The following is a 57671-nucleotide window of genomic DNA, read 5'->3' as shown; positions in this document are numbered from 1 at the left end:
CTTGCGATGGAAGCGTTAATTTCATTGACTTTTTTGAGAGGAGCTCCGTACTTATGCCACAATGCGGATAAGACAAACCTGTCGCAAACAATTCATACGTCGGATCACTCTTTGCTTTTTTCATAGAAATGTATATAGACATAAGATCCGGATTTATTTGATATATAGAAATCAATTTATTCTTCCATTCATACATGTATTTTGTTAAATTAATAATTTTTGAACTTTGCACGCCCCTGTTTCTCAATTCATTTGTAAGTTTTTCTGCATCCACTCTCCAAATGATTATATATTGAAAAGAATTTTCTATATGAACAATATCTGCAACGTCTACAACATGAACTATTGTTTTACATTTATTTTTGTCTAATACATTTCGAATCCGCCCCTCTGATAATTCATCACTTAAAATAATAATTTTATACTGCCTCTCCATGTACATCCCCTCCATTATATGTATAATATGAAATTCATTTTTCATTCGTAACAATCATATACATCTGCAATCCAACATGAAAAAGAATAGAATATTCATTTCAAAACAAAAAAATAGCTTCACCATTTGGCTTAGCTATTTTTACAATTATTACTTATTCAAACTATATTCCTTTATCTAGTTCATAAAGCTTTCGATACTTCTCATTTTCTGTAAGAAGTTGTTCATGACTACCCTGCATTACGATTTGACCACGATCAAGGAATATAACTTCATCTACATGTTCAATTCCTACAAGATGGTGTGTAATCCAAATAACTGTCTTTTCTTCCGTTGCAGAAAACATTGTTTCGATTAAAGATAATTCTGTCTTTGGATCTAAGCCAATCGTAGGTTCATCAAGTACAATAATTGGCGCTTCTTGCATTAGCGTTCTAGCAAAAGCAACCCGTTGTCTTTCCCCGCCAGAAAACCTTTTTCCCATTTCATGCATTTTTGTTTGTAGTCCATCTGGAAGAGAAGCAATATGCGAAGCTAATTGTGCTTTCTCTAACGCTGTCCATATCTCTTCATCTGTAGCCTCTGGTTTGCCGATTCGCACATTATTTCCAATTGTCGTATCGAATAAATGTGGCTTTTGATTCAATACAGAAATATATTTTGCTAAAAGATTCGTATGAGCATGTTCACTATTCAATAAAACTTCACCATGTAACGGGCTTATCGCACCTGTTAACAGTTTTAATAAAGTAGATTTCCCTGTTCCGCTTCTTCCTAAAATGGCGATTTTCTTCCCTGCTTTTATTTGTAATGATACGTCTTTCAATACGAATTCATTACTATCTGGATAACTATACGATACATGATTTAATTCAATGTCTATATGTTTTGATGCAACATAATCTTTATCTTCATGTAATTCCTTTTTATCCTGCAAAACATCATTACCTTCTACTTGATTGAGACGATGAGCAGATTCTACATATGATGGAATTCGATCGATTGCATCTGAAAGAGGAATAAGCGCGTTTGTGACAGATAACGTCATTAAGACGAAAGCCGCAATAACGGTAGGCGCAATCTGTTCACTGGCCGCCTCATTTCCAGTCCATATGATCATTGAAATAACTACAATCCCCACTACTAATTGAATGATACTATCTCGAATATGATTCCAGCGCTTCATTCTTTTCTCCGTTTTTAACAACTGAGCATTTTTTTCTACATACTTATCAATGAATTCATCTTTTCTACCACTTGCTTGCCAATCAGATAATCCAAAAACAGCATCTGTTAGTTGTTGATACAAACGGCTTCTTCCTTGCTTTAATGTAACATGATGTTGCTTCATTAAAAGTAATGATACAAGTGGAAGAAGAAAAACGATAATAGCCAACATACTTGCTGCAATAAGTGCAAACATCACGTCAAATGCACCGATAACAAGTACGAATATGCTATATACAACTAATGCTAATATGCTTGGAAATATTGTACGTAAATATAGGTTTTGCAAATGCTCTATATCTTCGGATAATACCCCTAACATATCACCCGTTTGAAATCGCGAACGGAAAAATAACGCCTGTGGTTCTACTATCCTATATAGTTTCGTTCTCATTTTTTCTAATATGCGTAGTACAACGTCATGTCCGACTAAACGCTCTATATAATGAAACACAGCTTGTCCTATACTAAACGCACGCGTTGCAACGATAGGAACATATACAGCCATTACATTTTCTGGTCTAAGAGCAGATTTAGAGATTAAATAACCTGAAATAAAAAGTAGCATCGCACCTGAACTAACTCCAAGAAGACCAAGGAAAATAGTTAAAGTCATTCTACCTTTATTTTGCTGTATATAAGGTTTAATCCAGTTACTCATCTCTATCCCTCTCTTTCCTTTGAAAATGTAATGCCTCATTCTTTAAAAGTTCTTCATATATTCCACTCTCTATCATTTCCCCTTTATTTAAAATAAGAATATGATCCATCTGTTTCATCCAGTGAAGACGATGTGTTGCAAGAAATACTAATTTACCTTCAAACAGACGTAACATCGATTGCTTTATTTCAAATTCAGTTTCAATATCAAGATGTGCTGTAGGTTCGTCTAATAAAATAATTGGCTTTTCACTTAAAAGTGCACGTGCCATTGCGACACGTTGTTCTTGTCCGCCACTAAGCATACGCCCGCCTTCTCCAATTCTTTCGTACATCCCATTTGGAAGCGATGTAACGAGTGAACGAAGACCCACTTCATTAATGACTCTTTCCACTTCTTCATCAGTTATATTTGTTTCATAGAAACAAATGTTATCTTTTAATGAAAGCGGGAAAATATAAGGTTGCTGCGGAATATAAGCAATATTCTTTTGCCAATCTTCACGAGTAGCCCCGTCAATTTCCACACCATTTACTATCATCTTTCCACCCGAAGGAGTTAAAAATCCTGCTAATACGTCGATTAGCGTCGATTTCCCTGCCCCACTTTCACCGATTACACCTATAGTACCACTGCCTTCCCAAGTAAAGTTAATTCCTTCTAATATTGCCTTTTCAGATTCATCAATCTTTACTTTTATATCTTGTAATTTCAAGTTACTAGTGGAATTCCATATGATATCGACATTTGATTCTTTCGTTTCTATTTCTTTTTGTTGCTGTAAAATCTCTTCTATTTGCTCCATTGCAAGTTGTCCATCTAACGTAGCATGATAGTTTGCTCCAACTTGTTTAATCGGCAAAAAATATTCCGGTGCTAAAATTAAAATCGTAAGGGCTGGCAATAGCACAGTTGTCCCATCTATTAAACGTATCCCTAATCCGACCGCCACAAATGCGATTGATAAACTCGTAAAGAAATCTAGTGCAAAAGAAGAAAGAAAAGCAACTCGCAAAGTACGCATCGTTGCTTTTCTATACCTTTTACTTACTTTTTCAATCTTTCCTTCATGCTGTTTACTTTTACCTAAATACTTTAATGTTTCTAACCCTTTTAACGTATCTACAAAGTGATTAGAAAGAACACGATATGTTTCATATTGGCTATCCGCCATTTTCTGCGCTGCTAATCCTAGTAGGATCATAAATATAATTACGATAGGAATCGTTACAACTAAAATGACTCCAGACTCAATATCTAGCGTAAAAACATATAGTACAATTAGCCCCGGTACGATACTACTTCTAATCATTTTAGGAATTGTTAATTCAATATATGTTTTAAATTTCTCAATACCTTCTATCAATAAGGTAACCAGATGACCTGTTCCAGCAGTTTGAACATACCGTGGACCTAATGTGAAATACGCCTCTATTAATTGTTTTCTCAGTAGTGACCCTGTTTTTTCAGCAAAACGTTCAACTAATACTTGCGATATGCGAACCAGCATGTGACGAACTGCAAACGTGATTCCAAAATACACCGTTTCATTTAACACAGATTGCACTGTTTCTCCCTGAAATAAAAACGTAATAGCCCGCGCTAAAAACACTGTTTGTGCAATAATACTAATAGCTTCTAACACGCTAATGATTGTTAACACTACATATAAAACTCGGCTACCAGGATACGACGGAAGTCCTCTTTTTCTTTTCATTAGTACTCCAAATCTTTATCTGACTTAACAGGTTGTCTAAACACATAGAAACTCCATATTTGACTTCCCAAAACAAATGGCAATATAGCAATTGAAAAATACGTCATCAGTTTTAGTGCATAATCTCCCGATGCTGCATTATAAATTGTTAAATCGTATATTGACCCTAACGAGCTAATTAAGACACGTGGGAACATGCCGGCAAACACACTCGCACTTAGTAAAATGATTGTTACACTCGTCATAACGAAAGCCCAACCATCTCTTCTTCTTTTATTTAATAATGTTGACGCACATAATGCTACAAAAGCTCCGATCGGAACCATAATCCACTCTGTACCATGACCAGTGAATATATCTGTTTTCCATAACCCTACACCGGCAAAAATAAGAAGTGCTATAATTGCAAGCGGTGCAATTTTCAACGCAGCAATACGTGCACGTTCTCTTAACTTACCAGTTGTACGTATAGTAAGGAATTGCAATCCGTGAACAATACATAGCAGAAGGAACATAACTCCTCCAAGTAATGCAAATGGATGAAGTAATTGTAAGAATCCACCTACAGCATTTTTCGTCTCATCAATTGGAATACCTACCATAAAGTTAGCAATGGCAACTCCCCAAAGGATAGGCGGGAGCAAACTTCCTAAAAACATACCCCAATCCCAAAAACCTTTCCATTTATGATTATCTATTTTCGCACGGAATTTAAAGGAAACACCTCTAATAATTAAAGCAAGAAGCATAAATACAAACGGAATGTAAAACCCGCTAAATAAAGTTGCATACCAGTGCGGGAATGCTGCGAACATAGCACCACCGGCACAAACAAGCCATACTTCATTCGCGTGCCAAAATGGACCAATTGTATTTAAGTATATTCTTTTCTCTAAATCGTTTTCCCCTAAAAACCTTGAAACTATACCTACACCGAAATCGAAACCTTCAAGTACAAAGAAGCCTACGAATAAAATTGCAATAATGATAAACCACAACTCATTAAGAGATAACATACTCTTCCTCCTTATCAAATGGATCATGGCTTTCAGAATCCTGTTTCGTTTTCTTATTCTCATGTCCTTTAATGATACGAACGAATAAGTAAACAGTGATTCCTCCTATAATTAAATATAGTGATGTGAACGAAACTAAAGAGAATAATACTTCTCCGAACGTAACATTTGGAGATACAGCATCTTCCGTTTTCATAACACCGAAAACTACCCAAGGCTGACGTCCCATTTCAGTCATAATCCATCCTACTGTATTACCGATAAACGGTAGTGAAATTGCATACACCATTAATTTTAAATACCACGTTTTTTCAGCTAATCGATCTTTTCTTGATAAGAACCATCCATAAACTCCTAGAAGAAGCATAAATGTTCCACTCATTACCATCGCTCTAAAACTCCAGAACATCGTGTGTACTGGCGGAATATAATCTCCAGGCCCATATTTTTCTTCATATTGCTTTTGAATTTGATTCATCCCTTCTACTTGACCGCTAAACTTATCAAATGATAATAGACTTAGCATATAAGGGATTTGAATTTCAAACGAATTTTCTTTCTTCTCTGCGTCAATTTTCGCAAATACTGTAAATGGCGCTGGATCCTCACTCGTATTCCATAACGCTTCAGCAGCTGCCATTTTCATTGGATGCGTCTTAATTAATTGTTGTGCTTGCGCATGACCGAAGAATAATACAAGCGCAGTTGTAAGTGTTCCAACAATGATAGAAATGCGGAACGATTTTTTAAATACCTCAGTTTCTTGCGCTTTCGTTATTTTCCATGCACTCACACCTGCAATAAAGAATGCACCAGTTGCAATCGCCGCTGTAATTGTATGCGGGAATTGTACCCATAATTGTGGGTTTTGAATGATCGCTAAGAAATCATTCATTTGTGCACGTCCATCTGCCGCCATTTCATATCCTACTGGCGATTGCATAAATGCACTTGCAGTTAAAATCCAAAACGCTGATAACATTGTTCCAATTGAAAGGAGCCAAATACATAAAAGGTGAATGCGCTTCGGTAATTTATCCTCACCGAATACCCATAAACCTAAGAATGTAGACTCAATGAAAAATGCTAATAAACCTTCAATAGCAAGTGATGGACCAAACACATCACCTACGAAACGTGAATAGGTTGACCAGTTCATGCCAAACTGGAATTCTTGTAAAATACCAGTTACTACACCTACCGCAAAGTTCACAAGGAATATTTGTGTCCAAAACTTCGTCATCTTCTTATAAATTTCTTGTCCCTTTACTACATATAACGTTTGCATTAACGCAATGATAAAAGCTAAACCAATAGACAGCGGAACAAAAAAGTAATGGAAAATCGTTGTTGATGCGAATTGTATTCGTGCCAATTCAAGCGTTTCCATACTACAATCACTTCCTTCATAATTTTTTATATCGTAATTTCAATTGAGTTGTATGAATAAAACAACCCAAATCTTAGAAATATAGAAAGATAAATTTGTTTATGTACTTTTAGAAAATATAAATTTTCAGTTTTTGAGATAATTACAAAAGAACTTTTTCATAAAATTTACCTTTTCACTATTTCAGTAGTGTTTTATCCGTTAATCGAATTGTATAATATACCTGCATAGTAAATTCAGCTGATTTTTGACGTATTATTGACATCATTTTGTCTGAAATATGTCTTTTGGTATTTTTTTGAATTAGATTTTTCTCATTAATAAAATGTGTTTTTTTAATATAAGACTTACTTTCATATCAATAAAATAATCATTTTTCTCTTCATGCGCTTGACTTTCACCCTAAAAAATGTCCTCTGAAACAAATAGAAAATCAATTGTTTTTTGTCAAGAGAAAAATGTATTCCCAAAATTCAAATACAATATAATGTTATTCAAAAATAGAAAACCCTCCCCTCTTCCTAGACCTGAAAATTCATTTTTTTGTCATTTTTCCAAACTAAATTAATACATAAAAAAATACCGAGAATCGATTAGACTCTCGGTATTTTTTATATTATTTTGCTGTATGTTTTCTAACAGCCGGTAAAATTTCAGTAGCAATTAATTCGATATTTTTCTCAATTTGATTAAGTGGTACACCACCAAAATCAATTTGTGCCATAAAACGTTGTTGCCCAAACAATTCATATTGGTAAAGCATTTTTTCAATAATTTGTTGCGGGCTACCAACCATTAATGCGTCACGGTAATCTACTGCATTTGTAAATTGTTCTTTCGGATACCCACCACCGCGTAGTGTAAGCATACCAGCATTAATATGAGGATAGTATTCGCTAAATGCATCTTGTGAATTTTTTGCTGTATAAAATAAACTTGTAGTTGCAACTGGTAAGCTTGCTGGATCAAATCCACTTTGCTCAGCAGCCTCACGGTAAGCATCTACTGATCCTTTAAAGTTAATAGCTGGACCACCTAGTGTTGTTATCATCATTGGTACACCCGCGCGTCCTGCTTTAATTGCACTAGCTGGCGGGCCACCAACTGCACGCCAAATTGGTAAGTTATTATTTTTAGCTCTTGGAATAACCGATGCGTGTGCAAGCGGTGCTCTGAACTGTCCATTCCATGTTACATGTTCCTCTTTATTAATTTTTAATAAAAGATCCATCTTCTCTTCAAATAACTCTTCATAATCATTTACATCATAACCAAGTAAACTATATCCCCCAATACGCGATCCACGACCAGCTACGATTTCTGCACGTCCATTAGAAATCAAGTCAATTGTAGCAAAGTCCTCATATACTCGTACCGGATCAGAAGTACTTATTATCGTTGCTGAACTTGCAATTTTTATATTTTTCGTAGCTTGTGCAATAGCTCCTAAAATAACTGTATGAGCCTGCGTTGTAAAATGCGTTTGATGACTTTCACCGACAGCAAATACATCAAGTCCAGCTTCATCCGCTAACTTAGCTGTTTCAATTAATTCATGAATTCTTTGTTCTGCACTAATTTTCTCTCCATTATGCGGATTTAAAACGTGATCCCCAATTGAATATAATCCAAACTCCATTCCTTTACTTGTATCCATACGGTATTTTTCCATAATTACTCTCTCCTTTAATGATGCCCTATTAGTTTCTCTTCTAAAAACGTTGGTAATTCAAATGTTTCTCTATTACTTACAACGTCACTTGATTAGTCAATTGATTTTGCAAAAAAAATTACTCTTGCGGTAATTCTTTTTTTTCACTATGCTTATGAACTTTCGTCATTAGCTCGTATAATATTTTCTGCTCTTCTTCATTTAATACATCATCAAAAAACGAAGATTGAAATGCAAGTTGCTCTGGCAATGCTTTCTCTAAGGCCGCTTCTCCTTGCTCTGTAAGACTAATTGTTTTCGTTTTCCAATCTTGTTTTCGTACAATATATCCTTCTTTTTCAAGACGAGTTAACATTCTAGAAATACCGCCTTGTGTAACAGTTACCTTTTCAGCTAACTCCATTTGTGTTAGTGGCTGATACGTACGTATTTGCAAAAGCACATCAAATTGAGCTGTCGTTAAATCAAAACGTTTTAAAAACTCATTTGACATCTGATTACTTTGGTTCGTAAATCGTATTAAACGTAACCATATTAATGATCCTATCGTATTATCACGCATGTTTGATCACTTCCTATCGTGAATCTTACTATCACTTTACTACGCAAGTGATAAAAAAGCAAGAGAAAAAGTGAAAAATATCTTATTAGAGTATTGCATAAATAACGATAAGAAAGCATTCATGTTCAAATGAATTCTTTCTTATCGTTATTCTTAACTTTCCATTTCATTCATTGCTATATTTAAAGCTGCCACAGCTTTTGGCCAACCAACGTAAAAAGCCATATGTGTTATTAATGCAACCAATTCATTCTCCATAATCCCATTTTGTTTAGCTAACTTCAAGTGAAATGGTAATTGTTCTGTATTACCGAGACTGATTAGTGCCGACACAGTACATAAACTTCTTTCTCTTAATGTTAAAGTAGCATCACGCCACACTTCCTCAAACAATATCTTTTCACTATACTGAGCAAATGCAGGTGCTATTTCTCTCATTTTCTTTTGAATATAAAATTCAATTGGTTCATTCATCATTTTGCTCCCTTCATTTTTACCAGTTGTGCCATCCCTTGACCAAATGACCAATTTTCAGCAACTGTCTCATTTAGTGTAATAAAAACGTCTGAACCCCTTACGTCGGAACATTCCGAAATCTTTAAGGATACAGATTGATACAAACTTTTTTTCTGTTGCACTGTTCTTCCAGGTCCACATGTAATAGAAACATAAATCATATTCTCTGTTCTCTTTTCTCCTCTTTCCAACAAATAATATGGGTTATATAAAAATTGATTTTTTTGATAAGGTAAAAACATTTGAAAGTAATCATTTTCAGGGATGTTAAAATGTTCAATTAATGAAAGATGGATACATTCACCTATCTTTTTCAACCCTTCTTTATTTAATATATTTTCAGGATAATGAATATTCACAAAGGGCATAGATTTTCATTCCTTTTCTTATTTTTAATTTGGAACCAAATTTTATCGTGAAATGTGTAAAATCTCATATATTGTAACACCCTTATTCGCTATAATGTCAGGCTTCTCTTCATAAAAATTAAACTGACTATATCCCCACTTATCTGGATTATATACTTTTACATTACCTAAACAATTTTCTACATTTTGATCCATAATGGTAGATTGAGTCCCAATCAATGATTCACTTTGAGAAATACTTCCTTCATATTCAACAACATATCTACATTTCTTAAAATCATCCTTTACATTGACAACTAATGGAACGCCTATATTTATTTGTTGCCACCCAAACGATTGTAAAATATTATCGTAATACCCTTCAAATATGAATTTATTCATCCCTTCATGACCATTCCAAATATATAAAGGTGCATAACAGTTATAGAAATTCCCGTCCTTACCTGCCTCAGTAATTAAATAGGCTTTAAAATTTAGGTCTTGAAAATCATCAGTTTTATACCCATTATCCTTTACCCTCTTCTTAATAATCTCCATATCATAATCTTTCGGCAAAATGACCTTATATTGCATTCCAATCATGTTTATCACTCACTTTCAATCTTATATACACAATGATAAACCGATGACTGGCTAACGTAAAATAGGTATAAATTATGTTTGGTATCATTTATAATGATATCGTATAAGGGGCTGTGATAAATGGAAATAAATGATCTTATTATATTCAAAACTGTAGCTAGCGAAGGTTCTATTAGTAAAGCTGCTAAAGAGTTGGGATATGTTCAACCGAACGTAACTGAGCGAATCAAAAAATTAGAACAAGAGTTAGAAACACCTTTACTACATAGAGATAACAAAGGCGTTTCCTTATTACCTTCTGGTGACATTTTATTAGACTACACGAATCAAATATTAACTCTAGTAGAAGAAGTGAAAGATAAAATTAAAACGAGTGGTTCTTCTTATATAATCGCGACGTCACAATCTATTTTGACTAATTATTTAAGTAAGCGCATTAAAGAAAATTTCAGGAATTATCAAATATATGTAGAAAATAGTAGTCATTTGCAAAAATTACTGCAGCAACAAAAAGTTGATATGGTCATTACTTATGAGGATTACCCGAACACAGCGTTTAAAAAAGGATTTTCCACTTCAATTTCTATAGGCTTATTAAAAGCGAAAGAAAAGTGTACCATTGACTTTTCAAAGGAACTCTTCTTCGTTAGCAATGACAAAAAGTGCCCTTTTAGAAATAAGACTATACAATTTCTAAAAGAAAATAATCTATCTCAGCATCAACTTCAACAATTAGATTCTTATTCACTCATTGAAGATTTTATAAACGATGGCAACGGAATAGCCTTTTTACCGATTAGAAATGATAAATTGGAACCAATTGAAGATTTTCCAGTTGAGAAATTAGCTGTTCATTTCTTTACAAATCAAAACTCTTTAAAACAAATCCCTGATGAACTATTTGATTAATAGAATAGCTATCAAACTAACTAATTACATACACCAATAAAAATCCCTCCTTTACGAATCTAAAAGAGGGATTTTCATATTTTATGCAATCGATTTTTCACACGTTTTGCTCCACTTCTGCACTTTTCTCCTTCTTACTCCGTTTCATATTCTTCAACCTCTTAACCGTACCAACTAATCCTTTCGGAAAAGCTAGCAATACGATAATGTACAATAAACCAAGAATAATCGTCCATCGTTCAAAAATCGGATACTCTGTAGCTAGTTCTGATAAATAATATTTCAGTGATTCAATAATTCCAGCCCCAGCAATTGCTCCTATTAACGTTCCAACGCCTCCAATCATTGTCATCAATAATGCATTTAATGTCATTTCAATTGAAAATACAGTTGTATTAACAAAGCGCAGTGTAATAACAAATAAACCACCGCTAATTGCAGCTACTACTCCTGCAACAATACTAGCAATAATTTTATAATGAAGAACTTTATATCCTAATGCTTCAACACGTTGCTCATTTTGCGAAATTGCCTTTAATACTTTTCCAATAGAAGATTTTGTGAAAAGACGTAACAGAATAAAAATGACAATTAAACATATAAGTGTTACATAATAAAACGTAAAACGATCACGGAATAAGTCTGGTACACCAAATGTAAAACCATCCCCTCCGTGAGTGAGCCCACGCCATTTTTCAGCAAGTACGAAAAACAACTGTGAAATAGCAAGTGTTAACATTGCATAAAAATGATTTTTCAGCCGTAAAGAAAGCAAACCGATTATATAACTAACAATTGCTGAAATGATAATTGCAGCTACTATCCCTATTAAAAAGTTCGTTATGGATACTCCTTGCCGATCAAATAAAAGTGCTACTCCATATGCTCCTATACCAAAGAACATACAATGGCCGAACGATACAATTCCTGTATATCCAAGCAATACATCAAAACTCATTGCAAAAATAGCAAAGATGAAGATTTGAGTGAACAAAATTAACAAGCTCCGTGAATCATTTACGAATGGAAATACACTTAAACAAATGAGCATACATACTCCGAAGTATACTTTAAGTCGATTTGATGTGCTGTTCACCATTTCACCCCTTTTCACCAACAAGTCCATTTGGCTTCACTATTAAGAAAAACAGTAACATTAACATATTGATTGCAAGTGATAAATCCGGTATAAAATACGCTGTAAAAGCACCAGCTAATCCGACAATTAAAGAAGCGATTGCTGAACCTTGTACGCTTCCTAATCCTCCAATGATTACTACTATGAAAGCTAAAATCGCATACTGCATACCCATTTCGGCGAAAATAACGCCTGAATACGGTGCTAATAAGAAACCTCCCAACGCTGCCATCCCTGCTCCTAATAAAAAGACGAAAGAAAATATCGCTTTTACGTTAATACCGAGCGCTTGAACCATCTCTTTATCCATTACACCTGCGCGTATCATAAGACCTATCTTTGTTTTTTTGAGCAATACTAGTAAGGCAACGTAAATAATAATCCCAATTAAAATAACAAATAGACGATATTTAATTAATATAACGCCTTCGAATGTAAAACTTCCTTGTAGCCATAACGGTAACTTTGCCCCAATTGGATTTGGTCCCCAAAATACTTTAATACATTCACTAAGTACAAGCATTCCTCCAAGCGTCACAAGAAGCTGGCGAACATGATTTCCATATACTGGTCTAATAAGGAATCTTTCTAAAATGAATCCAAGAAACATCCCCATAGCAATTGCTCCAATTAATGCTAATACGTAACTACCTGTCAGATTAAATAGCCAAACACCTGTAAACGCTCCCCACGCAAATAAACCACCATGTGCGAAGTTTAGAACGCTCATTAAACCGAAAATAAGTGAAAGACCTGATGCTAATAAAAAAATGAGCATCCCTGTTGAAATCCCATTTACAAATAAATTGATTAACACATCCATCCTTCTCACCCCGGATTCATGTTAAGAGATTCCTAAATATTTGTGACACATTTCCTTATCCTCTTTTAATTCATGCATAAAACCGTTATGAACCATTCTTCCGTTATCCATAATATAAAAGTAATCACCAATTTGACTAGCCATCATAAAGTTTTGTTCAACGAGTAAAACTGTTGTTTTCTCCTTCATTTTTAAAATGGCTATCATTAACTTTTCTATCATTATGGGGGACAAGCCTTTACTCGGCTCATCAATAAGTAATAAACCATCACTATTAATAAATGCTCTTGAAATTGCTAACATTTGCTTTTGTCCTCCGCTTAATAGTCCGCTTTTTTTATGCCAAAACTGCTTTAAATCTGGAAATAGTTCAAGCATCCACTCAATTTTCTCTTCCGCTTCTTTGCCCTTCCCTCTGGCAAGAGCGAATGTTTCTTCTACTGTCAGATCGTGAAAAATACCTTGATTTTCTGGTACATACCCTATTCCTTTTCTTGAAATTAAATGTGTAGATAGTCCATTTACTTGTGTACTATCATAATAAATTTCACCCTGTGCGATATGGTGGAATCCCATAACCGAACGTAATGTCGTAGTCTTTCCTGCACCATTTCTTCCAAACAGTACAGTAATCGTCCCTTTCTCAACAGCAAGAGATACCCCTTGTAAAATATGAAACTGATCTAAATACGTCTCTATATTATTCACTTGTAATAGTGCCACTATATAATCCCCCTAAATAAGCACTTTGTACACGCTCATCTTTCATAATCTCTTCGGGCAAACCTTCAGCCAATAACTCTCCATGAAATAAAACGATAAGATGGTCTGACAAACCTAGTACCATATCCATTTTATGTTCAATCAGTACAATTGTACTCTCTGGATGTTTCTTAATATTTTCAATTACTTGTAAAATAGCCGGTACCTCTTCAACTGATATACCTGCCGTCGGCTCATCAAGTAGTAACACATCCGTTTTCAAAGCTAATAACATCGCAAGCTCTAACTTTCGTTTTTCTCCATGCGCTAAATCTTTCGCTAATACATGTTCTTTCTCCTGAAGTAATACTGTTTTTAAGAAACGTCTCGCCTCTCCAACTTGTTGCTTAAATTTTGCCGAACTCGGAAAAAAACTATAGTAATCTTGCACGAATGATTGAACACTTAAACGAACATTTTCAAGTACCGTTAACTCTGGGAATATATTTGTAAGTTGAAAAGAACGACCAATTCCTAATCGCGTTCGATCTGAAATTGATAACTTTGTAATCTCTTGTCCTTTAAAATATACTTCACCCTTTGTTGGAGAAATTTGTCCACTTAGTAAATTAAATAGCGTTGTCTTTCCTGCACCATTTGGTCCAATAATGGAAATGAGCTTTCCTTTTTGTACTGTTACATTCACATCCTTAATAACATGATGCTCACCAAAAGATACGCTAAGATTTTTCGTTTCAAGCAAATGTGTCACGAAATCCCTCCCTATAAAGATTTAAGTATGAAAGAAATACGTATAAAGAGGGTGTGCCCCTCTTTATACAAAAACAACAGAAAATTCAGTCTATTTATTTTGAACTGGTGGTTCTGTCTCTTTCATCGTTAATTCTCGCTCTAATACTGGCACTGGATAATCAACACCATCTTGCTTTTTCAATGTGATAGAATACAGTGTCTGCATCGCTTGGTGATCCTTTTCTCTAAACTTCATCTTTCCTTTCGGTGTATCAAATTCCATTCCTTCCATTTTCTTAATTAATGTATCTACATCTGTATCACCTTTTGTTTTCTTTAAAGCTTCTACAATTGAAATTGCCGCTGACATTCCTCCTGCTGTAAATAAATCTGGCACCGCACCATTAAATCGTTTTTTATGTTCTTCCACTAACCAATCATTCACCTTATTTTTCGGGAGTGTATGATAATAAACAGAAAACCCTTGCATTCCTACTAACGCATCCATCGTTTTTAATGCCGGTATATCTGGTGCACCTGTAGAAATTTTAATACCTTGCGCTTCCACATTCATATCTTTTAACTGTTTCCAAGGTGAGTTTGCCCCTGCCCAAACGATAAATAAATAATCTGGTTTTGAGCTAATGATATTTTGAATATTTGCAGTGAAGTCAGTCGAATTTGTATCTGCGTATTGCTCGTTTACAATATTTGCCCCTAATTTCTTCGCTCCAGCTTTAAATGCCGCAATTCCTTCACGGCCAAATGCATTATCCGGGGCAAACGTCGCAATCTTTACATCTTTTTTTGCAATTGCAGCTGCTCCTGCAATCGCATCTTGCGAAGAGCTTCTTCCTGTTCTAAAAACATACTTATTCCAATTCTTTCCGGTAATACTATCAGCAACTGCCGGTTCTACGACCATTATTTTTTCATATTCTTCAGCTAATGGTAAAACTGCTAATGTATCACTTGAGCTAGACGATCCGACTAAAAAATCGACTTTCTCTTCTTCTAATAACTTCGTAGCTTTTTTAACCGCTACCTCTGCTTTCGTTTCCGTATCTTCTACAACAAACTTAATCTTCTTCCCTTCCACTTTCCCAGTGCCGCCCGTGGCATAGTCTAACCCTAATTCAAATCCGTTCACTGTTTGTTTTCCATATGATTCTAATGGACCTGTTAACGAAGCAAGAACCCCTACCTTAATCGTCTTTTCATCCTCTGTACTTGTTTTCTTTCCTGAACAAGCTGCCGTTATTAATAACGAACCTAAAACACAACCAGTAGCCACCATTCTTAGCCATTTACGTTTTTTCATCGACATTGTGATCCTCCCCACACTTTACTTTCTGATAGAGTCAAACACGCCAAAGTTATCTACCCGTAATTATGACTTTTTCTTCAAATAATATAGACAAGATTGTTAGCATAAATGTATCTTCTCCGCTTTCCATTAAACCCCTTTACAATTTGATATAAATATTTTATTCCTACATATTCCGCACTCCCACTCTATTAAACTTCTATCCTTTCTAACAAGTGTTTTGAGTCTCCAATATTAATTAGCTTTCTTAAAAAATTGAATTCTTTGGAGTAAACCATCTGTAATAATTATATTTCCTTGGCTATCTACATCTATTCCTTGTGGTGAGAAAAACTGTCCTGACATACCATTAAAACTTCCAAAAAACTCTAAAAAATCCCCATTTTCATTATAAATATTCACACGATTATTAGAAGTATCTGTGACATAAACCGTATTATTTATATCGATTTCAATCCCTATTGGCAAAAAAAGATCTCCTGGACCCGCTCTCCAATTTTCTAGTGGATCTAAGTTTCCAGCCCCATGATTTGTACCCCATTTTGTAATAAATTTACCCTCATTATCAAATTTTTGAATCCTATTATTAATCCGATCAACAACATAAACATTATCTTTTGAATCAATTGCTAATTGCATAGGTTGAAAAAACTCTGCCTCTCCACTTCCCTTTCTCCCCCATTCTTTCATATATACAAAGAATGGATTGAATTTTTGAATACGATGATTTTCTGCATCAGCTATAAATATGTTTCCTTTACTATCAATTGCTATTCCAGATGGAAATTGAAAAAAACCTGGTAATACTCCAAATGAGCCATATGAAGCAAGCACTATTCCTGAATTAGTGAATTTTTGGATGCGATGATTTACAGAATCAGATACATACACATTATTGTAACGATCCGTTGCAATTTGTCTTGGAACAAAAAATTGCCCTGGAAGACTTCCAAACCCAAGTGGCCCACCAATACCAAATAAACTTCCCCACTTCCCAACAATCTTCCCAGATATATCATATTTCAATATTCGATGATTAAAGGAATCAGATACAAAAACATTTCCATTCGTGTCTCTTTCAACATCATAAGGTCCTGCATATTGTGTATTTCCATTCCTTTCATTACCTATGGTTTTCTTCATTACCGCTGTTAGGCCTACCTCATTATATAAAAGCACACGATTATTTCCCGTATCCGTTATATAGATATTCCCTTTACCCTCCGGAAGAACTTGATTAGGATAAACAAACTGTGGAAAGTTACCTACTGTATATAAAAATTGATCTTTATTTGTAAATTTCATTATCCGATTGTTAAATGTATCTGCTACATATAGCGATCCAGATGTTGAGTCAAAATTTATTCCTCTTGGATGGTAGAATTGATATGGACCTAATCCTGCAATTCCTGTTCCGATTACTCGCTGAAACTCTCCTTTTTTATCAAACACTTGAATACGATTGTTATATGTGTCTGCAATATAGACCTCGTCTTGTTTATTTATCGCGATTCCTTGTGGTAAAGCCATTTTTCCATTCGCCTTTCCATAACTCCCTATTGTTTGAATAAACCGCCCATCTGGGCTATATTTTTGAATACGATGATTGTATTCATCCGTAATATAGTAATTGTTATCGCTATCTACTGCAATTTCCCTAGGAAACGAGAACTGCTCACTTCCTTTACCTTTCCTACCCCAACTTTTAATAAATTGAAACTCCTCATTAAATTTTTGAATACGATAATTCGCTGTATCCGCAACTAAAATATTACCTTCTTTATCAACAGCAATACCAAATGGCATATTAAACTGTCCCGGACCTTCACCTAAAGTTCCTATAGCATCAACAACTTCTCCATTCTTATCTATTTTCAAAATTCTATTATTCCCCATATCAACAACATACAAAAATCCTTTTGCATCCCTTGCCATCGCCACTGGTGTCCTTAATAACTTAAAAGTATCTAGCTCACTCCCCCATGATTTCACATATTTTACAGCAGAGGCACTTCCTAAAGAAGCAAATATCCCTAGACTCACAGTAACAATGAAAAAACAACATATAATTTTTTTGATAAAATTCATCTTTACTACCACCTAATCACAGTAGCTGCCCACGTATACCCAGTCCCTGCACTAACTACTACTGCAATATCTCCGGCCTGTAATTTTCCTTGTTCATTTGCAAAGTGTAAGCCAATACACGGATCAAGCGCTGACATATGCCCATAATGATCTAAATATACGACTTGTTCTTCCGCTAGCCCTAGCCCCTGTATCAATTCTATTAACATAGAACGTTTTGTATGCAATGGTAACAATACTTTAATATCTTTAGGAGTATATCCACTTTTTCTTAACGCCTCCCGAATCACCTTGTCGAAATTAGGAGTTGAAACCCGGTCTAAACGTTCTTTCATATTAATAGGATCTATTACATCAATATAATGTTGTCGATTCTCAACTGTATCATAGCTCGCAACCTGCTTCGATCCACCAGCTGGGATACGAACATCTTCATGAAATGAACCATCCGTTATAATCGCACTTTCTAATATTTCACCGTTTTTAGCGTCTTTTTTCACTAAAGCTGCACTTCCACCATCAGCGAAATTAAACATAAAACGCGAGCGTGGATTATCATAATCTACAATTTGAGATTCTTTACATCCACCTACTAATAATATATTTTCAATTGAGTTATCGGAGTAAAGCATGTCTTTTGCGACTTTGAGAGCGATTGGAAAGCAAGAACTAACATTCATAATTTCAAAAGCATAAGCATTTTTCAATCCAAGTTCATGCTGAATTTTTGGGGCACTAGACCATACGTGGTAATCTTTATGTGGACTGCCAAAATAAATGACTACATCAATAGATTGAGGATCTACTTGTAATAATATTGGCTTTGCAGCAGCAATAGCTAAATCTGATGCATGCATCGTTTCATCTGCGACATGTTTTTCATATAATCCAAACTTTTCTATAATAATGTGCTCAGGGATACCTGTTTTTTTAGATAGGTCTGCAGCCGTCTCTACGTCTTTGGGGAAGAAAACACCAGTCGCTTCAATCCCAATATTCATTAGACTACTCCTCCTTCTTTTGGCACCATCATAGTAGCTACACCTGTTAATACTAAATCTCCTTTTTGGTTATGACACTCCGTTAACAATTTCAAAACTCTCTTTTCTATCATAAATTCTTGTACTGTAGCCGTTGCTGTAATTGTATCTCCTATAAAAACTGGCGCTGTAAATTTAATAGTTTGCTCCATATAAACGGATCCTTTTCCAGGTAAATGAATACCAAGCAATTGCGATAATAGACTAGAAGTTAGTAAACCATGTGCTATTCTTTGATTAAATCTAGTTTGCTTCGCATACTCATGATCAATATGAATTGGATTAAAATCCCCACTTAAACCTGCAAATAATACAAAATCCGTTTCTGTTATTGTTTTACTACATGACGCCTGTTGACCCGTGCTATACATCGTCATCTCTTCACCTACTTTTCAATTGATTTGCTAACTGTGCTTTTTGAATTTTACCAGTTGCATTTTTAGGCAATTCTTTTAGAAAAACAATCTCTTTCGGTATTTTATATTTTGCTAGAAATAAACAACAATGCTCAATGACTTCTTTTTCAGTTAATACACTGCTACTCTTTTTCACAATAAAAGCGATTGGAATCTCTCCCCACTTTACATGTTGCCTACCAACGATCGCTACCTCATATACCCCAGAAAGCTTATTAATAACTTGCTCTACTTCAAGTGGATAAATATTTTCACCACCGGAAATTATCATTTCTTTTTTTCTACCTACAATGTATACAAAACCATCTTCATCAACTCTAGCTAAATCTCCCGTATATAACCAACCATCTTGAATCGCTTCTTTTGTTGCATCTGGCCGATTCCAATACTCTTTCATTACATTTGGTCCTCTTATAAGTAACTCTCCAACTTCACCAATCTCAACTTTATTTTTATTTTCATCAACAAGTACATACTCACAAAACAGAACAGGTTTCCCAATTGAGCCTACTTTACGTCTTGCATCTTCTTCCGAAAGCATAAATACGGTTGGTGATGTTTCAGTCATACCAAAACCTTGACCAAATAATAATCCTCTATCTATAAATTCTCTCATCAACTCTTCTGGACATGGGGCACCACCGTTATAAAACCAGCGAACTGATTGTAAATGTGTAGTTTCAAACTTTGAACAATTTATTAATGCTTGATGAATTGTAGGTACTCCCATCACTACAGTCACTTTATGTTTTTCTATCATGGAAAGAGCTGTAGTTGGCTCGAATTTTCTCGGAATAATGATTACACCGCCTGCAAATAAAGTTGGAAATGCGAATAAACCAATTCCACCAATATGAAATAAAGGTAATAATACAATAGAGCGGTCGTGCATAGTTAAGTCAATCGCAAATGTATTATTAAGCGCATTCCAAAACATATTTTCTTGTGTAAGTACAGCTCCTTTCGGTTTTCCTGTTGTACCTGATGTATAACATATAATAAAGGATGCGCTTTCATTTATCTCTTCAAAGTTATCAATTTTTCTATCTTCTATTTCTTTTAAACTTGTAATCGAAATAACTCTTTGTACATACGATACCTTCTGCATTGACAATGCCATATTTTGAAATGTTTCCTCTACAAATAAAACTGTAGTTCCACTATCTTTCAACTGAAATATAAGCTCATTTTCTGTTAACCGTATATTTAGTGGAACAGCAATACATTCTACCTTTGCTATAGCAAACAAAAGCACAATATATTCCAAGCTATTTTGCGATAAAATAGCTATCCTTTCTCCTTTTTTCACATTTAATTCGTAAATTAAATATGCGGCTACTTTACTTACATACTCATGTAACTGCTTATATGTCATTTCCTCCTCTTCTGTAATAATGGCAATGCGATCTGGATGTAAATAGGCCCGTTTTTCAATCCAATAAGCAATGCCTTGCATATTCTCCCCACCCCTTATCTCTTTCTCAATCCTTCAAATATTAATGACATCGCTGCTTCAAATACATCTTCTGGAACATCTTTCTCTTCCCAATAACCCCATCGCATTCCTAAAAATTGCCCAATTGACATAAGACAATACGCAATTGTTTCTTTATCAAGCCGTTTAAACTCTCCCGCTTCCATACCAGCCGATAAACTTTTTAAAAATCCATTTGCGAGCTTTGCATAATACCATCTATATAAACTATCATCAACAACTACCGCCTGTTGTACAATATTATATAGATTAGGACGATCTTTCACCCATCGAAAGAAGGCCTGAAAACCTCTCCTTTGTGCCTCTTCGTAATTTGATATTCCCTTCATTTCTTCTTTAATAATTAAGCGTAACTCACGGTTCAATCTGCGAATCAATTCATCAAATATATCTTTTTTAGATGGAAAGTAATTATAAAAAGTTCCGTGCGCCACCTTTGCTTCTTGTGTAATATTCACGATAGAAGCCTCGTAATATCCTTTACTACCAAACACCTCTTCTGCAGCACACAATAATTTCTCTCTCGTTTCTAACCCTTTTGTTGTTAAGTTTTTTACATCCATTATTGTTTTTTCTGACACCTGAATCACCTCTTAGATTTGATTATAAATATATTTCTGAATTTTACAATTATTATCGTTAGACAAAATCTGCAACTGTTTTTCTATAACCCAATAAAGATTGGCTTTTTTTGACTAGCTATTAATTAGTGAGAATTTTATAACGCATTCCTAATCAGAACATATAAATGCCTCGTCAGTTGACTTTTTTACACTTCCCGCCCTCTCATAACAACATATACATTTAAGCAATATTATGAAAGTAAATCCATATTTTACAAAACCGTAATATAGTAATATAATATATAATTGATTATCACTTATAAGCATCGGATATGAGTGAGAAAATATTGTTTTATATACTTAGGAGGAATCATAATGAATTTTAAACATGTACTTGCAACAGGCTTAATTACCACCACATTATTCGGCGCAACGAATGCTCATGCACAAACGGAACGTTTCATCGATGTACCAAAAGGGCATTGGTCTGAAGATTCGATTGACCATTTAACTGAGAAAAAGGTTATTAGTGGTTATGGTAACGGAAAATTTGGGTTTGGAGACAATGTAACTCGTGGACAAGTAGCTGCTATTATTTCAAGATACTTAAAACTAGAAAATACCGGATCTGCAAGTAAACATTTCTCTGATATTCATGGACATATGTTTGAAAACAGTATTAAAGCAGTTGCTCAAAAAGGACTTATGACAGGGGACAGTAGCACTGACAAATTTAGACCCGATGATACATTGACTCGATATGAAATGGCTGTTATCTTACAAAAAACGTTTCATCTACCTGTAAAAACAAATGACCTTTTCTATGATGTCCCAAATAATCATTGGGCAACAAACTCTGTTCGTTCATTGTATAGTAATGGCATTACAAAAGGAATTGGAGACTATAAATATGGCGGAGAAATGAATGTAACAAGAGAACAATTTGCAACGTTTATGTATAAAGCAATTAATGTAAGCCCTTATTTTGTTCCTGATTCTATTCCTGCAAAAGATGAGGATAAGTATAAAGAAATTGAGAATATACTGATTGATGCTGGATTTTTAAAAACCGATTATAACTATGTATTCACTAAAACTGGTCAAACATATGATGGCATTATGCATTTTAATTTTTCTCCCTATGATGACAGTGCATATAGAATGTCTATTCATAGTGATGATCCTGTATTAAACGAGCCGGTGAAAAAAATCCTAAATACACTACTACCAACTAAATCATATTATCTCTATATTCTAATTAAAAATCCTACTGCAAGCTCTCGAACAATAGAATTAGATGGTCGCAAAATTGAATTTAGAAGAGACTCTAGTACTAGTGTAAATGTTTATCTTGGAAAACGAAAATACTAAAAGAGTGACTATTTAACATGAATACAAGTAGCTAAATGGTTACTCATAAGAAATAAAAAGGCTGCCCACAAGTCGGTTTCACCGACTTGTGGAGCAGCTCCTTTAACCTTAATTAGAATTAAGTTCCACTTTCTCTAACCCTTCAGCCAATTGTTTCTTATCTAGCCCTTCCCCTATTACTACCAAGTTCGTTGGGAAACCGAAGTCTTGTTCCAGTAAAGTTGGTACCCCGAACGAATATTGGAATAAGTGCGGGTATTTGTCCCCATGAAATTTCACAAAACCTTTCACACGATAAATACTATCTGGTAAATTCGAAAGCCATTCGTATAATTTATCTTGATCAATCGATTTCGTAAATTGATATGTCATTGTTTGTATATGTAAATGCTGTTTTACATGTAGTGTTTCTTGTTTCCCATCATTCGTAAATTCAGCTTCTTCTATGTCTTCTAAAGATATATTACAATATTTTGTTTCAAACAATTTAGCATGATTATTTATTGCTTTCACTTCTTCAATTACTTTGTTCTTATCCGCAAATGTTAGTAAATCTGATTTATTAATTAAAATGTGGCTACCAAACTTCAATTGCTCATGTAATAATTGCTGAACGTTTGCACTTAATACACTTCGATTTAACCACCTTACTGCATCTAAAACGACTACTATTGATTTCACTTCTAAGAAAGGTGCTAAAATTGGTGATACACATGCATCTAACACTTCAATTGGGTGCGCAACACCTGTCGTTTCTATATAAATGACATCTGGTCTTTCTTGCTGATATAACGAATGTAATTGTATTTCAAGCTCTTCTTTTAGCGTACAACAAATACATCCTTTCAGAAGTTCCCTTAAAACATTCTCTTTTCCAATAATATCGGTATCTACCGAGTATTCACCAATTTCATTCATCAATACTGCAACTTTTCTATTCTTCTTTTTTTCTGCTAACAATAAATTTTGTAATAATGTTGATTTTCCACTACCTAAAAAGCCACCTAATATATGAATTTCTACTTTATTCATTTGATCGACCATCCATTTCTTTATTTCAAGCGTATTCAAAGCGTAATAATTACGATTTATATTTATTATTTTATTAAAAGAGTCGTGATTTGTAAATATATGTTCACTGTTCGTTTACTTCATAAGCAACTTTAATCCCAGACTCAATCGCTCCTTGCATCCACCCATGTGTTAATGTCGTATGCTCTCCTGCAAAGTGTACTTTTCCAGACGGTGGTTTAATATACGGAAATAACTCGAGCTCTTGACCTGGTTCAAAAGCTGTAAATGCACCACAAGAATACGGATTTTGACTCCAGCTAAAAGATGTTCCCGTAACAAACTCACTATAGACGATGTCACCGTATATTTCTGCTAAATTTTTTAATGCGTAACGAATGCGTTCTCTATCCGGTAAACTATCCCATGTTAACGCCTCATCTGCCCACGTATAACTCGCTAAAACGATAGCTGCCCCTGGTGTATGAATGCCATAACTCGGATAATATGTAAACCGTATAGGTAAATCTGTAATAGATTTACCTCCACACTGTCCCGCTTTCTCCCAAAATCTACTTTTAAACTCTATCGCAATTTTCGTTGCAGCAATATAATTTAATTCACGAATTGCTCGTCTTTTATAATAAGAGAATAGATTGTAAGGCTGAATTTCAACAAAACGTAAAGCTGAAAATGGGATCGTAACAATTGCAACATCACCTGTAACCATAAATCTCTCAATAGTTTGTTCATGGTTTACTTGCATCATCACTTTGCTATTTTCTTGTATAATTTTTTCAACCTTATACCGCATAAATATATTCTCATTTAACTGCGATAAAAATGCTTTTGGTAATGCATCCATCCCGCCCGTTATCTCATAATATTTCGTCGTTGAAGTAAAGAAGACCATTTCTCGTAATACTTCAATTAAAGACATTCCCATATACGCTTCCATATCAAGAAGTACACCAATCATATCTATTGCACCGTCTGAATAATATTCAGTTAAAAATGTGCCGAGCGAATATGCTTTATACTTTTTCTCAACAATACTCCAATTCTTATTAGGATCTTTCTTAATATAATTTAGAATCGGTTCTAATACCTCTAACATTAACTCTTCTGCCGTTTTACCTTTTTCGCTCTCTAAAATAGGATATCCAAGTATACTTGGATTTTTTTCGAATATGCTTAATCTCGTTTTAATATTATTCGTATAAATAATATCTGAAGCGGTTTTATTTATAAAAAGATTTAACAGTAATTTGAATTTACGAATGTAAGCTAAAGTTAACTTGTGTGTATCAGGAATTCGCATTGGTCCTGCATTAAAATATAAACCTCTGCTAAACGGTTCACGGATCGTATATATTCTTCCGCCTATTCGATTATTCGCTTCTAAAATTGTTACTTTATGCCCTGCTTCTTTCAATAACGATGCTGCAACTAATCCTGAAATTCCTGCACCAACAATAATAATCTGCTTTGGATTCTTCGTTTTAACGAGCCCCACATTAATAATATGAAGCATTCTTTCCATCGTTAATGGCTGCATCATGGCCTTTTCCCCTTCAATAAAGGATTTTATTGCATTATATTCGGTTAACTTACTTCCTATGTTTTATGCAAGAAATTGCACGGATACATTTTCAAATACTTGAATATCTTTTATAAAATGTAATAAACTAGATATGAATCTATAGAAGTAAGACGTATTATCTTACATAATAAAATCAATGAAATTGCGAGGAATTTTGAAATGAAAAAAGGTATTAACCGTGTTGTATTAGTAGGAACAGGAGCAGTTGGATGTAGTTATGCTTACTGCATGATTAACCAAGCTGTAGCTGAAGAATTTGTTTTAGTTGATGTAAACGAGGCAAAAGCTGAAGGAGAAGCAATGGATTTAAGTCATGCAGTTCCATTTGCTCCAGCTCCAACTAGAGTATGGAAAGGCAGCTACGAAGATTGTAAAGATGCTGATCTTGTAGTCATTACGGCTGGATTACCACAAAAACCAGGCGAAACACGTTTAGATTTAGTTGAGAAAAACGCGAAAATCTTCAAACAAATCGTTCGTAGCATTATGGATAGCGGATTTGATGGTATTTTCTTAATCGCAACTAACCCTGTCGATATTTTAACTTACGTAACTTGGAAAGAATCTGGTTTACCGAAAGAACGCGTAATTGGTTCTGGTACAACACTTGATTCTGCTCGTTTCCGCTATATGTTAGGTGAGTACTTCAATATTGGTCCACACAACATTCATGCTTATATAATCGGTGAACATGGTGATACGGAACTTCCTGTTTGGAGTCACGTATCAGTTGGTATTCAAAAACTACAAACACTTCTTGATAAAGACAACACATACACACAAGAAGATTTAGACAAAATCTTCATAAACGTTCGTGATGCAGCTTACCATATTATCGAGCGAAAAGGCGCAACTTACTATGGTATTGGTATGTCACTTCTACGTGTTACTAAAGCGATTTTAAACGACGAAAATAGTGTATTAACTGTTTCAGCATATTTGGAAGGTCAATACGGTCAAAAAGATGTGTATATCGGTGTACCTGCTGTATTAAATCGCGGCGGTGTTCGTGAAATTTTAGAAGTAGAATTAAGCGAAGAAGAAGAATTAAAATTCGATCACTCTGTTCAAGTGCTGAAAGAAACAATGGCTCCAGTTCTTTAATATGCATAATAAAAAGCAATCCAATTTATTTTGGATTGCTTTTTGTTTATTTTCTATTTTTTAATCGATTCCTCATTATTTACATCAAGTACATCTAAGAAAAAGATGAAGATTGGTATCCCGATAATAAGCCCCCAGATTCCGAGGAAATGTTCTGAAAAGATGAGAATCATAAATGTATAAAAGATTGGTAAATTCGTTTTCGCAGACATAAACTTCGGGTTTAAAAAATAACTTTCAAGAGCATGGATTACTGTAATGAACACAAGTATGTATACAACGTACATAACTCCGCCTACGTTATATGCAATAATACAAAGTGGAAACAAGGAAATGATTACCCCGACAACAGGGATTAATCCAAGTAAGAAAATCATGACAGCTAATACGAGAAGCTGCGGAAATCCTAAAACAATTAATGCAATGACAGTAAGAATACAATTTACAACTGCAATTAAAAACTGCGCTTCAATTACTTTACCGAACGATCTTGCAAACCTTTCACCAAAATATGCAATTTCCTCATAAAAAACCTTCAGACTACTATCTTTCAATTTCGAAGTAAATGATATTATGCGTTCTTTTTCTAACAAGAAAAATAAACTTAAAATAAGTGAGAGTAATATTTGCAAACTGACTTTTCCTATATTTGCAATCGATTGATATATGACATCTACACCTTGTTCTATATATTTTGATACTTCCATTCCGTTAATTGTCGAAAGTGCATATTTAATGATTTCATTATCAGGTGGGTTTTGAAAAAACAATTTAAATTGATAAATCAATTGTGAAATTTGTATCGTTAACACAGGTAAATATTTATACAATGTCGTACCAATAAAGGAAACTAATATGATATACAAACAGGCGATAACAATTTTCCGGTTCACTTTCAATTTCTTTGAAATAAAACGTTGAAATCGATCCATTAAAAATGTCAGTATAAACGTAATTAATATTAAATTGATCATACTTTTTAATCCATATAATACAAGCGCCACTATTATTAAAACGAGAAACCGTTGAAACCCTCTACTTCGAAAGAAATTTTTCACTTCATTCATTAAGATTTAACCTCCCCCTTCAGTGGATGGAAATTGAATATATTACATTTTATGAACTTCTATAGACAATCTTTCTTACTAATTAGAAAGAATCCTTTTTTTCTTTTTATATTGTTAGATTCTATTTACATTAGCCACCTACTTACTTCAATGGAGCTCTTTTTTTCGTTTACCCTTTTACAATTTAGGTGATTTTCTATTTTTAGACTGCTGTTCATACGCATAACCAATATTGAATAGTTCCTTCTCACTGAATTACTTCCCGACAAACACTGCACCTACTGGCTCTCCATTGTTATCATATCCTGCTGGCACCGCTAATTCTGGATAGCCAGCTACAGCTGATAGAAGAACTTCATCGTTGTTAATCATAACTAAAGCATCCAAACCTTTTTCTACTAAATATCTATCTAGCTCTTTTCTTGCATTTTCTTGACTCGTTTGCACTACTTTTTCAAACTCATCTTTCGTTATAACAGATTTTTCAGACGCCTCAATTAATGTTTGTCCATATTTTATTCGTCTATTACTATCCTTTTTATTAAACGCTATAATCTCTTCTAACGATTTTACCGGTACATTTTTTTGCTGTGAAAAATAATCGTTAACATTATGTTTGAATTCATATTCTAATGTTTGCAGATTATCTACACCCTCGCTGTTTAACTGAATATCATCAGTCAATATCGCACCTGCATCTTGAAGGTCTTTTCTAATCTTTTCTGCTACTTTCTTTCTATTCTCATCTGTCGATCTATTGAAAAAAGAACCCCTATTTTTTTCCCTTTCAATCCATCTATTGATAAATCCTTCGTATAATCAATTCTTTCTTTTTCTTTCATTTTTTCTGTCATAGTATCTTTTTCATCATTACTTACCATTGCGTTAAATAACGTTGCCGCATCCTTTACCGTTCTTGCCATCGGCCCTGCTGTATCAAGCGTTTCAGCTAACGGAATAATGCCTGATCTACCCACCATACCTAGTGATGGACGTAATCCAACTACTGATTGCTGCGTCGCTGGCGCTACAATTGATCCAGTCGTTTCTGTCCCGATTGCAAGCGGCGCAAAATCTGCCGCAACTACTGTAGCAGATCCAGAGCTTGATCCTGATGTATCAAACGTAATCGGACCGTACGGATTCAAATTTTGTCCTTTTTTCCCGCTATATCCGCTAGGCATTGTAAAGGATAAATAATTTGCCCATTCAGACATATTCGCTTTTCCTAAAACAAAAGCAACTTCTTCACAATCGTCGCATCCTCATCTGCAATCCAATCTTTTAATACATACGTTCCTGCACTAGTCGGCATCACTGTTTCCGTCTGTACATTATCTTTTACAACGACAGGAATACCATATAAATTCGACTTTTTGTTTCTACCTCGCTCTTGATCTAACTTTCTTGCTTCTTCCATCGCATTAGGGTTTATCTCTGTAACAGAATTTAATGTTATTCCATTTTGATCATGTTCTTGTATTCTAAAGAGATAAATACTCGTTAATTCTTCATATGACTACTTTCCATCATCAATCATTTTTTGAAGCTCATCTACAGTCGCATTTACGACTTCTTTTTCTTTTATCTTTACATTTTCTATATTGATTCCTTTAAGCTGATTATGTATCGGTTTCAACACTCTTTCTTTATCATATACAATACGCTCAGGTTCCTTTGGAAAAAAATTTTTATACACGTAATATCCGCCGGCACACGCTAATAAGACAATGCCTCCAGCGATAGACAGCGTTACCTTTACCCATTTCTTCATGTTGCTTCCTCCACTCTATAAGATGCTTAGCTATACGAAAAAGAGAGTTACCTTTTACTTAACTCTCTCCAATCAAAATGCTAAATGAAAAAATGAAAGATTTCAATCTAATTACTTCTTTTTTGCATTTGCTTCGCTAACATTTCTTTCACTTGATTATACGTTAACCCTGAATTTTTATTTAAACGCTTTACTTCCTCAACATCAGTACCTACCACTGTATATTTTTTCTCATCATTCATTTTTCTAATTCCCTTCTCACCGGATTATTTCTTATATTTCTTCCCTAAATGCCCATAAATTAACACCACTACAAAAAAGGAAGCTGTTTTTAAGCACAACTTCCTTCTCGTTACATATTGTATTTCTTAATAAAATCTCACTACATCTTCAGTAGGCAAGAACGTTCTTTCTCCTGGTTGTTCGTTTGGTTCACCAAATGGCATTTGTCCTACTAAGCTCCACTCTGCCGGAATGTTCCAAGTTTCTTTCACTTCAGCATCTACGATTGGGTTGTAATGTTGTAATGACGCCCCAATTCCTTCAGCAGATAATAGCATCCACACAGTATGTTGTAACATCGCATTTCCTTGATGAGACCAGAATGGGAACTGATCTTTATATAATGGTGCATTTTCTTGCATTTTTTCTACAGTAGCTTGATCTTCAAAGAATAACACAGTCCCAACACCTGCATGGAAACCTTTTAATCTCTCTACAGTCGCTTCAAAGTTTTCTGCTGGTACGCGGGCTCTTAGTGTTTCTTTAACAATATCCCAAAACTTTTCATGCTCTCCATCCATTAATACAACCATACGACCACTTTGCATATTGAAAGATGTTGGTGCGTGTAAAGCTGTTTTTAATACTTCTTCAATTCTTTCTTTCGTAATTGCATCATTTTTTGTTACTTTACGAATGGAACGACGGTTCACGATTGCTTCTTTTAAGTTTGTTGTAGTTGCTGACATAATAATTCCTCCAAATATTTGTTTTATTATTTATTTTGTTATTTCATAACAAGCGAATTAGCAATATCCATCTGTACTACATTGCATGCCTTCAAATGAATTTGTTTTATCCTTTTCAATTTCTTTATCAATAACTCTTTGTAACGTTTCTTTACTAGCAAGACCTTGAATGACTTCATCCCCAATCATGACAGTTGGAACAGCCATAATATTCGCTTCATCATATGCATGCTGTATTGCTTCTTGATGCTTTTCTTTATATTTGCGAGTTACTAAAGCATCTTTAAATTCAGCTTCAGGAAGTCCTACTTCTACTGCTAATTTTGTTAACACATCAATATCTTCAATGTTTTGCTCTTCTTGGAAAAATGCTGTGAATACGCGGTGATGATATTCATTTCCTAGTCCACGTTCTTTCGCAAATTGACACCCTTCAAAAGCTAAATGTGTATATGGATGCGGAGAAACACGTGGCAAACGCATATCGATTCCTAATTTCTTCGCAGTTGGAAGAATGAAAGCATCCCATGAACCTAATTTTTCTGGCTCATTCCATGGATCTATTTTTGAATAGGGACTTGGGCGCAACTCAAATGGCATCCATTCAATTTCTACATCTTTCTCTTTCGCTACTTCATCTAATGGACCTTTTGCTAAAAAACAAAATGGACATATAAAATCTGAGTATACTTTCATTTTTACAGTCATAATTTTTACACCTTACCTTATAGTTGTAACCATATAGGTTACATTGATATTAAAAAAAATATAAATATTATTTAAGCATTCATTTTTTCTTGCAAAGTTTCAAACAGCTGCCCCATCGTAATATTTCTCAAAACTTCTTCCATGGCGGATTGCGCTTGTATTAATATAACTTCTAATACAGCTTGAATATTTGCTCCAATTGGACAATCTGGATTTGGTTGCTCATGAATATGAAATAATTTATCCTCTTCCACTACATTTACTGCATGATACACATCTAACAACGTGATTTCATGTAAATCCTTTAATAACCCTGCGCCACCTGGACCTCGGTTTACGTAAACAAAACCAGCTTGCTTCAAGTACGACATAATTTTACGAATGACTACTGGATTCGTATTTACACTTTCAGCTATATAGTCTGAAGTACAAACTGAAGATGGATTGTTTTTCAAAATAGATAAAATATGAACAGCTATAGAAAAGCGGCTACTAATTTTCATCATGATCACCACCTTGATGTAATCATTATAGTTACAACAAAAAGATAAGTCAATCCTTTTCATAGATTTTTTATAAACAAATTAAAAAGTGTCCCATTATGATATATGAGACACCTCTTTTTATTCTGCAAATAGCGCTTGAAATTCTTCAATAAATAGCTGCACAGCGATTGAAGAATCCTTTAATGAAGGAACAGCTAAAGCAATTTCTCTCCATACTTGTGGTTCCAATTCTCTTGTTTGCACATTTTTGGGTAAATTCGTTAAAGATAATTCAGCTAATATTGCAATGCCTAATCCTTCTTGAATCATATTTAAAGCTGTAGTAACTGTCGAAATTATATACTCAGCTCGAAGTGGTACGTTGGCTTGTTTAAACATATCGATAATGGGTGGTTCATATCCGCCCTTACATAATATGATCGGTTCATTCTCTAAATCATTAATTGCAATAGAGTCCTTCTTACAAAGAGGATGATCCTCTCTTAAGATAACAACCATTTTCCCCTTCGTTAATGGGACAATCTCCATATCTTTATTAGGCAAAATAACAATTCCTATATCAACAACCCTCGATACTAACCAATCTTCAACTTCTTTAATTGTTCCTTCACAAAGAACGACTTCTAAGTTCGGATACTTCTCCTTAAAAAGGTTTATCATTTTGGGTAAAAAATGTGCAGAAGCACTCGGAAAACTCCCAATTCGAATCGTCCCAACTTCGTGCCCCTTCTCCATCGCAACTTCTTGTTCAATCTTCTCAACACCGTTCAAAATTTCTCTAATATGTACAAGAATTCTATTTCCAACATCGGTAACGATTAGCCCTTTTCGTTTATCCCGTATAAGAATCGTAACTCCTAATTCTAACTCAATACTTGAAATCGCATGGCTAACCGCGGGCTGCGTCATATTTAACACTCTGGCAGCCTTCGTAAAACTGCCTAACTCAACAGTTTTTATTAACACTTGAAGTTGTGTAATGGTCATAACTAATCACTTATACTCCTCATAAAAAAGATTCATTTTATTTATCACAGCCGATATCATATCATAATGAAATGAATAACATCAAGGAGGTCTTACAGTGACACAGCTTTCTCGAACTAAGACGGCCATAATCCTTACCTTCCTCGTTTTTATGTGGGGAATCAATTGGCCTTTATCTAAGTTTGCCCTGCATTATACACCACCCGTTTTATTTGCAGGCATTCGAACTTTAATTGGAGGATTCATTTTACTCCTTTTCGCTCTACCAAAATATAAAGAATTACATTTAAAAGAAACTTGGCATTTATACGTTATTTCTTCTTTACTTAACATCATTATATTTTACGGGTTACAAACTGTTGGTCTTCAATATATGCCTGCTGGTCTATTTTCCGCCATCGTATTTCTACAACCTGTTTTACTTGGTATTTTCTCGTGGATATGGCTTGAAGAATCAATGTACGGTTTAAAAATTTTCGGGCTTGTACTCGGATTTATTGGTGTAGGAGTTATTAGCTCTAGTAGTTTAACTGGTCATATTTCTGTCATTGGAATCCTTCTTGCATTAGGATGTGCTATTGGCTGGGCACTTGGAACAGTATTTATTAAGAAAACTGGTCACCGTGTGAATGCCATTTGGATGGTAACACTTCAGCTTCTTATCGGCGGTCTTTGTTTAGTCGGATTTGGCTCAGAATTTGAAAGTTGGTCTAGTATCGCTTGGAGTATGCCATTTGTTAGTGTACTACTATTTATTTCATTCTTTGTTATTGCAATGGGGTGGCTTGCATACTTCACACTCGTTGGAGCTGGTGAAGCAAGTAAAGTTGGGGCTTATACATTTCTCATTCCTCTAATCGCTATAATTGTAAGTTCAATTTTCTTACATGAGGCCATTACTATTAGCCTATTCATCGGACTATTATTTATTGTAGTGAGTATTTGTTTTGTAAATATAAAGCCGAAAACACTTGCTGTAGGGCAGCGGGTTGAAGTGAAATAAATAAACATAAGAAAGAGCCTACTGTTTTGTAGGCTCTTTCTTATCATTTCATGAGTAAAGTCACTTAGAATTTTAACAAATGAAATTTCTTTATTGTATGATGATAATTAAGTAGTAAAAATATTATCTCTAGTACAGATGGGTGGATTTACAATTCCAATTATAAGGGGGAGTTATATGGTTTTACACTATAAAGAATTTGGAGATACACGTTCTCCACTTATGGTTTTTATTCATGGGGGCGGAGTCAGTGGATGGATGTGGGACAAACAAATTAAACATTTTACTAACTTTCACTGCCTTGTTCCTGATTTACCTGATCAAGGAAAAAACAGAAATAAAGATCATTTCTCAATACATTTTAGTGCTAAAAAAATCATTGAACTAATTGAAGAAATAGGACAAGGTAAAACTATTATAGCAATTGGGTTTTCATTAGGTGCTCAAGTGTTAATTGCGATGCTTAGCATGAAACCTGACTTAATCCAATATGCTATGATAAACAGTGCCTTAGTCAAATCCATTCCTTTTGCTAGCACATTTATAAAATCTATTGGGCTAACCTACCCTCTTATAAAGAGTAGGACGTTTTCGAAAATACAAGCCAAATCAATGTACATAGATAAAGAATACTTTGACCACTATTATCATGACAGTTGTCAAATAAGTAAAAATACCTTCATAAGGATGCTAGAAGAAAACATGTCGTTTACAATACCAAAAAACTTTGAGAATGCTAATAGTAATATATTAGTAACTGTTGGAGAAAACGAAAAAAGAATCATGAAAGACTCGTTGACTGAAATCCTTGAAAGTAATCCCAATTGCACAGGTGTTATTATTTCTAAAATCGGTCATGGAATTTCTTTAGCGGACCCTAAGTTATTTAATACTTTAATTGAAAACTGGCTAGAACATGATTCCTTACCGGAAGACGTAATGACCATCAATTGATTTCCACGTATCAATAAATTTTGTTATATAGTGACTACAACAATGTTGCTATCCTCATTTTACTAATCCCTAAAACTAATAAAAAAGGTCTCATTACTTTCAATGAGACCTTTCAAGGTTACTTATTTTTTACGACGTACTACAAAAACACACGTACCTACCGACGATACAATCGCCAAAATAGATAAAACAATTGTTATTACTTGTACATTACTAGTACCTTCATTCTTTTCTACACTAGACACTTCACCATGTTCTCCTGTTAATGACGTACCTTTTGCAATTGTAGTAAGTGAATGCGGTTTTTCAGCTTTTTCATCGCCTGTCCATTCAACAATTTCTCCGTCTTTATATTGTTGATATGCATCCCAAGCTATTTTTTGTTCTTTATCCGGATTTTTAGCGACGAAAGTAAATCGCTGGAACTGACCAGGTGAAATTCCTTCTCCTGTTGCTTCCCATACTACAGTTTTCACTTTTCCAGCATTATCTTTTTGCTCTTCCACTTTCCATCCTGGCACTGGTTCATACTGTTGGAATTCCACACCAGACGGTATTTTCAGTGTAACTTTTGTTGTTGCTATATTCTTTTCAACTGGTACTTTTATCGTGTAAGTCTCCCAAGAGCCAATGTCAGAAGTTGCTGGCTTCACAGTTACGTGCGCACTAACAGGTAACGAAAAAATTCCCATTGCAATTATTGTTGCGATCATTATTGTTCCTAATTTTTTTATACGTTTCATTTTCTATTTACTCCCTTTTATCTATAATGCCTCTTTACCCCGCTATTCGCCGGGCAGTATGACCCCTATTTCAAAATTCAGCGAAGGCAAAGAAGTTAGGCGGGGATCAACTGCCCGTAAAAGCACAATTGGGGCGGGCTAATAATCAGTGGGGGATACCCCCACTGATTAAAGTTTCACTTTATCTGCCACCTACAATAAATTTATAATCCGTATCAAAGCTATCAAGCGATTTTGTTAATCCGTGTACTTGTATATTCCAGTTACCTGTCATGTTAATATACATACCTTCTGCTTCATATTCTCCCGGTGAAACTGCCGAAACTTTAAATGATCCTTTTCCCATATTCATATCTAACGATTGAGTCGTTAGTGTAATTTGCTCCATATCAGTAACAGGTTGGCCATTCTCATCCTTCACAGTAACATGAAATGTATTCTGTCCTACCTTATTAGGACTCACATTTAGCGTAATTTCATATCCATTATCTACTTGTTTACTCTCTGTAAAAGGTCCAGTAGGAGGCATCGGTGGTGTTTGTACGTTTGTCATAAAAGCTACGATTACGAAAATGATAATTCCAATGATAAACTCTACTTTCAACGTAGCGCCTAATCCTTGCTCCGCTCTCATTTTCCCTTTCACATAATGAACAATTCCCAATACCCCCATGAAAATGAATAAAAGTATCTTTACTAATAAAGCTAATCCATACTTTGTATCAAATAACGAGTGGATTGTTGGAATAAAAAATGTACTGTTAAAAAGACCTGTTATTAAAATCACGATGACAGCACCTGTTGCCCACGGTGAAAAACGCTTAATCATATCCCAATACATATTCCACTTGTTATCCTCTTTACGTAAAAGAAGAATAATAGATGATAAACCACCAATCCATAATGAAGCTGCGAATAAATGTAGAAAATCCATAACGACAGCAATATCTTTAAACTTTAAACCATATGCGTGACTATTAAAGGCTTTCATAACAAGTATCCCGATAAACAATAGCAATGGAATGCTCCATACTTTAAACGACGAAAGCTTCTCACGCTTCATCGCAACATACGAAGCAATTATAAGCACACTTATAAGAGCCATTTGAGTAATCCATACATAACCAAAAACAGAAAGCTGTAACGTTTCTTTTAATAATAAAGGATTGAATGCTTCTAGCCATGAAACATCAGCATTTATTTTCGCTTGCAGTGGTAGATTGAATAATAAACTAATGAATATACCAATTAATGAAATCCATATTATTTTTTTACTTCTTAATTGAACTTCTATTACGTTCCCTTTATACATAATAAGATTAAAGAATAGAACTCCTATAAATAGTGAGAAACTTGTATATAAAATTCCACGTTCCATAATCATATCAATTTGCGGGACATACCCCATCTCTTCTACTTGTACATCGTCTGCTCCCGCTTCAGCTAATCCAATACGGAATGGAATAACTCCTTGAATTGGATGTCCATCAGCTGAAATCACTTTCCACTGAATAGAGTAGAGACCTTTTTTGAGATTCTCTTTTAATCCGGCTTCTAATAGCTTTTTATTTTTTTTATCAATATGAGCATCTTTTAAATCGACCCTTTTACCTGATGTATCTCTCACGTACAATATATTAAAACTTGAAACTTGTATGTCCTCATCGAATTCGATTTTCACAATAGATGATGCTTTCTTCAATGTTTCATTTTCAGCAGGGTTTGATTTCACAACGTACGCATGAGCAGATGCACTTTTCGGTATTAATATGATAAGCACACACGCAAGTAATAGCCATGCCCCTAACCTTCTCATTACTTTCACAATCATTTCACTTCTTTCTTCCTCATTGCTATACTTTTATTACATCTACTTCCAAATTAAATCCATCGGCGAAATATTAACTTGATTAAATATAAACTTCTATACAGTATAACTCTTTATTTCTCTCTCACCTCTAAACTTCTAATACAATAGTAACTACCTTCATAGATACTACTTACATTTTTAAAGTCGATTGTTATTATATCATAAAATATATTTACGTAAGTTCCTGAAGAAGAAAAGTTATCGTGAATCATTTGGGAAGAAAGTGTGAAATACATAAATAAAAAGGTATTACGTTATTACGTAACACCTTTTTAAAAATATCTTTCTTCTATTTCTCTTCCGGATAATCACAATACTCTATGATTGTTCCCTCTGTATCCGCTGGGTTAAGATAGATTAATCTTCTGCCGTGTTTATTAATTCGAAGTGTATGCTCTAACGTTCGAATTCCTTGTTCTTTTAATTCTTCTAAAGCTATATCTAAATCATCTACACGATACGCAACGTGATGTACACCTTTACCTTTTTGTTTTATAAATCGGGCAATTGGTGAAGTAGTGTTATTTGTCGGTGCAAGTAATTCAATTCTATCTCCATCCACTTCAAGAATGGCTACCTCACTTTCCACACCCGGTGCTTCACTTACGTAACGATCTATTAATGTCCCTAACAATACCTTTTCATAAAAACGTATCGTACTATCTATATCTCGAACTGCGATTCCTATATGATCAATTGTTTTTTTCATTTTATTTCCCCTACTACTTTATTTTCTTTCATTATTAATAGTAACAAAAAAAGCTATAGAAACAAGTTCTATAACTTTTTTATTTAACCTATTTTCTTATTCGTATTTGCTGCTGGTTGAATTTGATTTTTTGGTTTTAAAACGCTAATGCCATATCCGATAAATCCACCGATAATCGCTGGGAAGATCCAGCCTAATCCTACTTCCTGCATCGGAAGGAATTTAGTAAACACTTGGCTTACTACTTCAATGTTAACTCCAGCTGCACTTAATCCATCAAATAAGCTGATAATAAATGTTACGATTAAGCTCACTTGATAAACTTCAGCTCTTCCTTTGAATAATGAATGGAAGAATGTTAAGAAAATCAATACGATTGCTAGTGGATAAATTGCTGTTAATACTGGAACAGAAACTGCGATTAATTGTGTTAATCCTACGTTTGCAACAATTGCACTAAATACACATAGCGTGACTGCAATTGCTTTGTAAGGAACATTTGGGAATAACTTATGGAAGAATGAAGAACATGCTGATACAAGTCCTACACTAGTTGTTAAACAAGCTACTGTAATCATTAATCCTAATAATACTCCACCATATGATCCAAAATAGTAGTTAGAAACTTTCGCTAATACTTCTCCGCCGTTCTCTAAATGTCCAAGCTTTGCAACACTCGAAGCACCCATATAAGAAAGAGCTGTATAGATAATTGCTAAAATAGATGCTGCAATGATTGTCGCTTTTGCACAAACGACCATAATTTGCGTTTTCGTTTTCGCACCTTTTTCTTTAATTGCATTAATGATGATGATTCCAAATACGAATGATGCAAGCGTGTCCATCGTTAAGTATCCTTCTTGGAATCCTTTAAAGAATGCGTGTGATGTATAAGCTTCAACTGGTGCTTGCATTTCTCCAATCGGGTGAATAAAAGCAACGATTACTAAAATACCGATGAATGTTAATTTAATTGGCGTTAAGATTTTTCCAACAATATCGACAATTTTCGCGGGATTTAGCGAAAAAAAACAAGTGATGCTAAAGAATACAATTGTGAAAAGAATTAAAGGTGTAGAACCTAATCCCTCTGGCATAAACGGCTTAAGACCAATTTCATAAGATACATTTCCTGTTCTTGGTATTGCAAATAACGGACCGATTGCTAAGTATAAAACTGTTGTAAACACAATCCCGAACACTGGGTGAGCACGACTTGCTAATGACTGTAAATCATCTTTACCTGAAAAACCAAATGCTAGTACACCTAGTAACGGTAATCCAACACCAGTTACTAAAAATCCAGCGTTAGCAATCCACACATTCTCTCCTGCCGATTGACCAAGCATTGCCGGGAATATTAAATTTCCTGCTCCAAAAAATAGTGCAAATAACATTAATCCAATAACTACTATGAACGAAAACGGTACTTTATTCGCCATAATATAACCCCCATTCAAATTTCCTTATCTCATTTTCCATTTTTAACTAATTGAATTTTCTGAATATTTAATTCAATTATCAACTATTCTTGAACTCATTATAGTTTGATGTATAATATTTTGCAATACTATTTTCAAACTTTTCATTTATTTTATAAATATACATTTTTTAACATAGAAATAGACTAAAAAACCAACATGGTCATCCATGTTGGTTTTTACATTTACTATTAATTAAAATTTCGCCGCTACTTTCTTAACGTTCTCTAAACCTTCTTCAACAATTTGTTGTGAGCGATCTGGATATTGATTGTGTCCTTCAATTACAACTGTCTCTGGATTTGTAATTCCCCAGAATCCAAGTACAGTTGTTACGTAATTCACTGCCATTTCCATAGGAGCCATTTGTTCTGAAGAGTAATCTGAACCACGTGCACCTAATACAACTACTTTTTTACCACCAGCTAAACCTTCTGGACCATTAGCTGTATATTTAAACGTTTTTCCAGCTTGAGATAAGTATGAAATATATGTGATTAATGGTGCTGGTACTGTAAAGTTCCATAGTGGGAACGCAAATACAACTTTATCAGCTTCTAAAAACTGATTTAAATATTGATCTACTGTAGCAACAGCCTTCTCTTCTTCAGCTGTTAACTCCATACCTTGACTACGTTTGTATCCACCTGAAATAGCGACATTTCCGTAATAAGGAAGATCTAATGCAAATAAATCTAACTCTGTAATTTCTGTATTCGGATTAGCTTCTTTATAAGTACTTACAAATGTTTCATACATTTTTGAACTAATTGCTTGCTCCGCTGGACGATCGTTTGCTTTTACAAATAATACTTTTGACATTGTTTTATTCCCCTCTACTTTTGTATTTTCTTCTTTTTTACCAAATAACGAGCTAAATAATCCCATTTTCTTCACCTAAACTTTCTTATCATATTCATTATTCATCATCATAAAAATTCTTATTCTAATAAAAAGTTCCAATTCATACCTTAAGTAAAGTTAATTAAAACTTTTTGTTATTTAATTACCTTATGTAAGTGATTGTAATATATCCACTTACTTTAGTCAAGTAACTTTAAATATAAAATAATATCTCGGATTAAAAACATTAACCGAAACTCAATTGAACACCAAATACCTCTATATTACTTGTATAATAAACTTAGAAAGGAAAATTCATATTTAGAAAGGTTTTACTCATGAGCACTATAGAAAAGATTCAAACTTTTATTATTCTTTTTGCTGTTACATGCGGCATCATACTCGGGCAATTTAATTTCATACATATGTATTCAGAGCAATTTATTGTCCCCTTCTTATTTTTCATGCTATATGGATTATTCCTCAGCATCCCATTGAAAGAAATAAAAAATGGATTTCGCAACTTAAAATTTGCTGGAACAAGTCTTACTATTAACTTTTTATGGACACCTTTACTCGCTTGGGGATTAGGAGCACTATTTCTTTCGGATCACCCAGCGCTTTGGATTGGATTTATCATGTTAATGGTTACTCCATGTACAGATTGGTACTTAATCTTTACTGAAATAGCGAAAGGAAATGTAGCACTTTCTACTGCGATTTTACCGGTAAATTTAATTTTGCAAGTACTACTCCTTCCAATTTATTTATTTTTATTCGCTGGTGTCATGAAGACTGTAGCGGTTTCTGTTTTAGTAGAAAGTATTATTATCGTAATCGTCTTACCATTTTTACTTGCACACGCTACAAAATTCATTATGAATAAATTGCAAAAAGCTGAAACACTTGAGAATAAACTCATTCCGTTTTTCAGCTCTACCCAAATTGTATTTTTAAGTTTAGCAATAGTAGCGATGTTTGCATCACAAGGTAAATATTTACTACAAAATATGAATGTGGTTTTATTATTACTCATTCCTGTTCTATTGTTCTTCATCATTAATTTTGTACTAGGACAATTTATCGGTCGTATCATGCATTTATCTTATAAAGATACAGTAAGTTTAAGTTTAACAACATTAGCGAGAAACTCACCTGTTGCACTCGCTATTGCCGTAACAGCTTTTCCAGACGAACCACTTATCGCTCTTGCGTTAGTTATTGGACCATTAATAGAACTACCAGTACTTGCTTGTGTGTCACAAGTGTTATTACTTATTAAGAAAAAAAAGCAATATACATAATAAAAAAACGTCCTACTTTGGGACGTTTTTTTATTTTCGAGAACTTATAGAAGTAACGATAATTATCGGCTCTAAGGATTTTATACGTGATAGAAAATTAGCTTGTCGTTACATTTACAATGTCTTTCTAATTAAACATTATAGGAAAAGTAAATATAACGAAAGCTGCCCAAAGTCCGTAAATTGGTAAATACTTCGTAACGGCATCTTGGATAGCTGTTGGTCCTGATTTGTTTTGCAAGAAACGCATATAGGAAAACATAATCCAAATTAAATTTGCCCAGATCAGTATGTTTACCCCTAAAACAGCAAGTCTATTAGGTGTAATCCCGTAAGAAGAAAGTCTGAATATGATGGCTGACAAAGCCACAGTGTCAATAATAAGCGCAAGAACAATTAAGGCAAAATTTATATAATCTGAAATGTTCTTTTTCTCATCTGAGTCACTCTCAACAATAGAAAATATGGTAACAGCCAATACGCCAAGGAGTATTCCGTTGAAGGCCATTAAGAAATTGCGGTCCAAGAAAGGATTTTTCCCGACCCATATAACCGTTATAAGATAGATTAGTAACGTAATCAGGACGAGAGGACTAAAAATTTTAGATATGTATGGTGTAATATTTTTAGCAAGTTTAAGATTCATTGATACTAAATATGCAGCCACAATAGCGAGAGCAGCAGCACCAAATAAAACAACATTACTAAAATAGAATTCTCCTATATCCAAGTCAACAAAGCTAAATAAACGCATGGTGAATACTGCTAGAATCATTCCGCTAACTGCCATGCTGGCGTAGAGAAGGGCATATTCCAAATTAAATTTAATATAAGCTAATCTTGTATTACCTTTTGAATATTCATTTCCTGTAAACGCAAGCCCTACCAAGACCCATAAGAATATAGGAAGATGTAAATAAGCAAGGATAATACTGTCTTTATAATTTAATGGCAACGTATTAAGATATATCCCAGAAATTAGGAACAATGCTATAAGGGAATAAATAATACTTTTTTTCGGCGTATTATTGTAAATAAAATAAGCGACAATAAAGGGAATTACACCAAAAGCCAGGTTAATTGGAGCAATTGCTTCTTGTTCGACAAAGTAGAAAATGATTCTGGTGCTTATCCCAGCCAGAATAGCTAACATACCCATGAATAAGAAACCTTTTTGAAACAGCGATATTTTTTCTTTATTTGCCGTCTCCTTGAAATGCAATCTTTCGTACCAAGCAGCTAGTACCTGAGAATCAGGTTTTTCATCCCATGCTTGTGAGAATGACTTTTTAAAAACTTTCGGGTCTTTTCTATACATTCTCTCCAACTCATGAGGGTTATCCATATTTTCAATAATCAAATTGCTAATGTCCATATTTATACCTCCTCTAATTAAAAAACAACATTGTTATCTTTTCCATAAAAAGCACCACACTTATTTATTCTGATTTCGATTTTATTATAAATCTTATCGTTTTACAATAATTTTTTATTATTTTAGGAGATATTTTTATTGTGTAATTTTACAAAAACCAGTGTAAGTAATTTTATTTTTTATTGACATGAGTAAATTAATAATTTCTTAAGAATCTATTAAGAAATAAGTGAGTTTTAGGAAATAGAATAAATTTGTGAGAAGAGAATTCATGCTTCAAACAGATGCTCTTAGAACATGTCAAAAAACTAATAAATGAATCAATTTCATAATTGTTTCTTTTCCTCAGTTGAAATGACAGAATTTTAGAAGTATGTTTTGAAAATACTAAGCGGTTTGATTCATTTCTTTCATTTTTTGATTGATTCGATCTACAGCCAATTTCGAGGCATTATAAACAAGCATCACAAGATCGAAATGGATTTTCACTTACTTTCCTGTTCGATATCGGCCATTTTTTAACTGAAAGAATTCTTTTAAGTATGCATTTACTCGTTCGACAGCGCCGCTCTAATTATAGAGCTTTTTCCACGCTTCTGATTCACGGGCCTAGGGCGTTGTATTTTCGGATATCCGTTTCCATTTTGATTTTATAGACCTTTTGACATAGAGAATCATAAGCAAGTAGACAGGTTTTACATTCATTTGGTTTCGTGTATTTCAAGGTTGGATATTTGTCATCAAAGCTGTCATATTGATACGAATGTTTCCGAAAGTGGGAGCAAAGTGTTCATCAAACCCAAGAAACTCTCCTTCGTTTCGCTTGTTATAGGCAATGATTTCTTTAGCTTTCACACGATAAAGTTGTGTATAAATTGCTTCATAATCGTAGCCCGCATCCAATGTACCATATTGAATCGTCAATGACGAAAGCCATTCTTGAAAGCCCTTTAATAAAGGAATCGCGGCTTTTCCATCGTTTAAACTTGAGGATTATGAAATTGATTCAAATAAATATTTTAGGAGGTTTTTATGAAAAAAATGACTACTACAATTCCTACGTCTACTATATTATCGACTAATTTTACAGAAAATACTTATGTAGCTTCAGACACAGAAGTTTCCTTTACAAGTCCCTACAATATTAATCCAATAGTCAAATGGTTAGAAGAGCATGCAAAGCCTTTAAAAACAACTAATCCAACTGCATCTCTTAATGATTTAAAACCACTGAAGGATATGGTAGGATCAGCTTCAATCGTGGGTTTAGGTGAAACTACGCATGGGGCTCATGAAGTTTTTACAATGAAACATCGCATTGTTCATTATTTAGTATCTGAAAAAGGCTTTACCAACTTAGTTTTAGAAGAGGGGTGGGACAGAGCTTTAAAACTTGATCGTTATGTTCTTACTGGTAAAGGGAACCCAAACCAATATCTATCACCTGAATTTAAAACGAAAGAGATAGTAGATCTTATTAATTGGATAAAAGAATATAATACTGATCCAAAACATAAATCCAAAGTGCGTGTCATTGGGATGGATATACAATCAGTAAGCAAAAATATTTATAATAATATAACAGAATATGTACGCAGAAACAATCCAAAGCTTTTGCCTAGTTTAGAAGAGAAGATAAAAGACCTTATTCCTGTAACAAAGGATATTAATATCTTTAGCGGCCTTACGAAAGAAAATAAAGAAAAATATATTTCAGATGCTAAACAAATCAATGCTTTATTAGAACAAAATAAAAATACTCTAAATGGAAATTCCAAAGAGTTTGCATGGATAAAACAAACTGCCCGTATTATCGAGCAGTTTACTACAATGGCAGCATCATTTCCTGATAACCCATCGGAGTTTTTTTTGAAACATGATATTGCAATGTATGAAAATGTGAAGTGGACAGAAGAACACCTAGGAAAAACAATTGTATGGGCACATAATGGACACGTTTCGAAAACAAATATGATACCTTTTATATACCCTAAAGTAGCAGGGCAACATTTAGCAGAACATTATAGAAAACGGTATGTATCTATTGGAACCTCTGTTTTTGAAGGCCAATATAATGTTTATAATAGTAACCGTGAATTTGGTCCATATGGAATATTAAAATCAGATGATCCAAACAGCTATAACTATACCTTTGGACAAGTAAAAAATGACCAATTTCTACTTGATTTACGTAAAGAAAACGGAATAACAAATACTTGGTTAAACGAAAAACATCCAATTTTTTCCGGAATAACTACCGAAGGCCCTGACATACCGAAAACTGTTGATATATCATTAGGTAAATCGTTTGACATACTTGTTCAAATTCAAAAAGTGAGTCCATCTCAACTAAATCATTAAATCTTTAATAATGTGGCTCACAAGGTATAGTATCGATGGTAGTGTGAGTGACAATCAAGTCATTTAAAACATACTAGCGTTGTTTAAAAATGTCAGTCACGTTATTTCATTAAGGGGTCACTTAATGGAATAACAGTTACAAAGATAATCAAACATTTTTATAAAAAATGATTCAGTTGAATATATTAAAAATGTGTTTTAATCAATCTTTTTTCAAAACACACTTTTCTATTTGCTCTTTTATCATCGTTTATAGAGTTAGTTTAATTAAACTTTATTTCAGGGCTACATCAAAAAAGCATCCCCTTCTAGCAAGGCGACTGAAAAAGTGAAAGCTTTGAAAAAATATCATATATCTTTTCAATATATCTAAAAAGAAAAAGAGGTAACCGCCTGTATATAGTAGATGGTTACCTTCTTTTTCTTATGAAGTGGACTTTTTCAGTGCCCTCCTTCTAACTAAGGAGTTTTTTATCCGCAAAAGTTCATTTTTTCGAATAATCGAATCTTTTATGTTAATAGGAAATTGTATTGTACAAGAAAATACATTTTTTTCAGGAATATAAATATTAATATCTTATATCCCCTTATCCATCATTCATAGAGGAAAAATAATCTGATAATCCTATTTCATTTTTTAAATCTAAATATATTAACTCTAATTGTTCCATAGCAGAATTTGCACATACACTTATATAATATTCTTCATTTATTTTTGATGATGTAACAAATACCTCTTTTGATTCTTTTTCATACAACGTTTTAACAAAATTCTCATTTTCAGATATCGGTACACTAAATGATTCTAACGGAATTACCATACCTAACCCCTTATATTTTATATAACTCTCTTTCGCTGTCCAAATCCTAAAAAACTCCATCTCAAGAACCTTTGAATCCAATTTTGTTAAATATTCTTTTTCTTCCTTACTAAAATAGCTAGCAATATTTAAGAAATCCAAAGATTCTATTTTTTCAACATCTACACCTATTTCAGATTCTGCAATACCTATAAATACCCATTCTCCTGAATGAGAAATGTTAAAACAATACCCAACATGATTTACTATTTTTTTCTTACCAAATTCATCTTCCTCTAATTTTATATCTTCTATATTGGCATTTACTTTTTTTGCGATAAAATATTTCACAAGGAAATTTCCTAATATTGTCCTCTGTCTATCCTCATACTTTCTCATTTCATCCACTTTTACCTTTATAAAATCATCCATAACAGAATATAACCTTTGGTAATTTGCTTTGTTCATATTTAATATATTTGCTAAATAAAGTTCTAACATGTTTTATAAACCTTTCATTAATTATATTCTTACTCAAAAGTTTTACGTATATATCATTCTTCAAAAATTAAGATCATACCATCTCCTCAAAGTGCAAAGAGAATAGTATGACCTTAAATTCATGTTACTAACCATGATAGATGATAAAATACATTCTACTATGTTATAAAAATAATAGAATCCCTCTACTTCAATTTAATAAACTCAGCAATCATCTATTTAGCGGTCTCATATTATCATTTTTTAATGTTTAATTACTACTTTTTCAAATTGCTCACTTTCAACTTTCTTATTTAGTAAGTCTTCCAATTGATTTAATTCATTTTGAATGACTTCTTCTATATCTCCTGAACAACCACTAAAAATTGGATACGACAAGATTAAATAATTAGAATAGCTATTTACAAAAACTTCTGTACTCTTATTATAATCATCATTTTTTAGTATCTCTTGCATCTCCTCATACTCAATACTAAACCCACCTTGATAATTGATTGAAAGAACTGATGCCATCATATTTCTCATCTCGACTGTGCTGTAGTTTAATAGTTCAACTAAACTATAATGGTTTTCTTTTTTTACATTTTGAATTTCATTAACCTTTTGTTGCCAGTCTAGCAACTCATTCTCTTTAGATCCCTCAATTAGCAATGGTAACCAATCTAAAAACTCTCCAAGTGTATTACTATAATCATTTGTCATATATCTTCTATCTTCTTGTAAAATAAGTATTGGTAAAGGTTCAGTATGGATATTTGTTAATTTATTTTCTCTAGCAAGTATGTTCAAAATATACGCGAATAGTGACCAAGGTTTGTCGTTATAAAGCTTTTCTGTAGCCGAACCCATTTTAAATAATGAAACAACTGACTTTTCTAACACATTATTTATATTACGCTTTACATACTCATCCGTTTTCTCTTTAAATTTTTCTAAGTTCGATAAGTTATGGGTTTCCGCATATATTTTACTAGTTGTTACTTCATCTACATATTGTTTATACGTTTCATTTGTTTTTACATATTTTGCTTTTAAATTCAAAATGTCTATAATTTTCTCTTTAAAAATCTGATTACTTGCCTTATCCCAAATACTATGATGAATAATCACATAAATGCAATATTCTCTTTCGGTCTTTTGTGTAATTACAATATTGCTTAACATATTATTTTCAGTTAATATACTTGTACTCATTTTTCTCCGCATTCCATGAATTAAATCATATACTGCAGTAATATAAGTAGAAGTAGCATATCTTAGATCAAAGTAATTTGGCTTCCAAAACGTATTGTAACCATGTTCACAAATAATATATCTATCCGCTATTTTTTGATAAGTACTTCTTAAAATAGATTGTTCTTGAACAACTTTTTCTATAGCAGCTATAACGCTGTCTTTATCATAATCCCCTTCTATTATAATCTTTTCCTCTATCATAGTATTCGGTGTTGATAAAAACAATTCTTGCATGATTGAAGGTGTATATCCCTCTATAACTTCACCCATTTCACCATCTTTAGTAATTTTCGGTAACGATATATTATTTGTATTCTCTAACTCACTGCACAAGCTTATAAATTGTTCCTCCTCCATATTCCCTGAAACTAATGGATACTTATTCATATCAACGATATAATCTGGAACCTGTAAAAATGATAATTTATTGATTATTTCCCCCTTAATCTCGCCTCTCTTTTCACTACTTAAATCTGTCACAAACAGAACTGAGTGCTCTTTTTTCTCAACAGTTATAGATTTCAATATACTGTCTAATCCAAATTCTTCCCATATTACTTGAGTGATAGCTTCATCTCTGTTTAAATGACTTCTAGTATTTTCTATATACTTTTCATTCTTTCTCTTTTCAATACAGTGCTCAATAATAACTAACAATTGTTTTTTAAACTCATCATTCAATGCTTGCATAAATTTTTCACTATAATTTGAGCCATTATAAATTATAACCATTCGAAGTTTTTTATTAGTTACAGCTCCATTTATAGAAAGACCAGTACTAAATTCATTCTCTATTGCAATCTCTTCACCACGTGGTATATCACTCATATTAAAATAATCTGATCCACTTTCTTGATCTAATTCTCCTAAGTAATTAAAGGTAATATCAGGCTTAACATTTTCCAAAACATTTTCTCCCAATGCCTTTAACACTCCATATCCTAGACCTTTGTTTGGAATTGAGCTTAATGCCTCTTTTGTTTTTTGTATATCATTTGTAATAGAATCTCCTATCCCTGTTACAGCTACTGGATATACACTTGTAAACCAACCAACCGTTCGATCAATCACTATATCCTGATCTAGCATTTCTCTTCCATGTCCTTCAAGATTCAATGCCACAGTTTCTTTACCATCCAATTTATTTACAGCCCTACATACCGCTGTTAAAAGTAAATCATTAATTTCAGTATTGTAGGCTCTCCCTGCTTGGTACAGTAAATAACTTGTCTCGGATTCTGATAAATGCATCACTAATTCTCTAGGTAAATATTTCTCTCCTAATTGATTTGTAGGTAACTTACTTTCCTTAACTAACCTCTCGACTTTTTGCCAATATGGTATCTCTTTTTTTAGCGATTCACTTTCTCTATATTTATTTAAAGCCTCACTCCAAAGTTTGAACGACATAGTTTTTCTAGGAAGAATTACCTCATTTCCTTGTTTAGAAAGAGTATACCCTTTATTCAAGTCTTCAATAATAATTCTCCATGATACTCCGTCTACTACCAAATGATGTATAGAAATTAGCAAGTAATCTTTTTCTTTTGTTCGGAATAATACAACTTTAACTAAAGGTCCTTCAGAAATTTCAAAGCTGGCCTGTATACTATTAGAACTATTATTAATTTTCTCATATAACTCCTCTTTATTTTGAATATGAGAATAATCATAGGAGTGATAATCATACAATGCACTTTCTTTTATCGACTGAACAACCTGTTCTCCACTTCTAAATACAGTCCTTAATGTATCATGATGCTCTACAATAGCAGTAATTGCTTTATTAAGATGTTCTTCATTTACTCTTTCACTGCTTTCCAACATAAATGATTGGTTAAAATGATTTGGCTTTTCTAATTGACTATTAAAGAAATCAATTTGGATTGGCGTTAATGCTGCAACTCCCGTTACTTCACTTTGATCAATTATTATGTTTCTCGCTTTACTTATACCTAGACATATTTTACGAATAGTTTTATTTTGCAAAATATTACGAACATCCGTTCCGCGCCCGTTCTCACGTAGCTTTGAAACAATTCTAATCGCCTTAATTGAGTCTCCTCCTAATTCAAAGAAACTATCATCGATTCCTATACGTTCAATACCAAGAATTTCCTCAAATACTCTTGCTACACATAATTCAATTTCATCTCTTGGACCAACATAATGATTCGAATTATCAAAATCAGGAATAGGCAATTCCTTTTTATTCACTTTCCTATTTTGTGTCATCGGTAAAGCGCTTAGTTGCATAATATATGTTGGAACCATATATTGTGGAAGAGTTTTTCCTAATTGATTCTTAATTTCTTCGGTTATGATTTTTTGTTTACTAACTACATAACCACATAAATATTTGTCATTATTCTTTTCTATTAAAGTAACAGCTACATCTTGAATATAAGGTATCTCTCTAAGTTTACTTTCAATTTCCCCAAGTTCAATTCTAAACCCTCTAATTTTAACTTGTTCATCAATTCTTCCTAAATATTCTATATTCCCATCTTCAAGCCAGCGTGCCAAATCCCCTGTACGATAGATTTTTTCTTCAGGAACCAGTGGATTTACAACAAATTTTTCAGCTGTTAATTCCGCTTTATTTAAATATCCCCTTGCTACACCGGCACCCCCGACACATAATTCTCCTGGAATACCAATTCCACATAAATTATGTCCATTTAAGATATGAACTGTTGTGTTAGATATCGGCTTCCCAATTGGAGTTTTTTCTAATAACTCTTCTGAACAAATAGGATAATGTGTTGTAAATGTCGTATTTTCAGTCGGCCCATACACATTTGAAAGTTTTAATTTTTTATTGCTCTTAACTAATTTTTTAACATGTTCTTCTGATGTAGTTTCTCCACCAAAGAGCAACTGATCTAACGAATCAAAAATTGTACAATCTGTAATAACTAATTGATTAAATAAAGCAGTTGTAATAAACATCGTGTTAATTCGATGTTTATCTAACATTTGTTTTAATGCTTCTACATCCATTAATACATCTTGTTCAACAAGGTATAATCTTCCACCGTTTAATAAAGAACCCCAAATTTCAAATGTGGATGCATCAAAAGCTAATGATCCCGTTTGTAGAATCCCCACATCATGGAAATTAACATAATTTGTATTTTTAACCAACCGAATTACATTTCTATGTTCTACCATAACTCCTTTAGGTTCACCTGTAGTCCCTGAAGTATAGATCAAATATGCTAAGTCAGTTGTTTGATTCATGACTGTAGGATTTTCGCAAGACATATCATAAATATCTTCTTGTTTTAAATTAAGTACAGTTAAAGAACCATCAAGCGGCTCTGGTAAATTCTCAACTTCCGTAAGAAGCACTTTTGCACGACTATCTCTAAGCATATAACGAGTTCTATCTATAGGTTGTTTCGGATCAATTGGTAGATAAGCTCCACCTGCTTTTAATATTGCTAAAATCCCTATTATAGTTTCAATTTTACGTGTAGCCCATATCCCTACAAAATCATTTGGTTGTACTTGTAACTTTTGAAGCTGGTGTGCTAATTGATTTGATCTTTTATTCAAATAACCAAACGTATATTCAAGACCATTAGAAATAACAGCTACTTTTTCAGGTGTCTTTTCAACCTGTTTTTCAAAGAGCTCAACAATTGTACTCTCACCAGGAAATTCAGTTGTCGTTATATTAAATTCTTCAAGTACTTTTTTATACTCAGAATAACCCATTAATGGAATATCATAAATATTTCTTTTTGGATTTTCCACTGCATTTTTTAATAACTCGGAATAGTGTAATCCCATTCGTTCTATTGTTGATTGTTTAAATAAGTCTGTACAATATTCCCATAACAGCTCATAGCCACTTTCAATTTCTGTCATACTAACTGTCAAGTCAAATTTAGATATTTCACTTTCTGATTCAATTTGCTCTAATTTAGTATTTCCTAATTTCAAATGACTTTCCTCATTATTTTGCAATGCAAACATAACATCAAATAAAGGATTTCTTGAAATATCTCTCTCTAAATCTAAATTCTCAATTAATTCTTCAAATGGATATTCCTGATTATCATACGCTTTCAAACATTTCTCTTTTAACTGCTCTATTAATTGTAGATAAGTAAGATTTGGCTGCATATCTCCTTTAATCGCTAATGTATTGACAAACATTCCAAGCATATTTTGTGTTTCAGGGTGGGTTCTTCCAGCGATAGGTGTTCCAACAATAATCTCTTCTGTTCTAGCATATCGACTAAGCAATAACATAAATGTTGATAATAAAACCATATATTCTGTAGCCCCAGTTTCCTTACTTATCAACTTTACTGCTTCTCTTGTACTACTACTCAATTTCGTTTTAATAGAGTTACCTTTAAAACTTTGTTTTTGTGGCCTTGGATAGTCTGTTTGTAAATTTAGCAATGGCAATTCACCAGAAAATTCATCTAACCAATATTTCTTTTGCTCTTTCATAACATTAGAATTTTGCCATACACTATAGTCTTTGTACTGTACTTTTAATTCCGGCAAATCCTCGCCATTATATATTTTCGAAAATTCTTCAAACCACACACCAATTGAACCACCATCACAAATAATATGATGAATATCTAACATTAATATCGATTCATTTTCTGAAATTCCTACTACTTGCACTCTCATTAATGGAGCTTTATTTAAATCGAACGGTCGCACAAAATCCTTATAGATCTTATCAATATTTAACTTATTCCCTTTTCTGTATCCAACAGAAAGTTCAACATTGTCTTCAATTATTTGGACTGGTTGTCCATTCTTCATAGTAAAATGTGTTCTTAATACTTCTTGGCGCTTAATCAGAGCATTGACCGTTTGCTGCAACTTCTCCAAATCAAGACTACCTTGTACTCTCATCATTCCCGGCATATTGTATGTGGTATTCTCACCTTGGATTTGATCAATAGCATATAATCTTTTTTGAGCTGAGCTCATTTCATAACTTGGTTTTTTAGGCTGTTTTTCAATAGGCTTATACTTTTCTAAATCGGTAGATTGCTGTAATTTCTGAGAAATTCTACGCACGGTCTTCTCTTCCATCACATCTCTCAATGGAATTCTAGTCCCTAATTTTTGCTCTATTTTGTTTACTAATCTAGTTGCTCTTAATGAATGTCCTCCTAATCTAAAGAAACTATCATCAATGCCAACCTGTTCAATTCCTAAAATTTCTTGAAATGCTTCTGCAATAACTAACTCAATTTTGTTTCTAGGTGAAATGTATTGCTCTGTCCCTTTATGTTCTGGCATTGGTAAAGCTCTTCTATCTAACTTTCCATTCCTAGTTATAGGTAATTTTTCAAGTTGAACAATATATGTCGGAATCATATATTCTGGTAGACTACCTTTTAAATAATTCAATATATCTCTGGATTCTATTCCATCATCGTAGCAAACATACGCACATAAATACTTTTCATGTTTCTCTTCATTTACAATCACCGACACATCACGAATACCTTCTATTTTTCTTATAGTATTCTCTATTTCACCAAGTTCAATTCGGAAACCTCTAATTTTAACCTGTTCATCTATTCTTCCCAGATATTCCAAATTACCATCTTCTAACCATCTTACCAAATCACCGGTTTTATATATAATTTCACTTGAATTATATGGATTATTAATAAATTTTTCTTTCATCAACTCTGGTCTGTTTAAATATCCTTTTGATAATCCATCTCCACCAACACATAGTTCTCCAGGCATTCCAATGCCACATATTTTATTATTGTCTAAAACATAAACCTGCGTATTAGATATCGGCTTTCCAATTGGAATGTTGCCTCCATCAAAATCATTACTTATTGGATAACAAGCTGTAAATGTTGTATTTTCAGTTGGGCCATAACCATTACATAATTTAATTTTCTTATTTCGAGCAATCAATTGTCGAACATGTTCTGCTGATGCCGCTTCTCCACCAAATAGAACTTGGTCTAACGAATCGAAAATCTTATAATTAGAACTAATTAAATGATTAAATAGAGTAGTTGTAAACCACATCGTATTTATTGCAAATTCAGATATCATTTGTTGCAGTAGCTTAGGATTCATTACTACTTCATCATCAACTAAATAGAGACTACCTCCATTTAACAAAGCTCCCCAAATTTCAAACGTAGATGCGTCAAAAGCAAGGGATCCCGTCTGTAAGATTCGAACATTTTCAAAATCCACATAATCCGCATTTCTCACTAAACGATTTATATTTCGATGTTCTACCATTACCCCTTTAGGAGTTCCTGTAGTACCAGATGTATAAATTAAATACGCTAAATCCCTAGATGTATTTACTATATTTAAATTTGACGATAATTCATCTTTAAGTGCTGCTTTCTGTAAACTAATTTTTTCTAAAGATAAATTATTAAACAATGAAGCATTTATATCAGTTGCTAAAATGAATTGTGCATCACTATCTTTAAGAATGTATTTTACTCTTTCAATTGGTTGTTTCGGATCTATCGGTAAATAAGCACCACCCGCTTTTAATATACCTAAAATTCCAATAATAGTTTCTATTTTTCTTTCAGCCATAATTGCAACAAATTGGTTTTGTTCCATTCCGAGCTTTTTGAGCTTTCTTGCCACTTGATTCGCTCGTTCATTCAAATAACGATAAGTAATTCTTTGATCTTCTGAACCAATAGCAATTTCATTAGGAATTTTTTGTACTTGCTCTTCAAATAGTTCGACAACTGTTTTATTGTCAGGATACTCTGTCTTAGTTGAATTGAATCCATTCAACACCAATATTTTTTCTTCCTCATTTAATAATTCAATGTTATTTACCTTTATCTCTGGATTCTCTATAACACTTTTCAGAATCAAAGATAATCTATTAAGAATTCTTTTCACTTCATGTATTCCAAATAACTCAGTATCAAAGATCATGCCTAAATTTAATACTTCCGTTTGATTTACACTTAAAGTCAAAGCATAATTCGTTTGCTCTCTTCCGTCTACCATCATTAAATTCAATCTCGTATTTAAATTACGCTCTTCTGAATGATAATTTTCAAATGCAATCATAGTTTGAATTAAATCATTACCTAATATGCTACAATTTTGTATCTCTGCTAATGAACTATAGTCATATTGTGAGGTTTGTAAAGCTTGTTCTTGTAAGGTTGATACTATGCTTGAAAAGCTATCGTCTTCTTGATTTTTCACTCTCACAGGTACCATATTAATAAAGAGACCTACCATTTCTTCAATTCCATTTAAATTAACGTTTCTTCCTGATACTACTTTCCCAAAAATTACATCCTGTGTGTTGTTATATCTCTGTAAAATTATTCCCCATGCAGTTTCTATTACAGTATTAACAGTAACCCCAAGCTTATTACTCATTTTCTCTAGCTTTTGAGTTTCTTCTTTAGATAAACTTATTTCAATTCTTTGAACTTCTTCGCTAGCTTCTTCATTCTTTCTATTGCCTATCGGCTTTATACCTGCCGGTTCTTCATAATCTTCTAAAAGCCTTGTCCAATATTTAAGAGCTATTTCCTTATCTTTATTTTGTGTTAATCGGATATAATCTTCGTAACTAGATGTTTTTTGAATAGACTCTTTCAAATCACTCTTTGTTTTTTTCATGTATAACTGTTCATAAAACCAAATCAAATCATTCATTAATATGGATAGACACCATCCATCCATAATGATATGGTGAAAACTTATAATCAGTCGATAATCTTCCTCATCTAATTTAACTAAAATTACTCGAAGGAAGCTTTCTTTTTCAAAGTCAAAACCTCTTCTCACATCCATTTCCCTTATTTTACCTAATTCTACTTGCCTATTTTCTATTTCTGTTAAATCAATTTGTGTAAATTCAATTTCTTTATCTTTTAATAGCACTTGTCTAGGGTCACTTACATCTTTGAAAACTATATTTGTTCGTAAAACTTCATGTTTTGCTACAAGTAACTCAAAAGATTCTTTCAAAATCTTTTCATTTATAGCGATATTGGACTGGAATACAGTCTGAACTACATAACTTGTTGAATCTTCATTGTGTAATTTATGATATAGCATTCCTTCTTGCATTTGTGTCATAGGATAAATTCTCTCTATATCATATCCTTGCTCTTGAAGCTTATTCTTCACTAAAGCAAATTCATTATCACTCCAATTCAATTCTCCAAAATCGGATGCTGTATGTTCACATTGCTCAACCATAATACAATGCTCTATAACTTCTATTAGCTCTTTTTCAAAGCTTTCTTTCATTAACTCCATATTTTCAGTATTAAATTTTGATTTATCATAACTTATTATCATGTGGAATACATTATTAGAAATTGCTCCATTAAAGGAGATTGGTGTCCCAAGATCATTATCGTCTGAAACATTCTTTCCACACGGTAAATCACTCATTACAAAATTCCCATGGCTATTTTCTTGAACAAATTCTCCAAGATAATTAAAAGTAATATCTGGTGTAACACCTTCTATGACACTTTCTCCCAACCTTTTTAATACACCATATCCCATTCCACGATTAGGTACTTTTCGCAATGTTTCTTTTGTATTCCGAATATCCTCTCGAATACTTTTACCAATATCACTTATTGCAACAGGGTATACACTAGTAAACCACCCTACGGTCCTGTCAATTTCTGAAACACCCTCTATCGTTTCTCTTCCATGCCCCTCCATATTGACAGCTACTGTACTTTTTCCTGTTACGTTATTTACCGCTCTAGATAAAGCTGTTAGTAATAAATCATTAATCTCTGTATTATAAGCCTTACTAACTTTATATAACATTTTATTTGTTAATTCTTGTGTTAAAGCTAGCTCTATATGCTCCATGTTAAATTTATCTTCGTTTGATATTTTTTCTATTAAACTCTCTTTTACTTTCTCTTCAATTTGTTTCCAATAAGGAATTTCTTTCTTTAAAATATGGCTATTACGATATTCTCGCAATAAATTACTCCACTCTTTATATGACATTGTCTTTGATGGTAATGTAGGAGTACCATCTTTACTATTGTACCCTATATTTATATCCTCTATAAGAATTCTCCACGATACGCCGTCTACTACTAAATGATGGGCACAAAGAAACAAATAATCATTTTTCTCAGTTTTAATTACTGCTGCTTTTAATAACGGTCCCTTTTCTAAATCCATACTCATTTGAAGCTTATTTACTTGATCATTAATTCTTGAATATACGTCTTCCATTCCTCTGATTTCCAATAAATCAATGTATTGTAATTCATATAATTCACTATCTGTAATGGTTTTTATTTTTTGCTTTCCATCTTGAAATACTGCTCTTAACATATCATGGTGCTTAACAATTGTAGCTAGTGTATTTTCAATTTTCTTTCGATCAATTCTTTGTTTACTTTCTAGCATAATTGATTGATTAAAATGTTCAGGATGAGCTAGATTGCTATGGAAGAAATCCATTTGAATCGGTGTTAGCTCTATATCACCAACGACTTCTTGTTGATCTACCACTTTTATTTCCGCTTTATTTACTCTCGTACTAATATTACGTATAGTTCTATTTTGCATAATTGTTCGAACATTTATTTCGTATCCATATTCTCGTAATCTAGATACTATACGAATTGCCTTAATCGAATCACCACCCAATTCAAAGAAACTATCATCAATACCTACACGCTCTGTTCCTAAAATTTCTTGAAATACCTTAGCGATATCTAGCTCTATCTCATCTCTTGGAGGAACATAACTTTCGGAACTTGTAATATTAGGTTCAGGCAATCCTTTTTTATCAATTTTCCCACTTCTTGTTACTGGTAATCGTTCTAACTGCGTAATGAATGCTGGAATCATATATTCAGGCAAGTTCTCGCCTAACTTCTTCTTAATGTTAGCGACATCTATATTTTGGGTAGTTATTACATATCCACATAAATATTTATCACCATTGTTTTCTTTAATTATAACAACGGCATCACTGATT

At 33.4% G+C, this 57671-nt stretch carries 43 protein-coding genes and 2 pseudogenes (1 of these 45 running past the window's edge); 7 read left to right on the top strand and 38 right to left on the bottom strand.

Annotation, left to right across the window (positions count from 1 at the left end; all coding sequences use genetic code 11):
* The 10 genes from ACYVEC_RS26640 to ACYVEC_RS26595 form a co-directional block, all read right to left on the bottom strand.
* Positions 1 to 436, bottom strand: the 5' portion of a protein-coding gene (locus ACYVEC_RS26640) for a hypothetical protein (protein WP_063224203.1). Its footprint begins 713 nt before the window's first position; 436 of the gene's 1149 nt are visible here — the first part of the coding sequence; its start codon is at positions 434 to 436; the stop codon falls past the left edge of the window.
* A gap of 163 nt (positions 437 to 599) precedes the next feature.
* On the bottom strand, positions 600 to 2324 hold the full coding sequence (gene cydC / locus ACYVEC_RS26635; protein WP_063224204.1) for a thiol reductant ABC exporter subunit CydC: 1725 nt from the start codon (positions 2322 to 2324) through the stop codon (positions 600 to 602).
* Positions 2317 to 4041, bottom strand: coding sequence for a thiol reductant ABC exporter subunit CydD (gene cydD, locus ACYVEC_RS26630; RefSeq protein WP_460509140.1), 1725 nt, complete (start codon positions 4039 to 4041; stop codon positions 2317 to 2319). Before cydD ends, cydC begins: the two co-directional genes overlap by 8 nt.
* Positions 4041 to 5057, bottom strand: a complete 1017-nt coding sequence (gene cydB, locus ACYVEC_RS26625) for a cytochrome d ubiquinol oxidase subunit II (protein ID WP_063224206.1) — start codon at positions 5055 to 5057, stop codon at positions 4041 to 4043. Before cydB ends, cydD begins: the two co-directional genes overlap by 1 nt.
* On the bottom strand, positions 5044 to 6447 hold the full coding sequence (gene cydA, locus ACYVEC_RS26620) for a cytochrome ubiquinol oxidase subunit I (protein WP_063224207.1): 1404 nt from the start codon (positions 6445 to 6447) through the stop codon (positions 5044 to 5046). The genes cydB and cydA overlap by 14 nt, the downstream gene beginning before the upstream one ends.
* 616 nt (positions 6448 to 7063) lie before the next feature.
* Positions 7064 to 8119, bottom strand: a complete 1056-nt coding sequence (locus ACYVEC_RS26615; RefSeq protein WP_242251544.1) for an LLM class flavin-dependent oxidoreductase — start codon at positions 8117 to 8119, stop codon at positions 7064 to 7066.
* A gap of 118 nt (positions 8120 to 8237) precedes the next feature.
* Positions 8238 to 8681 (bottom strand): MarR family winged helix-turn-helix transcriptional regulator, encoded by a 444-nt coding sequence (locus ACYVEC_RS26610; RefSeq protein WP_001205517.1) that lies wholly within the window; start codon positions 8679 to 8681, stop codon positions 8238 to 8240.
* 153 nt (positions 8682 to 8834) lie between these two features.
* Positions 8835 to 9158 carry a carboxymuconolactone decarboxylase family protein gene (locus ACYVEC_RS26605; RefSeq protein ID WP_063224210.1) on the bottom strand — a complete coding sequence of 108 codons (324 nt, stop codon included), beginning with the start codon at positions 9156 to 9158 and terminating at the stop codon, positions 8835 to 8837.
* Complete coding sequence (locus ACYVEC_RS26600; protein ID WP_275718791.1) at positions 9155 to 9565, bottom strand: tautomerase family protein; 411 nt, start codon at positions 9563 to 9565, stop codon at positions 9155 to 9157. Before ACYVEC_RS26600 ends, ACYVEC_RS26605 begins: the two co-directional genes overlap by 4 nt.
* A gap of 42 nt (positions 9566 to 9607) precedes the next feature.
* On the bottom strand, positions 9608 to 10147 hold the full coding sequence (locus ACYVEC_RS26595; protein ID WP_275718790.1) for a DUF4865 family protein: 540 nt from the start codon (positions 10145 to 10147) through the stop codon (positions 9608 to 9610).
* A gap of 120 nt (positions 10148 to 10267) precedes the next feature.
* Between ACYVEC_RS26595 and ACYVEC_RS26590 the strand changes: the two genes are divergently transcribed.
* Positions 10268 to 11056 (top strand): LysR family transcriptional regulator, encoded by a 789-nt coding sequence (locus ACYVEC_RS26590; RefSeq protein WP_275718789.1) that lies wholly within the window; start codon positions 10268 to 10270, stop codon positions 11054 to 11056.
* A gap of 97 nt (positions 11057 to 11153) precedes the next feature.
* Here the strand turns inward: ACYVEC_RS26590 and ACYVEC_RS26585 are convergent, their stop codons facing one another.
* From ACYVEC_RS26585 to ACYVEC_RS26540, 10 genes are all read right to left on the bottom strand, one after another.
* A complete protein-coding gene (locus tag ACYVEC_RS26585; RefSeq protein ID WP_275718794.1) occupies positions 11154 to 12107 on the bottom strand; it encodes a branched-chain amino acid ABC transporter permease in 954 nt (317 codons plus the stop codon).
* A 49-nt stretch (positions 12108 to 12156) separates the two neighbouring features.
* Positions 12157 to 13017, bottom strand: a complete 861-nt coding sequence (locus ACYVEC_RS26580) for a branched-chain amino acid ABC transporter permease (RefSeq protein ID WP_275718788.1) — start codon at positions 13015 to 13017, stop codon at positions 12157 to 12159.
* Between the two features lie 21 nt (positions 13018 to 13038).
* A complete protein-coding gene (locus ACYVEC_RS26575) occupies positions 13039 to 13740 on the bottom strand; it encodes a branched-chain amino acid ABC transporter ATP-binding protein (protein ID WP_063224214.1) in 702 nt (233 codons plus the stop codon).
* The gene (locus tag ACYVEC_RS26570) at positions 13718 to 14491 is read right to left on the bottom strand and encodes an ABC transporter ATP-binding protein (protein WP_210627216.1); all 774 of its coding nucleotides are present in this window, start codon (positions 14489 to 14491) and stop codon (positions 13718 to 13720) included. The genes ACYVEC_RS26575 and ACYVEC_RS26570 overlap by 23 nt, the downstream gene beginning before the upstream one ends.
* A 90-nt stretch (positions 14492 to 14581) precedes the next feature.
* Positions 14582 to 15799, bottom strand: coding sequence for a substrate-binding domain-containing protein (locus tag ACYVEC_RS26565; RefSeq protein ID WP_063224216.1), 1218 nt, complete (start codon positions 15797 to 15799; stop codon positions 14582 to 14584).
* Positions 15800 to 16033: 234 nt separating this feature from the next.
* On the bottom strand, positions 16034 to 17830 hold the full coding sequence (locus tag ACYVEC_RS26560; protein ID WP_275718793.1) for a 6-bladed beta-propeller: 1797 nt from the start codon (positions 17828 to 17830) through the stop codon (positions 16034 to 16036).
* Between the two features lie 62 nt (positions 17831 to 17892).
* Positions 17893 to 18888: a 3-oxoacyl-ACP synthase gene (locus tag ACYVEC_RS26555; protein WP_063224217.1), complete on the bottom strand. Its 996-nt coding sequence runs from the start codon at positions 18886 to 18888 to the stop codon at positions 17893 to 17895.
* A complete protein-coding gene (locus ACYVEC_RS26550) occupies positions 18888 to 19304 on the bottom strand; it encodes a MaoC family dehydratase (protein ID WP_002071359.1) in 417 nt (138 codons plus the stop codon). Before ACYVEC_RS26550 ends, ACYVEC_RS26555 begins: the two co-directional genes overlap by 1 nt.
* Positions 19305 to 19308: 4 nt before the next feature.
* Positions 19309 to 20799, bottom strand: coding sequence for an o-succinylbenzoate--CoA ligase (locus ACYVEC_RS26545; RefSeq protein WP_063224219.1), 1491 nt, complete (start codon positions 20797 to 20799; stop codon positions 19309 to 19311).
* Positions 20800 to 20813: 14 nt separating this feature from the next.
* The gene (locus ACYVEC_RS26540; RefSeq protein WP_063224220.1) at positions 20814 to 21419 is read right to left on the bottom strand and encodes a TetR/AcrR family transcriptional regulator; all 606 of its coding nucleotides are present in this window, start codon (positions 21417 to 21419) and stop codon (positions 20814 to 20816) included.
* Between the two features lie 357 nt (positions 21420 to 21776).
* Here ACYVEC_RS26540 and ACYVEC_RS26535 point away from each other — a divergent pair, with 357 nt between their 5' ends.
* On the top strand, positions 21777 to 22772 hold the full coding sequence (locus ACYVEC_RS26535) for an S-layer homology domain-containing protein (RefSeq protein ID WP_460509124.1): 996 nt from the start codon (positions 21777 to 21779) through the stop codon (positions 22770 to 22772).
* 108 nt (positions 22773 to 22880) lie between these two features.
* Here the strand turns inward: ACYVEC_RS26535 and ACYVEC_RS26530 are convergent, their stop codons facing one another.
* Both ACYVEC_RS26530 and ACYVEC_RS26525 read right to left on the bottom strand, forming a co-directional pair.
* Complete coding sequence (locus ACYVEC_RS26530) at positions 22881 to 23804, bottom strand: CobW family GTP-binding protein (protein WP_460509121.1); 924 nt, start codon at positions 23802 to 23804, stop codon at positions 22881 to 22883.
* A gap of 103 nt (positions 23805 to 23907) precedes the next feature.
* The gene (locus ACYVEC_RS26525) at positions 23908 to 25344 is read right to left on the bottom strand and encodes a flavin monoamine oxidase family protein (RefSeq protein ID WP_460509118.1); all 1437 of its coding nucleotides are present in this window, start codon (positions 25342 to 25344) and stop codon (positions 23908 to 23910) included.
* Positions 25345 to 25545: 201 nt separating this feature from the next.
* On the opposite strand from ACYVEC_RS26525, the gene ACYVEC_RS26520 reads away from it, so the two are divergent.
* A complete protein-coding gene (locus tag ACYVEC_RS26520; RefSeq protein WP_016088332.1) occupies positions 25546 to 26490 on the top strand; it encodes an L-lactate dehydrogenase in 945 nt (314 codons plus the stop codon).
* A 53-nt stretch (positions 26491 to 26543) separates the two neighbouring features.
* On the opposite strand, the gene ACYVEC_RS26515 is transcribed toward ACYVEC_RS26520, so the two are convergent.
* The 7 genes and pseudogenes from ACYVEC_RS26515 to ACYVEC_RS26485 form a co-directional block, all read right to left on the bottom strand.
* Entirely contained in the window at positions 26544 to 27557 is a 1014-nt protein-coding gene (locus tag ACYVEC_RS26515) for an AI-2E family transporter (RefSeq protein WP_275718783.1), read from the bottom strand.
* 177 nt (positions 27558 to 27734) lie between these two features.
* Positions 27735 to 29331 (bottom strand): annotated as a pseudogene (locus tag ACYVEC_RS26510) (amidase family protein).
* A 107-nt stretch (positions 29332 to 29438) separates the two neighbouring features.
* Complete coding sequence (locus ACYVEC_RS26505) at positions 29439 to 29573, bottom strand: hypothetical protein (RefSeq protein ID WP_000997346.1); 135 nt, start codon at positions 29571 to 29573, stop codon at positions 29439 to 29441.
* A 126-nt stretch (positions 29574 to 29699) separates the two neighbouring features.
* The gene (locus ACYVEC_RS26500; RefSeq protein ID WP_063224226.1) at positions 29700 to 30302 is read right to left on the bottom strand and encodes a nitroreductase family protein; all 603 of its coding nucleotides are present in this window, start codon (positions 30300 to 30302) and stop codon (positions 29700 to 29702) included.
* Positions 30303 to 30359: 57 nt separating this feature from the next.
* Positions 30360 to 31010 carry a DsbA family oxidoreductase gene (locus tag ACYVEC_RS26495; protein ID WP_063224227.1) on the bottom strand — a complete coding sequence of 217 codons (651 nt, stop codon included), beginning with the start codon at positions 31008 to 31010 and terminating at the stop codon, positions 30360 to 30362.
* 71 nt (positions 31011 to 31081) lie between these two features.
* On the bottom strand, positions 31082 to 31513 hold the full coding sequence (locus ACYVEC_RS26490; protein WP_063224228.1) for an Rrf2 family transcriptional regulator: 432 nt from the start codon (positions 31511 to 31513) through the stop codon (positions 31082 to 31084).
* A 120-nt stretch (positions 31514 to 31633) separates the two neighbouring features.
* Positions 31634 to 32503 (bottom strand): LysR family transcriptional regulator, encoded by an 870-nt coding sequence (locus ACYVEC_RS26485; protein WP_063224229.1) that lies wholly within the window; start codon positions 32501 to 32503, stop codon positions 31634 to 31636.
* A gap of 97 nt (positions 32504 to 32600) precedes the next feature.
* Between ACYVEC_RS26485 and ACYVEC_RS26480 the strand changes: the two genes are divergently transcribed.
* Together ACYVEC_RS26480 and ACYVEC_RS26475 are read left to right on the top strand one after the other, a co-directional pair.
* Positions 32601 to 33506, top strand: coding sequence for a DMT family transporter (locus ACYVEC_RS26480; RefSeq protein ID WP_063224230.1), 906 nt, complete (start codon positions 32601 to 32603; stop codon positions 33504 to 33506).
* Between the two features lie 177 nt (positions 33507 to 33683).
* Positions 33684 to 34460, top strand: a complete 777-nt coding sequence (locus ACYVEC_RS26475) for an alpha/beta fold hydrolase (protein WP_063224231.1) — start codon at positions 33684 to 33686, stop codon at positions 34458 to 34460.
* Positions 34461 to 34582: 122 nt separating this feature from the next.
* Here ACYVEC_RS26475 and ACYVEC_RS26470 read toward each other — a convergent pair whose 3' ends face one another.
* The 5 genes from ACYVEC_RS26470 to ACYVEC_RS26450 all read right to left on the bottom strand — a co-directional run bounded on the left by ACYVEC_RS26470 (position 34583) and on the right by ACYVEC_RS26450 (position 40151).
* On the bottom strand, positions 34583 to 35203 hold the full coding sequence (locus ACYVEC_RS26470) for a YcnI family copper-binding membrane protein (protein WP_063224232.1): 621 nt from the start codon (positions 35201 to 35203) through the stop codon (positions 34583 to 34585).
* 181 nt (positions 35204 to 35384) lie between these two features.
* Entirely contained in the window at positions 35385 to 37034 is a 1650-nt protein-coding gene (locus ACYVEC_RS26465) for a copper resistance CopC/CopD family protein (protein ID WP_063224233.1), read from the bottom strand.
* Positions 37035 to 37362: 328 nt separating this feature from the next.
* Positions 37363 to 37782 carry a VOC family protein gene (locus ACYVEC_RS26460; protein WP_060630450.1) on the bottom strand — a complete coding sequence of 140 codons (420 nt, stop codon included), beginning with the start codon at positions 37780 to 37782 and terminating at the stop codon, positions 37363 to 37365.
* A gap of 83 nt (positions 37783 to 37865) precedes the next feature.
* On the bottom strand, positions 37866 to 39224 hold the full coding sequence (gene brnQ / locus ACYVEC_RS26455; protein WP_063224234.1) for a branched-chain amino acid transport system II carrier protein: 1359 nt from the start codon (positions 39222 to 39224) through the stop codon (positions 37866 to 37868).
* 234 nt (positions 39225 to 39458) lie between these two features.
* Positions 39459 to 40151, bottom strand: a complete 693-nt coding sequence (locus tag ACYVEC_RS26450) for an FMN-dependent NADH-azoreductase (protein WP_063224235.1) — start codon at positions 40149 to 40151, stop codon at positions 39459 to 39461.
* A gap of 293 nt (positions 40152 to 40444) precedes the next feature.
* On the opposite strand from ACYVEC_RS26450, the gene ACYVEC_RS26445 reads away from it, so the two are divergent.
* Positions 40445 to 41410 carry an arsenic resistance protein gene (locus tag ACYVEC_RS26445; protein ID WP_063224236.1) on the top strand — a complete coding sequence of 322 codons (966 nt, stop codon included), beginning with the start codon at positions 40445 to 40447 and terminating at the stop codon, positions 41408 to 41410.
* Between the two features lie 127 nt (positions 41411 to 41537).
* Here the strand turns inward: ACYVEC_RS26445 and ACYVEC_RS26440 are convergent, their stop codons facing one another.
* Both ACYVEC_RS26440 and ACYVEC_RS26435 read right to left on the bottom strand, forming a co-directional pair.
* A complete protein-coding gene (locus ACYVEC_RS26440; protein WP_063224237.1) occupies positions 41538 to 42785 on the bottom strand; it encodes a DNA binding protein in 1248 nt (415 codons plus the stop codon).
* Positions 42786 to 43172: 387 nt separating this feature from the next.
* Positions 43173 to 43778, bottom strand: a pseudogene (locus ACYVEC_RS26435) (transposase); the annotation flags it as partial.
* 39 nt (positions 43779 to 43817) lie between these two features.
* Between ACYVEC_RS26435 and ACYVEC_RS26430 the strand changes: the two are divergent.
* Positions 43818 to 45146, top strand: coding sequence for an erythromycin esterase family protein (locus tag ACYVEC_RS26430; RefSeq protein WP_063224239.1), 1329 nt, complete (start codon positions 43818 to 43820; stop codon positions 45144 to 45146).
* 587 nt (positions 45147 to 45733) lie between these two features.
* Here the strand turns inward: ACYVEC_RS26430 and ACYVEC_RS26425 are convergent.
* Both ACYVEC_RS26425 and ACYVEC_RS26420 read right to left on the bottom strand, forming a co-directional pair.
* Positions 45734 to 46447 carry a 4'-phosphopantetheinyl transferase family protein gene (locus ACYVEC_RS26425; protein WP_460509103.1) on the bottom strand — a complete coding sequence of 238 codons (714 nt, stop codon included), beginning with the start codon at positions 46445 to 46447 and terminating at the stop codon, positions 45734 to 45736.
* 243 nt (positions 46448 to 46690) lie between these two features.
* Positions 46691 to 57670 carry an amino acid adenylation domain-containing protein gene (locus tag ACYVEC_RS26420; protein ID WP_460509100.1) on the bottom strand — a complete coding sequence of 3660 codons (10980 nt, stop codon included), beginning with the start codon at positions 57668 to 57670 and terminating at the stop codon, positions 46691 to 46693.
* Position 57671 lies beyond the last annotated feature (1 nt).

Source organism: Bacillus sp. MN7755 (genome assembly GCF_054771475.1).
The sequence above is the reverse complement of the archived record's forward strand: the minus strand, read 5'-3'. Positions and strand labels throughout refer to the sequence as shown.

Coding starts and splice junctions, on each gene's coding strand:
- cydC (WP_063224204.1), bottom strand. CDS start 2,324: ATGAGTAACTGGATTAAACCTTATATACAGCAAAATAAAGGTAGAATG.
- cydD (WP_460509140.1), bottom strand. CDS start 4,041: ATGAAAAGAAAAAGAGGACTTCCGTCGTATCCTGGTAGCCGAGTTTTA.
- cydB (WP_063224206.1), bottom strand. CDS start 5,057: ATGTTATCTCTTAATGAGTTGTGGTTTATCATTATTGCAATTTTATTC.
- cydA (WP_063224207.1), bottom strand. CDS start 6,447: ATGGAAACGCTTGAATTGGCACGAATACAATTCGCATCAACAACGATT.
- ACYVEC_RS26615 (WP_242251544.1), bottom strand. CDS start 8,119: ATGGAAAAATACCGTATGGATACAAGTAAAGGAATGGAGTTTGGATTA.
- ACYVEC_RS26610 (WP_001205517.1), bottom strand. CDS start 8,681: ATGCGTGATAATACGATAGGATCATTAATATGGTTACGTTTAATACGA.
- ACYVEC_RS26605 (WP_063224210.1), bottom strand. CDS start 9,158: ATGATGAATGAACCAATTGAATTTTATATTCAAAAGAAAATGAGAGAA.
- ACYVEC_RS26600 (WP_275718791.1), bottom strand. CDS start 9,565: ATGCCCTTTGTGAATATTCATTATCCTGAAAATATATTAAATAAAGAA.
- ACYVEC_RS26595 (WP_275718790.1), bottom strand. CDS start 10,147: ATGATTGGAATGCAATATAAGGTCATTTTGCCGAAAGATTATGATATG.
- ACYVEC_RS26590 (WP_275718789.1), top strand. CDS start 10,268: ATGGAAATAAATGATCTTATTATATTCAAAACTGTAGCTAGCGAAGGT.
- ACYVEC_RS26585 (WP_275718794.1), bottom strand. CDS start 12,107: ATGCTCATTTGTTTAAGTGTATTTCCATTCGTAAATGATTCACGGAGC.
- ACYVEC_RS26580 (WP_275718788.1), bottom strand. CDS start 13,017: ATGGATGTGTTAATCAATTTATTTGTAAATGGGATTTCAACAGGGATG.
- ACYVEC_RS26565 (WP_063224216.1), bottom strand. CDS start 15,799: ATGTCGATGAAAAAACGTAAATGGCTAAGAATGGTGGCTACTGGTTGT.
- ACYVEC_RS26555 (WP_063224217.1), bottom strand. CDS start 18,888: ATGAATATTGGGATTGAAGCGACTGGTGTTTTCTTCCCCAAAGACGTA.
- ACYVEC_RS26550 (WP_002071359.1), bottom strand. CDS start 19,304: ATGACGATGTATAGCACGGGTCAACAGGCGTCATGTAGTAAAACAATA.
- ACYVEC_RS26545 (WP_063224219.1), bottom strand. CDS start 20,799: ATGCAAGGCATTGCTTATTGGATTGAAAAACGGGCCTATTTACATCCA.
- ACYVEC_RS26535 (WP_460509124.1), top strand. CDS start 21,777: ATGAATTTTAAACATGTACTTGCAACAGGCTTAATTACCACCACATTA.
- ACYVEC_RS26530 (WP_460509121.1), bottom strand. CDS start 23,804: ATGAATAAAGTAGAAATTCATATATTAGGTGGCTTTTTAGGTAGTGGA.
- ACYVEC_RS26525 (WP_460509118.1), bottom strand. CDS start 25,344: ATGATGCAGCCATTAACGATGGAAAGAATGCTTCATATTATTAATGTG.
- ACYVEC_RS26520 (WP_016088332.1), top strand. CDS start 25,546: ATGAAAAAAGGTATTAACCGTGTTGTATTAGTAGGAACAGGAGCAGTT.
- ACYVEC_RS26515 (WP_275718783.1), bottom strand. CDS start 27,557: ATGAATGAAGTGAAAAATTTCTTTCGAAGTAGAGGGTTTCAACGGTTT.
- ACYVEC_RS26505 (WP_000997346.1), bottom strand. CDS start 29,573: ATGAATGATGAGAAAAAATATACAGTGGTAGGTACTGATGTTGAGGAA.
- ACYVEC_RS26500 (WP_063224226.1), bottom strand. CDS start 30,302: ATGTCAGCAACTACAACAAACTTAAAAGAAGCAATCGTGAACCGTCGT.
- ACYVEC_RS26495 (WP_063224227.1), bottom strand. CDS start 31,010: ATGACTGTAAAAATGAAAGTATACTCAGATTTTATATGTCCATTTTGT.
- ACYVEC_RS26490 (WP_063224228.1), bottom strand. CDS start 31,513: ATGAAAATTAGTAGCCGCTTTTCTATAGCTGTTCATATTTTATCTATT.
- ACYVEC_RS26485 (WP_063224229.1), bottom strand. CDS start 32,503: ATGACCATTACACAACTTCAAGTGTTAATAAAAACTGTTGAGTTAGGC.
- ACYVEC_RS26475 (WP_063224231.1), top strand. CDS start 33,684: ATGGTTTTACACTATAAAGAATTTGGAGATACACGTTCTCCACTTATG.
- ACYVEC_RS26470 (WP_063224232.1), bottom strand. CDS start 35,203: ATGAAACGTATAAAAAAATTAGGAACAATAATGATCGCAACAATAATT.
- ACYVEC_RS26465 (WP_063224233.1), bottom strand. CDS start 37,034: ATGATTGTGAAAGTAATGAGAAGGTTAGGGGCATGGCTATTACTTGCG.
- ACYVEC_RS26460 (WP_060630450.1), bottom strand. CDS start 37,782: ATGAAAAAAACAATTGATCATATAGGAATCGCAGTTCGAGATATAGAT.
- brnQ (WP_063224234.1), bottom strand. CDS start 39,224: ATGGCGAATAAAGTACCGTTTTCGTTCATAGTAGTTATTGGATTAATG.
- ACYVEC_RS26450 (WP_063224235.1), bottom strand. CDS start 40,151: ATGGGATTATTTAGCTCGTTATTTGGTAAAAAAGAAGAAAATACAAAA.
- ACYVEC_RS26445 (WP_063224236.1), top strand. CDS start 40,445: ATGAGCACTATAGAAAAGATTCAAACTTTTATTATTCTTTTTGCTGTT.
- ACYVEC_RS26440 (WP_063224237.1), bottom strand. CDS start 42,785: ATGGACATTAGCAATTTGATTATTGAAAATATGGATAACCCTCATGAG.
- ACYVEC_RS26430 (WP_063224239.1), top strand. CDS start 43,818: ATGAAAAAAATGACTACTACAATTCCTACGTCTACTATATTATCGACT.
- ACYVEC_RS26425 (WP_460509103.1), bottom strand. CDS start 46,447: ATGTTAGAACTTTATTTAGCAAATATATTAAATATGAACAAAGCAAAT.